Raw genomic sequence first — 57,671 nt, forward strand, 5'->3', positions numbered from 1 at the left:
GCCCCTTGCAGATAGGCGTCGATGATCGCACTGGATGTTTGCAGCAAATCCATCTCGTTCAATTCCAGCCAAATCACATTGCCCGACAACTGCCGCACCTGCTTTTTGGACAGCAGAACAAAATCTTCTCCAGTCGGGAAACCGATCCGCACATCGATAAACTGCTCGGTCTTGAGATTGGAAGGAAGCTGAATCACCTGAAACTCCTTGAGCCGTACATCCTTTGGAACGGGCTGTCCTTCGTATAACAAAGAGGCATGTAGCGGCGTACCCGCCTCCAGTTCCACCTTGGTATGCTTACCGATAATCGCTTCCCGATCCGTGAGGATACCCGCCGGAACAAGGGTAACAGGCATCGGAATCGCCTGTAGATCATTTGCCGTCAATTCATTGCCTGCCCCAACATTTTGGTTTACTACCCACACCTCTCGGCTGTTCAGTTCCTTCTCTTGCTTCAATTGCGCGAGCTGCCGCTCGTAGCTTTCTTGCATCTGTTGTTGTATTTGCTGTTGCTCGTTATGCTGCATGAGCAAAAAGACGGCTGCCGCCACAAGTAACACCAGGCTCACCGCAATGGCAACGATAACGAGTGCCTTGCGATTGCGATAGTTCCAAGACATCGCAAACGACTCCTTCCTTCAATCGAAATGATTCCCGTTTTGTTTAGCGGGCGTCCCGCGACTTAGGCTTTTGTTGCTTCTCCACCTGATGAAGCGCCAGCTTCTCTTGTGCCCAGGCTGGTGTATGCTCCGATTTTAGGAAGCCCAGCAGATCCTCCCGATTATAGCGGCATTCGTCACCTGAATAGAGCCTCATCGCGAAAACGGCCCTTCCGCGTGAATTCCCCGATGCGCCGAAGCCCCCCGTCACCCAAACCAATTGATGATCTGCTGTGCGAAATTCCGGTCGCAGTCTTTCCGGTCGAATCACGACAAGACTGCCGTGGAGCTCATCCTCGCTTTTGATGGGCAGGCAATGGGTAAATTGGATCGGGGGCATTGATTCTGGAATGGCAGTACGCTCGGTCTGAAGCTTTTCGATTTCCCACTGCAATAGCTTGCCAAACTCCTGCATCGCCTCCAGATAGTCCGTGAATCCCTCTGCGCCATAATACTGATCATTGCCAAACAAATTATTCTGATCACAATAGCAGACCAGATAGGGCTTCTCGTTATTCGTCGTGTCGATGCCCAAAACAACCTCGACCCTGCCAATGGGCAACGCCTGATAGACCTCGTAGTCGCCAGCCATTCGTTTCTCCTGCTCCATTATCAATCCTCCCGACACCTTTTGCGATTAGTCTGCTTCGGCTTGGTTACCGTTCCTTTTGCCTGCTTCCTAATCGGCCGTTCCTCCTCCTCGGACGGACAGCTCTGTGTGAAACCCGGCTTTTCCTTCATTAGTTGCTCATACTGACGCCGTCTTCCTTCGGTAAAATCCATCGGACTGCTCCTTTCTGCAAAAGTGGGCATAAAAAAATCTCTCCATCTGAGAGAGAAAAAAGGGTGAATCAACGCTCATGTTCCCGTTCCCGCTGTTTCCTGCGATACCAGTTTTCTAATAATTGCACGAGCAGGTCTTCCTTTTGCTGCTCGGTAAATTCTTGCGGAAAGAACTTTTCAATACGCTCCTTACGGATCGTCAGCTTCTCCTTCTGATTGGGCTTTTCCTCTGTCAAAATAGCAAAAATAACATCACCATTCAGCTTGCCATCCTGATTAAGCTTTTTCATACGCTGCGCCTGCGCCAGTGAGGGCGTACAGTCCTCGGCCTGCATCGTTTCCAGCAGGGCTTGCTGCTCTTTCTCGGCCAAGTAAGAGATCTCAACGGCGGGGCCAAATGCCATTTCCTTGTCATCGACCATTTCAAGAATGGGAGGAATGAGTTCGGTCAGGCGGATATAGCGTGAGATTTGATTTTTACTTTCTCCAACTTGTTCGGCCAGCAATTCTCTGGATTCCCTGCCGCCTAACTTCCGCCCAACTTGGGCGGAAGTTAAATCACTGCGTTGGCCTTGCCTTTTCATCGCTTCCAGCTTCATTTTATAGGCAAACGCCTTTTCACTCGGAGACACATGCTCCCGCTGCAAGTTACTGTCCACCATAATAATGGTTGCCTGATCGTCGTCCAACTCACGAATAATACATGGAATAGACTCCATTCCCGCCATTTCACTTGCCTTCTTGCGCCGATGCCCGGCCACCATTTCAAAGCCGCCATCCGTTTTGGGACGTACCAGCACAGGAACCAGTACCCCGTATTGCTTTACGCTTTCCGCCATCTCCAGCATTACTTCGTCCGCCTTTACTTTAAAGGGGTGATCAAGGAAATCACTGATCTCTGTCAGCGGAATTTCCTTGATCTGTTCCTTCTGTGTCGCATTCCGGGTTTCTTCCGTGCTAAACAAATCATCGACTGTGGTCAGTTTTATGCTGGCGCGCCGGTCTTCTTTCGCTGCCAATATCCTGCACCTCCCTCGTTAATGAAGCGTACGCCTTGGCGACTTGTCCGTTCGGATCGTGTGCATAAATGCTTTTGCCGCGAGCGCTTGTCTCTGCAGCGCGGATGGAAAGAGGAATTTCTGTTTGGAACACGCGCAGCTTATCCCCATAATCGCGGCGCAGGATGAATGAAATATCTTTAGCAAAATTGGTGCGGCTATCCACCATTGTGAGCAACACGCCCTCCACCACCAGCTTTTTGTTAATTTGGCGGCGAACGCGGGCAACCGTCTGCAACAACTGTGTCATGCCTTTTGCTGGCAAATAATGCGCCTGAACAGGAATGATGACGCTATCTGCCGCTGCCAAAGCATTGATCGTCATCATACCCATGCTTGGCATACAGTCGATCAGGATATAATCATAGTTCTCTTTTACCGAATCAACATACCCGCGCAGTATCGTTTCCCGGCTCATCGTATTGACGAGCGCCACTTCAACGGCAGACAGTTCGATGTTGCCCGGCATCAGGTCAATTCCTTCGTGATGCTGCAAAATACCCTCCTGTGGGTCGAAGGCTTCCTCTGCCATACATTTTTGCAGCATTGTCGCCAGCGAAACCGGGAGGCTGTCCGGTTCTTGAAAGCCAAGCGAATCCGTTAAATTCCCTTGCGCGTCAGCATCCAGCAGCAGCACCCGGTAGCCTTCCGCCGCCAACCCGATGCCGAGGTTGACCGCTGTCGTTGTTTTGCCCACGCCGCCTTTCTGATTGGCAAGGGCGATGACCTTGGCCATGTGGTTCAGTCTCCTTTCAATAGAGAAAAGGCCGGTTGCTTCGAGGAATCCGAGCACCGGCCTTTCATAGTTATCTATATAAAAAGAGCGCACCCGAAATGGATAAACTCTTGGATATTCGATTTCAAAGAGTGCAGTTTCATCTATCGGCAAAAGCATGATGCTTTTCATCAAAGCTGCTTGCTTTCAGCGCTACACCAGAAACTAAAAACAAATAATGTCTATACCCATGTAGACTCCAAACCTGCGTGCAATCTAAAATTAATATAAAAGAGTAGTCCGATTGAATCCTAACAGTAATCACTGATGGGTGAGTAACAGGTAACATAGAAAAATTTATCCGGCGGACAGCGGTGAACTGTCTCCATAAGCGCACGCCTGCGCTTCCTCCAGGATCGCTGCAGGCCGCCCCCATTGCGATAAGCTGTGGCTAAACGGAAGTATCATGATCCCACCATGCAGGTCATCGCCGTAAATGGAACCACCATTTCGTTATGCATCACGGAATCGCTCTCATGTTGTCCTGCGTCTTGAACAGATGGGCAGGAACAATATGGTCATGGCGCGCTGGCATTTTGGCTTTCCTTCGAGGCTGCATGGGGAATGTGCCGGACAAACTTATTTTCAATTTTCAAAGAACGGCTGCGAGGAGATTTTGTCCCTCTATAAGCCGTTTCATTTTTCGGGCAAAATCGGGTAGTCGGAGAAAAAAATCTGTAGAACAATAAATTGAAGGTTCAGCCTACTTTTTCAGCCGCATTCAGAATTTTGAGTATTCAGGCAACCTTTTCGTTGATTTCGGGGTATTTTATGTGAAGTAGGAAAGGAGGTTAAGAGGAGCATTTGGGGATCAATCAGATACTTTCATAGAAAGCAGTTTGCAAGGATATGCCTCGTTATTTTAATTCTTGGCTTACACACTCGAAGAATCAGAAACCGGATATCTTTCAGAAAGTTTTTCTGTGCTATGCCAAACATACCTTGTAAGTTGGAGCAGTTCTATGAAATTAAGGTCGCCATTTCCTCAACAAGGAGATTAATCGAATAGCAATGATTTTCGTGGTAATATAATCCTATTATGGTTTGTGGTATATTAATATAAACAGAGCTCAATTATATCTTAAGGGGGATCTCATTGGGTAGATTGGCATATATCATAGGAATAAATAAGTACTTAAGTTGGGAATCACTTAAATGTTCAATTAACGATGCAATTTTAATGCAGGAAGTGCTAAAAGCTTGTGATTTTGAAACTGAGTTGCTACTAGATTCGGACAGGGAATCCTTACGTGAGGCTCTGGCCGCCTTCAGTTGGAAATTAAAGGACTATGATGCAGGACTCTTATATTTTGCAGGTCATGGGGTTGAAGTTGAGGGGCGCCAATACCTTGTACCAAGCGATTGTGTCGGCTTTGCAGATGAGTCTTTGCTGGATGGTCTGGTAGATACGACAGAGTTAATACTCAATTTTTCTTCAAGTAATGATTTTACGGGTATTGTATTGCTTGATTGCTGTAGAAAAAGGGCTCAAAAACACTTCATAGCACGGGGAGCGTCTTCACAAGTTAGAGATATTTATAAGTCCCGAGGTGTTTATATAGCATTCGCTACCGGACCTGATGGAGCAGCGCATGAAATCGGAAATCATGGCATTTTTACATATTCAATGGGTAACTTGATCAAAGAACAAGGAACCGAGAAAATAGAAGACATCTTTAAATCTGTGCGTAGAGAAGTGATGAAGAAACATCCCAATCAAATTCCCTGGGACTATTCATCTCTACTAGGCGATTTTTATTTTAAAGAGCAGAAAACGATACCTGAAGTAGAAAGTAGAAACCTAGGTGAATTGGGGACCGATACAAAATTACTCACATTAATTAAGCAAAATCTTTGTTATGTTGATTTAATCAGCGAGATCGAACACTGGTTTTATACAGATTTGAATAATGGATTTATAGGAAAAAAAAATAAAGAGCAATATATACTGAATATTCTTCAAAAACTAGATGATTTGACTCTTAAGAATTCTCGCGAGGTGACCAACATTGAATAAATCCCAAAATCTTTCGATTGGTGTTGCAGTAATAGGAAAATCTGCTTCGGGAAAGTCAGCCTTCATACGATCATTTAGCAAATATCCAGAAAAGATCAATTCCGTGGGAAAAGGACAAACTACACGTTCTTATTCCGAATATAACTTTTTAATACAAGATACGGATCAACCGATCACAGTGAGTATATCACTCATGAGCGAGCGACATTTTGTGCAAAGAAGAACAGCGCAAGTGATAGAGAAACTACACGGCTATATGATCCCAAATGACGGAAAACACATACTTGCTCTTGACTGGATGAAAGAGCAAATTAATGAATATTTAGACGATGTCAAAGAAGCTGTTATCTATTCTAGTGATTTCTTTGACATTCGTGAATTCTCCTTTTTATCATCTGATTTAACATTTACGTTAGAACAACTGTTTTTTGAATCATGTAAAATTATCAAAACCCTAAATGAAGATAGCATTGAGGAGAATACTCAGTTACTAGACAATAAAAGGGTTGACGAGATCAAGCGAAGATTTCTATATACTAGTGTATCTGACGAGAGAGATACCAAACAATCGGATGAGATAAAAGTAAACAAGGAAAGAGAAGAAGAAGCAATAGAAATGGTATGGGCCCTATATTTTACAACAGCATACAAACATATTATGGAGACAATTAGATCGGTATATAAAGGTAGTACAGAAATACAAAATGATATTGAGGATACTATATTTTCATTCGATTTAGCAGACGGAAACAAGACTGACTTCCTCGAGCTCTGTTTAAAAGTCTGCCAAGTCGATAATTCAACGGAAAAACGCTCTCTATCTAGTGTTGTTGATAAAACAAGGATTACTTCAGTAATCAGTAAACAATATTATGATAAATTACATTCACTTAATTTCAAAAGAATTTTACTAGTTGACACCTTCGGATTGGATCATGCTCAGTCTATCGATGATCAGATTTTACGTGAAAGATATCACCGTATCTTCAATGATGATTATCCACAGTTATCCGTAGCATTTTTCGTGGAACCAATTCGAGCTGGTGCCGCCAATGACTTTTTGAAAGAAATCGAAGTCCTTTACTCCCAAAAACCTAATATTATGACTTATATTGTAGCTTCTCATGTCGATGAACAGAATGAAGAAACGATCATTCTTAATAAAGACTGGATTCTATCCAAGGAAAAAAATAATGAGTTTCCTAGCTTTGATGGAAGAGTTTTGGAAACGGTCTATAATAGCAATCGTATTGCCAACACCTTAAAACGATCTGGAGTTCCAGAATCGCTAGCTTACAAACGATTAGAGGTAATGCGGAAACGAATCGGACTATTCTGTGGTAAAATGCAAAACATATCCGAACACAAGCATCAGATAGCTGAACTTATGAATCAAATGAATATCATATCAATTACTTCAATAATGACCTCCATTGTTGACCGTGAACATCTTGGTAATGGATACATTAATATCAATACATTGAAAGGAAACCTGCAAAATAAAGAGAAAATAAAACCTTTTGCCAAAATCATGATATGTAAAGCCACAGAGAGGTTTAAAGAACTATTCTTAAACGTCGGCCCCCGAACAAAGGGCAGACTCAGACAAAATTTAGGTGCAAAAATATTGGGATTTCACGGAACTACTGCTGATGTTACATGGTATCGTGTATTCAGTGACGCCTATAACCATACCTTCACTAAGAGAGTGCCCATTGAGGGCAAAAGTACCATGCTATCTGAAGTATTTGGGATGGAGGGCAATGAGAAAATAGCTTTTGATGAATTGATGACTGGATTTTACAGATATTTGTACAATGTAAAGTATATGGGGGACGTTTTGCCTTTCTGGCCACATGAAATCAAGTGGATCGACTACGCATGTGAAATAGAGCAAAAGGAGTGTATGTGGGGTATATTGTTGAAGTGTATTCCGGAAAACGAGTTTACTTCCGCTTTTCAACACCATCGCGTCGTGGATTGGTTGATTCATTTACATGATTTCGAAAAAAGATGTGATCATAACTTTTATGACGAGTGGAGTAATTTATTTGCTGATAGGATGAATACAGCATTTATTGAGCAGTGTAGAAATCATAATATTATGGTAGCAGCAAAACAGGCGAAGCGGTCGCAATCATCCTATTTACAAGAAAAAGAAGCCCTTTACTTGGAATACACACAAAACTTTGATTCTAGCATGGAAAAGTCGGATTTTTACAGGCTCATCAATGAAGTCTAAAAGCTACACTAATTGATGCTGGTTCTTATTTGGGCTCCATTTCGTCGTCTAGAAGGACGAAATGGAACCCTTTAGCCAACTTACAGATGTAGAGGGACCTGCATCTCTTAGTCAATTGTGCTACCTATCGCACAAAATCAACTTAATAATCCCCAGATTTAATCAATAATATTTAACTATCGTTCAACTTACTCCCCAACAAAAAGTCGTCAATATTAAAGTCACTTAATTGTTGTATTACTCTATGATTTTCAATCCTCATCGATAACCAACGTTCTCTCCAAAAACTACTAATTTCCTCAGTCGTCTGAACCGAAGTATTTTGACATAAGTAATACTCTGGCCTACCTTCTTCACCTCGCAAGTACTCATACGCATTCTCAGCTAACTTGATGCCATATACGATTCTTTTAAAACTGTGATTAAGTAAATGTTCGGACGGAAGTCCTAGCGCATCTAAGCCTGCCCGTATCAAACGCATCCTAGGGCTAGTTCCTTCCCCAAAAGTATTACTCACTATACGTCTCCCATGTAATTTTGTAGTTAATTCAGTTAATGATTCAACTGTTTCATCAGAAATATATACAGTACCAAAACCTTTAGTGAGTCCTAATGATTGGTACCCAATTTTTTTTTGGGGCTCGCTACTATTGATAGTTTTGGATGGAATATATAATCTGTTGTATTGACTACTACCAGACTCATAAAGACTTGTTGTTCCTAGAAAAACTAAATGAGCAGGCTTGATAACAGGTTCACCTTTCATTGCTGAAGCAATTACTGAAACCTGATTTCTATATTTCTCTTCATAAGCTTGGATAATTTGAGGGCTCATCATCAACAATGCAGTCAATTTACCGCCCAACAAAAAGTTGTATGGAGGAACAGCACCGCAAACGATGATATCCATCATATTCGCGCCAACCTTTTCTTTTTTATTCGACTGTAGCGCTACAGACAAAGCGGATCTCCCACGTGAAGTTTGTACGAGTTGTTGCAACGATTCTTGGGACTTATTAAGATTTAAATGATTGAAAAAGTCCTGCGCTTTGAATAATTTAAGAAGTGTCTTAGCTCGCTTCTTCTTATAAAACAAACCTCGACAAACATCATCCCAATCAGCATTATTAATATTTGATGTAATTTTAGGAGCTTCTGCAACCGTATCACCTTCAATTTCCAAAAACTCATTTATATCATTTATATACTCATTGACATTCAAGAGATTTATATCTTCTCTTATTAAATCTCGTGACTGAATTTCTAAAATTGAATTTTCAATGGATTGCAATAAGCCATTTACTACTTGTTGAGAAGTAAATTCGTCCATGTTTTGTAGACGTTCCCTCAAGCTTTCGATGGTCCATCCTATTTCGTTATCGCGGCAAGTTATCTGTACGATGCTGCTGCCAAGAGCAGCAATACCTATAACTGGATGACATTCCTGTGCAGAATCTCTCACTAACACAAAAATATTTCTCCCTGGTGTAGGCTTATGAGGCAATGTCCAGGTTAATCGGAAATATCTCCAAATATCTAGAAGCCTATATCCGGTATGCTCATCCCGATCTGTGCTACTCTGTACGATTTGTAAGTAGGGCCTTATTGCATCCGCCTTTTGTTCTTGAATCGTACTTAGAAGTCGATTAACAGGTGCAGTTAAACTCTTTATAGACACAACTTTTCCCATATATTTTTTTTGTCTTTCCATTCTCAATATAAACTTTTTAAATGAATCACTTTCTAATTGTTTGTTTCTTTCATAGAATAATGCCTCTCTAAACCACTGTTTTTTTTCCATATTTTCTGGTGTTTCAGGATGATGAATGCTCACTGTTTTGTCATGAATTTTTAAGTCCCATCCTTGCAGAAATAAATCTCTTAACAACAGCAATAAGCTTCGAAACTTAATACTATCTAGATTTTCATTATCATGGTCTAAAATTTTATTTGTGATCCAATAAGCCCTCTCCTCCCCCTCTGGGATGTCTAGAGCCTGTTCTAATATTTCATTTAGTTTCTTCAAGTTTTCTTCAGATAGAGAAGGCTGTAGTATAGTTTTTCTATTAATCATCAATTCTCACCTAACCGCCTAAAATAAAAATGTTACCTCCCACCTTTCGGAGGTAACATTTTTATAAGCAAAATTAACTTTTTTCAATTTTCTCTTTAAACTGCTTGTAAACCAAGGACAAATTTCTCCCTATTAGATATTCATTAACCAATAATAACTGAGTTTCAGTATAAAGTCTTGTAAGAGGATGGAGTTTCTCTATGTGATCTTTATCAATTAGACTTGGAGCTACACCAAGAGCGATTTGACGATTTTGAGAGCTTATCACCCATGGAACCTGAATTCCATTATAACTCACACTATCTTTACAAGTGTAGCCTTCCAATTCTAAAATTCTAACCAATGGCTCAAGAACTTTTCTTTGCCGATCAACTTCCAAAATATTAGGTGTCGTTGAATGAACCATGTATCTTAACAAACTCGCGCCTAAATGACGATCCAAATGAATGTGCCAGTACCTATTTTGATAATGCCGAATACAATCCGTACAAGAACGATCACACTTTTGATGGCAATTTTCTAATAGATCCAAGGCTTCATTTAGGATCATTGGCAACTTGTGAGCTACTTGTTCTGCATATCCCGCACCACCTGCCAGGGAATCAAACATGTAAATATCCGCTCTCAATGGATCATCTGGATTTAATTTCACAAGTCTAAAACCAACTTTGAACTCCGCGGGATCGATATCTAATTCCCTACTAGCAGATATTAACAAGGCTTCAGAAACTGTCCGCAGGGCGTCATTTATAATATGGTTATCAAGATTAAGATTTACTGAACTAATAAGTGGTTCTTCTATTTTTAAACGCAGTAGCAACAAATCACTTTTAAAGTCGTGTCCCAAAAATACGTTTTGATATGCGCCCTGACATCTGGACGGCACTTGCACACCATAAACAGGTTCCACTTGATAGGGACGATCATGAGAAACGTTAGGAGTTTTTTTATCTTCAGGATCAACAACTTTTGCTGCTCCGCACGATTCACATACATAAAATCCAGCGTTGCTCTCATCATTGCCCTTATTAATTGTAACGAGCCATTGATCCTTCGCCTGAACAGAAATCAGCTTTTCACCAATTCTTGTCCATTCCCCCATGTCATCTTCGGAAAGCGGAAGAGGGAATTGCGCGGTTGTAGCATACGTCAGTTCTTGTTCATCATCCCCCTCTATGATAGCTGCTCCCTTTTCAGGAAGAAATACTTCGGGTATTAAAAGTCTTCCTGCATCAAGTGTGCCTGCACAAACAGGACATGGATCTTTCTCACTTAATTTTTCAGCCTCATCTATGTCACGAACAAATGTACATCTCCTACAGGACACATATTTCCTAAAATTAGACTTCGCTTGGAAAAGCTTTTCTGCTCGATTGATATCCGTAACTCTTGCTGCATTTGCTACTATTCCACCAGATCGATACGTCGTTTTATCAATCACCACTAACCTTCCAGGCGCATATTCACTCAATGCCTGATCAATAGATTGCTGTGGCAATTCTTTGGTAATTATCTTAAAACTATTTTTTCCTTTCTCTTTCTTTACCTCGATCGGAAAACTACAAAGACTAGTTGGAAATGCATAACTCGGTAAAAAACCTTCATCAAATAAATAACTAAGAAGTTCTTTTCTACTGGTGCCGAGATCTAATTCATCTTCATCGTCTTCTTCATCAACATCGTTATTATTTATGTTATTTGGTAATATTAATTCGAGTTTTGATAATAATTCCTCTGTGAAGTCGTGTACACATTTAATTTTGTCAGTTGCTATGTTTTCTGGCAACCACTCGATAATGCGATTAACAAGAGTGTGGTTCTCGTAAATACCTTGTTTAATCCATTCAATAAACTTGAACTTGTTGAATTGACTTTCTGAATCTAAGCTAAAAAAATCTGTGACAGAACCAAGAGCAGCAAATAATGTCTTATCCTCATCTATTTTCACTTCGCTTCTATCAATCATTTCATGAAAAAAGGTTTGGAACATAAATGCAAAAACATGTCTTTTAGCAATCTTAATATTATTAACTTTAATCATTGGTAATCTCGGAGAACCTGCTACAATTTTCTCTGGATGTTGAAAATAGAAGCTATCGTGCGGCGCCCCTTCAGCATAAGTAATAACTGTAGACAGTGACGAGCCGCGACGCCCAGCTCTCCCTGCTCTTTGTTGGTAATTTTCACGTTGAGGTGGGACATTTCTTAGTCCAACAGCAACTAGAGAGCCTATGTCAATCCCAACTTCCATTGTAGTGGTACAACTCAGCACATCTACTGAACCTTCTACTAATTCGTCTTGTTCCAATTTTACATCTTGAAAACGCAACTCATAAATTTCGTTCGAGGCAAAAATTTCACCTGCGTCTTTATGTGATAGCTGTGCTGTGTGCTCTTCAGCAGTTACGTACTTAGGGCTACTTTCATTTCGTATAGACTGCACGACTGGAGTACGTAGAAATCCCTTTCGTGCCTGCACATAGTCATGGGTGTCAGGATCAAGAATAATGACATCTTTGTCGCCACAGTTAACACAATAATCCCCCAGTTTAACTGGAGATATAAAGGTGCAACAGTTGCATTTGTACCAATTTGAACCGATGTCAATCTTTAATACAACATCATTACTGTCTATGACATAGGCATCGCCAATCTTATGACACAGTCTCTTACGCAAAATTTCTTGAATACTCGTTACTTCTTCTGGAGTACATTTAAAATATTCTTCTAAGATAAACCTTTGTTCATCTCCAATCTTCCCTGAACTTGTCCATGAACTTTGCGGGTATCCGGCTGCTTTTCGCCTTATAGAAGCAGATATTTTTGTCTCTAATTCAAAAGCAAAATCCTCCAAAATATCTTCAATATAATAGTTAGTTAGAGCTTCTATATGGGAAGTATTTAGTTTATCCGTAATTACCGATACTTCTTTACTTATCTTTTGTACCATTAGATTAGTAGGTACAAGATATCCAACCATCGCAGCCCTTAACGAATATTCTTTATTACACAATTGTCGCAGGACTGCTTTATAGTAGCTGGAAGAAGGTCTGCACTCCCATTGCTGCTCTGTTGCAAATTCTAAAGATCCATCATAGTCTTCTTTAAAATCTCGAACATGCTTAAGTAATGATATTCTATCCTCTAGATCAAAAAACTGAAGATTGAACTCCGCTACGACCGACACAAAGGCAATATAGAGTGCATCGTTTATCTTGGGGTCTCTGTTGCATACTTCTTTATATCGAACAGCAGCTAAAACAATTGCTTGTCTAAAAGTATCCCATTCAACTTCTCTTGGAATATCTCTCGCTAAGCGAGCTGCTTTCTGTCGCCCATCAGAGAACAACAAAACTTTTCTTCCGCCATTCGGAAATTCATCGTTTGCTCTACGTTGTGCTGGTTGATTAAACAATTGAGCCTTAACAAGGTTTGCAAACGGTGCCTCGCCCTTTGTAGCCAGATTCATGATCTTACTTCTGTTCTTTTTCCATTTTTTCAAACAGATTGGACAACGTTGAAATAGTTTATCTCCCGATCCAGAACTGATTGGTTTATACACTTTCAGGAACCCTTCTGTTGTCTCCGGTTCATTATAAAATAACTTGCCTGAACTGATATCTAGCCAAGCAGGTACACAGTTTTCAATATCTCGCTCGTTAGGTTGACCATCAACTAACAGTTGAATTTTATACAGACGATCTTCAATCTCATCATTTACTCCAGTTATATTTGTTGGCTCATGGAGTAAAAAGTCACCATTCTCACCATGCACATATCCTACTATAAATGCAGCACCACAATCACGATGAGTAAGCAATTCATATACCCGGGCATTTTTTTGGCAATTACAGTTCAACATAGGAACAGTATGCAACCGCCCTAATATTGATTGCTTTTCTGTTTTGTCCAATCTCCCCTCGCAATCCTGATTGGTACAAGCGTATAGACCTGGAATTCCTCTAAAAAACAGATGCATTCTTGTAGGCAGCAGGACTTTATTATCAACTTTTCTCTTAGCAAGTGCTCCCAAAGCCAAAACAACTTCAGTCGCTTGCTGGGCGGTCACTGTATCCTGAATAGGGAAGAGTTCGTTTGATAGACGATGTAGTGGTAAAGTATTCCCACTTAAAGCTTCAATCATCTGCTCAACTGGACCCCATCCTGACAGTTGATAAAAAAGGTGATTAACAAATTCATTAACCTTATTGCCTTTAAAACTATCCATTCCTAGCATGCCTGCTACAGCATTAAATTCCTTAATCGCAGCCTCCGGGTATACTAATGTATTCTGAATTACGGAAAGATTTATTCGTGACAAAATTACGGCCTCTTCTGCAATTCCCCTGCGTGCTCCCTGACGCAACTCCAAATTACCCGTAATCAATTGGAATTTACGCGATGTTTTTTCATTGATACCTGTAAGTTCACCAGCAAAATTTATAATAGCTTGCTCATCAGCCTCACTCTTTCCTAAGCTAGCACTTGTGAGTATGCATTTCATTCTATTACGATCAATACCTAATCTGGCCGTTAACCTTCTTATTAGAAAAGCCACTTCGGCTCCACCAGTTCCGCGGTACATATGTGCTTCATCTAAAATTAGAATTAGCTTATTTCTTTGATCGGCTTCTAGCCATTCCTTTGTATCCTTAAAAATACTCCTCTCAATTGGACGCATGAGCATGTATTCCAACATCGAGTAGTTGGTAATAAGAATATCTGGGCATAATTTTTGCATTTCATGTCTAGTCAATAATTCCCTATCATCGGGTTGTGTTTTCAAACGTTCATGCCAATTTCTTATAATTCTAGGCTTCCCTTGACGCTTGCCTGTTCTATATGTTTCATTCTGTTCCTTATGTTTAGCATAGAATTTGATAAGATCCTTACTAGGCCACTTCCCTTTTGCCTGAAGTTCACGAACTTTATTAATGTCCCCGGCATACTTCAAATAAAACTTTTCAAACAATGGCTCAATATGCGCTGTAGTCTTCGCAGACTTATGCACCCCTGGATAAGGGGTTTTTGAAGTGTATGATCCAAACTGAACATTTCTATCTCGCCCTTGTTTCAATAAAGCTGCAACTCTCTCATCACCAAACAGTTTTCTTATTCTTCCGAGTTGGTCATTGACCAGTGCATTCATTGGATATAATAGAATTGCCCGGCAACCACGCAATGAAGCTACATTCGGGCGATCAGCAGCCTCTATTGCTAACGATCCTAGAACCGGCATCAAAAAACTCTCCGTTTTCCCTGACCCCGTCCCTGTAGCAACAATAATATCTTCATCCTCATCTAAAAAAGCTTCAAGTGCTTTAGCCTGATGAGTATAGGGACTAGGGAATACACCTACACTGGGGTTGCTCATTTGAGAGACTTGTACTAAAATATTTTTGGCTGCGTCTGGAATACTTAATTTTTCATATGATGAGCCTAGCTCATAACTCGGCGTTGCTTCAATAAAAGGTTGTTGGCTTATCTGGCCAATCTGATCAAGCAAAAGATTTCTCTCTCTAATTAAACTGTCATTCTTTATATGATATGCTGATTCAAGATAAGACCGTAAAGTCTTGTGCAATGCCTTGGAAACTTCAAACGCACCGTATGCATCACTCAATGTGGTTCCTCCTTGTTCCCCAAATTTCATATCCGTGTGATTTCAGGAACTGTTCAACATGATCCTGAACTTGTTCACAAACGTAGTACTCAAAAGTATTCTGTTTTAGCGAGAAAACTAATATATGACGTTCTAATGCCTGTGGGAGCGGAGAATTGACTTTCAAAAAATTATCATTCCAACGGGCTATTGGAGATCGTCTACTTTCTAATCGAAATCCTATCATCAACCATCTAATAGTGTCAGTAGCTGTGATTGTAAGTTCCTTCAATAAACAACCATCTTTTAACTCTCCCAAGAAATAACGTTTATTTGAGTCCACTGTTTTACAAAGCAATACTCCTGATATTTTTTGTGCTTGAATTGTTCTTTGATCAATCCAAAAAGACCTATTACCGCGTTCTTTATGCCCCAAAGAATTATACACTTCAAATTCATCAAATCCTTGAATACTTTGGCTTCCTAAAGTAGACAATTGACGCATTTGCAACGTCATCCAACTCTTAATGTTTTCAGGTTTCCATCCTATCCAATTTGAATAATCTTGCCATAAATGCCGATCCGTTTTTATTGAGTCAGGTATTCTATTCTTCTCAACTATTCGCCCGTATCCTGAAATTCGTGCACTTGGGAGCATATTTCGAATAAATGTCGTAGATGTTCCACCAACAATAACTGCGTACTCACTTTCCGGTAGATCAATTATCCGTAAGGGCAAAGGTACATAAAATCCACTTTTTAGATGAACTATATCACCAATTTTCTCCAAGCATTGCCGAACGTGTTTAGTAAAATCGCTTTCTTCTTTTAAAATTGCGTCTTTTAATTCAGGCCATATAGCATCCACTTGTTGACGTAACATATTCTTAATTTTACGATTGTGCACTGGTTGTATATTGTCGTTTGGAAAATCGCTTTTGAAAGCTATTTCAAAGAGAATGGATCTCCAGTATTCTGTTAAAAAAAGTTCTCTTTGAAAATAATCATTTTCAGGGAATGAAACAGTCTTGTGTGACATTGTCAACTCAATAAATTCTTTTGAGGTTAGCACTTTTGGTTCTTCCATATTTATCGATCTTCCATAGCCATATGTTTGATAAGTGACTTGCTTCGTTCATCTAACTCTATCTCATCAAACGGCTTCTCCATCCGTTCCTTGAGATACAATGAGGTTATTGGAATTAACCATCCATAATTTACGGATGAAAAATTAAAAGAAGGATCTAGTTGGATCATCATTTTATACGTTGCGGCTATTGTTTTACGCCATAGAATACTCCCATGTTCAATTATACCTCTAGGTAATAGGTCCTCTATTTCCAAGTAATCACTAATATCCATATCTTTCTTTAAGAGCAACTTTGGATCAATGACTCCATTGACATAAGGTTCAATATTTTTGTAACTCCACCCAATACAATCCGTATTAAACACTGGACCAATTTCGAGAAATTCTTTACTTAGACTTAAAACTGATGGGCCCGTGATCAGAGTTGCGATAACAATGATAGGACAATTCCAGTTTAATCGTCCTACTATTTGCTCAGCTATATACTTTCTTAAATTAGAACCGTAGATTTCAAAAGCCGACCTATTGATTCCTTCAAGTATAATAGCTATCGGTTGATGACAAGATTCCGCTTCATTAACCCATTGCCTAAGTTGCTCTGCTGAAATCAGCTCATCTATTTGCCCAAATGGAACGCTTATAACCTTCACAGTACTCCCACATAGACTAGCAGCGCAATATTCTGCAACAAACATGCTCATAGATCCGCTAAACATAACCATTTGATTGGTAAGAACTGCAGCTAATACTTCAAATGCAATTGCTTTCGCATCAGCCAGTTTTATACCCAAACTATTCAAATTTTTTTTCAAATGAATCATTGCTTCCTGGCCACTTGAAAGTTGAACTGGTGGAAGTTTGAATTCCACTTCTTTTATGATTAGTCGATTGGCGGTCTCGGCAGTCACAGCCACCTGAGTAGTTTGTATGTCCCCAAGCGTACTTGAGAGCAGTTCTTTCAGATCGATTCCCTTATATGACTCCTCTTGTCTTGAAAGTTTTAATTCTATTTCATTCATTTGTTTGATTAGTTCGATTCTTTGACTATTTATTACACCAATCTGTTCCGTCAAATGTTTATATGTATTGGAAGGAAAAACTTCTGGTTTTGCTAATGCTTCAATCTCGCTTTTAAATACAAAAACATTTTCTTCAATATCTTGAGATTTCTTTGCCAAAACGGATATCTCTTCTCTCAATATAGAAGCTATCGCACTAAATTCATTGAACTCTTTATTTAGCACTAACACATTTTCGTCAATCCCTTTAACCATCTTTTGCATTTTCTCTTCACTTTGCTTAACATTTGATTCCAATCGCTCATCCAGTATTTCTAAGCGCGCCTGTAGTTTTTTGGTAAATGGTGTAGGTGCCAAATTGGCTAACCACAAGCTATCCATATTCATACTGAATGGGCTATATTTTATCCACTCTCTGATAACATCTTGTGCCAGTTCCCCAACTACCAGCTCATTTAAAATTCTTAAAAATTCATCGTAATTGTCTATCATCTTAATTACCAAACTATTAAATTCTTTTAAATCTTGATAATTCAGCAATCTCTTTAATGGCTCATGCGAGTCTGTCCACAGTATCCATAGCTTTAAAAACAAACTCCATTCTTTTTCATCCCAACGCTCAATTCTTGTATAATAAACTCTGAGCCGTATATCTATATCCTTACCTGCACGAAAACCCTTTCTTTTAGGTAGTATCTTAATAGCATTCGATAAAGTTCCAGCGGGTATATTCCCCAAAAATGTTCTGAAATCGTCAAAAGAATAAGTCTGTATTGCGGTTCTTCGATCTTCGGGGTAGCTAATTAAACTCATTTCTTTCCAGCCCCTAATCTCTATCATTTTTTTTAAAAGATACAGTTCGTAAACACTCAGAAATACACTCTTTTATTTGAGGCAACATTGAAACGGGAATAAATCCTATCTTTGACACCTTAAGAAGCATTTCTTTATCTGATCGATTCAAGTAGTTTAATTTCTTTTTATCAATTCCATTAAAAGTGTCATTCCTAATCATGCCTACTGTCCGATGCTTAATGCGCAAACTCAGTAAGATCCATTTCACTTGCTCTCGCCAACTTGTGCTCATTGAAATTAAGTTATTTTCCCTTTCCTTTAAAGGCATTACAGCAAGAGACCCATATCCTCCAGCATCAAGATAGACATAGTTATCTTGACGTAACGCTTGATTTAGGGTTAGAGCAATTTCAGTAGGATTTTCCTTCTTAAAAACAGTTTCATTCACTTGTGTTTTTAATAAGAGGGCAACGTTGCTCGGAAGAGTGACATCTGTTAGAGTAAACTTATAATCTTGAATCATTTCAAAAAAAATCATAGCATCTTTGGAATGCAAGCTATATGTATCTTCTGTACCCGATGTACCCGCAGAAGAGTATATTCCCTTAAACACGACTCCATTGATTTTTGGGACTGCCTGTATTGTATTTTGACATACTAACCTTAAGGCACTTAGCCTATCATCATCCAACCATATCTCCATGCTTCCTACTGGAAGATTTCCAATCGACAACAATATAGGCATCTCACCATTTCCTTGATGCTGTATCAATTGCATTTCCTCTATCTTTTGAACATGTATTGTCGACCACGCTTTTGCACCGTGATCCCCAGTTACAGCTATAATTATATTATCAGATGGGGAAATCACTACCGCATCTTGATCATCTACTGCACTTGAAACAGGTGACACTAGTCTTAATTGGGGGACAGGGGTGATCACGATCTTGTTTAAATAAATTCTGATCCATTGTTCTACAAAGCTATCCGAAGAAATTGGTAACTTTATGATCATAGCAGACCAACTATTTATTTTTTTCAGTTTTCGATGGGCAATATGATGCGGCAAACTAAGAAAGTTCTTTATGTTCTGATCATCACAAATTAAAACATAAGTATCTCCCCATTGAAGTGGAGTATTTGGTAGTAACCTTCGCCCTCCTAATTTTGAAAAATAGAAGATAGTAACCATATCTTCACCCAAACCTTTTACAGCATGAGTAACTTTCTTTTTCCAATCGTCTTTTATTTCTCCATTTACTATTACATTATAAAGTTGTTCTTGTAATCTAACTCTTACTTTCTTTCCATTGCTTCGAACAGACGACAGTGGAATTGTTCTCTCGCCATCCCATGCAAATGGAATTTTAAGGAACGCCTTACCCTTATATTGTCCAACTGCAGATGGTATTTTTATATGTAGCGACCAATTTTCCTTTTCTATTTCTACATACAAATCCAGTGTCTTTTCGTATACGTTATCTAAAATTTTGTCCTCAACTTTTGATGCATAAATCGCAGGAGGAACATATAATTCGCAATCTTTTATAGTTTGCCCTGAAACATGTGCAAAATGAGCAATTCGTTTTTTTCCTTTTCTTAGAAATGTTTCATTTCTACATCTGGGACATGTATACGGTAAGCCCCTTATCGCATCTGAAGAGAAAGCATGGACATGTTGCAAACTTGAATTCAATGCCCATTCCATAATAATCACACCTTACAAATAAAATTGAGACTATATACCTACTTTCTATACTTCGACACGCATCGGTCATTTCCTCCATATTTTCCATCTCCTCTACTTAGAAGAAGAATTCCATCGGATGCAACTCAATTTTATACCACACTTTATAAAAATGTCTTTGCACACTTGACCTTTATGAATCCCAGGTTCGACAGTTGCGCCACCTCTGTAGGCATATATGGATAATTAGTCGGTTTCAGGACTTTTCCATAGGCCCATAAGCTTCGTCGCCTTACTCAGAGTACTCACGAAATTGCTTGGCGAAGAACTCGTAGTCAAAGGTGCTGAGACGGAAGCAACTCCATTGAAGTTCATAAATAGTAAAACGATGGGCGGAACTACTGTATCAAACCCCATTAAATATAGTGTAAATGTCAACATAAAATATAGTACATTTCCGTAGATTAACCCTAAAATTTGTAGGTATACGTCATACCGCCCCAAAGCCAATCCCCTTGGCGGGACTGGCTTTGGGGCGGTATGTGGTTCTGAAAGCTATCCCGGATCTATATAAGTTACAAAAATCTGAATAAGTTAACGTTAATTGAGCCATCAAGTTAACGAGTGAGAGCCGAGCAAAAACAACGCAGCATGCCATGTTTGCTCTCGACTGGATGGAGGACAACCATGATGGCTAAAAAACTATGAAAACCCTTTGAAGAACATAGATTTAATTCGAAAAATTCAAATGGAAATAATAGATGAAATAATTTGAACAGGTTATTTCGGAGAATAAGAACTTAATAGCAAGCCCCAACAGAGCTTCTCTGCAGATGGTTTACCTTGTCACAATTTCACTTCATCTTGTCTAATCTTTTATTTTGAGTTTTCTTGATTAGTTTTCTCCAAGTACAAACTTCCGTTACTGAACCCATTTTGATCAAAATTTGTAGCCATTTTATTTATATTAGAATCAGCAATTTGATCTAATGTTTTTTCTACACTCGGAGGTATACTGGCCAGTTCACTGTGTTGCTCAGTTATTTCTATAGAAACTGCAACTTCTTTTAACCTCTCTCTATTCATTTCTAATATAAGTGTTTTATTTCGGACATCTTCAGCTTCAGCATTGGGTTCTTCTCGTTCTCCATAACCTTCATCCACTAATTCAATATCATCCAGAACAATTTCATTTTGAACTTGAAGCCTATCAGTTTTGTTAACATACATTTGATAAAACAACTGTGCGAGTACATAAGTAGCCAAAAAAACAATAACATAAGGACTGTTGTGACTTATATTTTTTAAATCAAACTGTCTCTCTTCTTTAACATTTTGTTTGATAAAGTTTTTACATAGGATCTCAACACTATTACTTTCACTGTTATAAACTCCAACAATAGGTCGTTTATTGCTCATAAAACTACGTCCAAATAATCCTGGCACTTTACTTATCAATTCATCATAACGCTTTGACAGTGAGTCAGTCTTCTTAGACTTGATCTCTTCTTCTACTTCAATCATTTTTTTCTGTATTTCATATCTGTTCTTATATTCGACTTGCAATTTCTTTAGTTCTTCAAAAACAACCTCCTTCATTTTCTTTTGAGATGTAGTCACTATAATAGTAGATACAAATGCGTTTAAATATTTTTGATATTTATTAATTTCAATTTCTTCATTAGATGTCATAGCTTCTTTAACAAAAAAATAAAGGTTATTCTTATCGAGCTTTTCTTGTCCTTCGCCTGTTTCCTTATTAAATTCTGTATACATTCGAGAAAATGAATTAAATATGCACCTTACTGCATCAATTTTTGAATTTGAGTAAAGGGGAAACGGAACTCCTAAATGATATAAATTTTTCACTCCGTTTTTACTACTCAACTTATGTGTTCCCAAATACTTATAACTTCTGTGAATACTAAATGATTTATCGAACACAAAAAAATTCTGTGGGTTCTCTCCTTCTTTTATTCTTTTTCGTACTTCATTCAGCAATTCATGTTTATAATGAAGTTCACTGATCTTATTTGCAAAATCAGTAACCCTCCAAGATTTCAAGAATTCATCTTCATTCTGTTCTAATCTAAATTCAATTTTGCTCATCATGCTAGCTCCTTTGTTCGATTGTTTTCTTCAACTTATTTATTTCCTCTTGACACTTAATTCTTAACTCCCTTTCTTCAAGGTATTTCTCTCTCAATTTAAAATTCTCTTCACTTTTTCTATCTACCATTATGCCTTGTCTTTCATCAGATAATTTAAAGGACCATAAGGTTACTGCAATACCCATCAATAGAAGAGCATTAGTGTTTATATCGTTCACTAATTCAGAAAGTATGCTGTAATACTTAAATCCGCTAGCAAAAGCGGCCAATATAATCATGAATATACCTGTACTAATATTCACTTTTCTTAATAATTTCAGAATAGAATTCTTTCTACGATTAGACGAAGATCCCAGATTTAATCCAGTGAGAGTTAAAAAAAATGCACCTATATTAAATACATTTAGCTGAAACTCATTAAAATCATAGAGATTCAATCCTAATAAGATTCCGAGAATGAATAATAGCCATGGAGCTACCTTGTCCCTAAACATTTCTTATACTCCTTTCTTTATGTATAATTGTTTCCATAAACGATTTTTGAAGTTTCACATTAAGTGCTTCACAAAATTCGCTCATTTTATTGAATACTACAGAGTAAATTGAGCATGGTAGGTGAGAACTACGAATTAAGACTCCCACCAACCAAAATTAATGATATACAGATCTCACAAAATCATATTAGCTACAACTCAACTGCATCTGACATCTCTGCCAATGTCTATCCAACTACCTCCAAGCTTAACATGGTAAATGACATTTGGAAATATCAAACAAAAAGGTGGTGCAAAAATTAAAGAGTCTCTGCTACCTCTCTGTTCACAAACTAACGGATTATATACTTTACCTACCTGCTGCAAGAATTTTCATTCGACCCATACTCATTTTAACGCGTTCAACATTTCAACACACTCGAGATCCAAATCCCATTCTAGAACCACAGAAACGGTACTTTAGTCTTTTATCATCTTATCTCTGCCGTCACTGCCCTCTGTCGTAAATGTCATAAAACGCGAAAAGTGTTGAAAACAAAAAATCTCTACGTATCGATTCGTATTATTCCTATTACGCATTCGACACGAATATATTCGGGCTCAATTACCTATCAACACTTTGCTATATAACACTTTGCTATATATTTAGTCGAGTTAAGTCAAGTTATACTCTGATCATCAGCTTCGTATATCACGTAAAAATCAGGTGCGCATTTCTTTTTTTGCGCATAACACGTGGTCACCTGATTCGCATATCTAAGCTGAAAAAATAAATGTTATGCGAAAACAAAGCAACAAATGCGAAGTGAGAACATGGGATAATCCCTTGCTATACAAGGGATTACGGCATTTTTGTATGGTCGAAAAATGGTTCGCATAATATGGTATAATACGAAAGACCACCTTCGCTTTACTTTAGAAGGTGGTCTTTCGTGCCGATTTACCGCTAAATCCCTTATTCAAATCTCATCTCAAAAATAACAGAACACCAGGAATGATGCTCTCTTTGTAGGTTAAAAATCGCTCGTCATATCTACCCATTTCAAATCCAAAACAACCGAAACTTTAATCGTATCTCGCAGTACCTTATTTTTATAGTCACTCTCATCCTTCGCAAAGGAGAAATACTTCGCCGAATGCTGAAAACTATAGACTTCTAGGTATCGACGCGACATATCCCCACCACGCACTCCACATGTGTCGTTCAAAGTATAGGAATGCGGTTCCCCCCTTTCATTTCTGGATAGCTTTTTTTGCTTAATCATCTTACTCTCCACCGAATTCGTAAAGCCTGTTTTATAAATAAACATTAATCTATGCGGGTCAGACTGTGCAGGATCAGTTGAATCCCCTACAGTAACCTTCTCCACAATGCTCTCAAATACATTGCGGTCAAAGGAAGAAAACACCTCATTCTTTTGCAGCACCTTTCTAAGATGCTCCAGTCTCTTCTGCACATCCAATTCCTGCCGCGAACTTTGCTCTAGCTGCGCCTGCTCATTTAACAACTCACTAAGCTGGCTCTCCAACTCCGCATATTTGCTCTCATAGGTAGCTCGATCTATTTTTTCATCTAAGCACAGGTCAATGAGCTTACAACGCTTTTGCTCTATGAGCTTGATTTCATTATTCACTTTATTTAATTTTCTCATATGGTTCTGATTACCGAGAACAGTCTCCATGTGCTTCATCAGCTCATCTAATACATCCATATGATTGCTGCACAATCTTCTGTAGGATTCAAGAAAAGCACTCTCAATGACATTTTCAATTAAAGCCTTGCTATGAGGGCAATACTTCTTTCCTTTTTTTGTTGCCGTCACACATTGCCAAATCGTCTTTTCGTGCGTCGTGCCGCTATGCCAATTACGCCTGGATAAGTTACTACCGCAAAACGCACACTCCAGCTTGCTGCTAAAAGCAAACTTCCTGCTATATTTATCGCGTTTTCCTTTTTCAACTCCTCTTAATCTTGCTCCTCTTCGATGCAAAATAGCCTGTGCTTTTTCAAAAACCTCTTCACTCACTATTGGCTCATGATGATTCCTAATGTAAAACTGGTCTTCTTCGCCGTAATTCTCCAGTCTTCTTTTTGAGATGGGATCAACGGTAAAAGTCTTTCCTTGGAGTAAATCGCCCTTATATTTTTCATTTTTAATGATACCAAGAATCGCTGTATCCTGCCAATTGCTTCGACCTGACCTCGTTTTATAGCCCTCGGCGGTTAATTCCTTAGCAATCATATAAGCTCCGTAGCCCGCTATGTAACGCTCGAATATATAACGAACCAGTTCGGCTTCCTTTTCATTTATAGATATTTTCTTTGTCTGTACATCATAATCATAGCCCAAGCAGCTTTGAAAGCCAACCAGCTCACCGCGCTTCATTTTCATCTTCAAGCCCTTTTTCACGTTGGAGGATATATTTTCAACCTCTTGCTGTGCCACTGAGCTTAAAATGACCAATAATAATTCGCCATCCATTGTCATGGTATTAATGTTCTCGTCTTCAAAGAATACAGCTACATTCTGCTCCTTCAGCATTCGTACATATTTGAGTGTATCCAAAGTATTTCGAGCAAATCGGGAAATGGACTTAGTAATAACCATATCAATTTTTCCATTCATGCAATCATCAATCATGCGTTGGAAGTTCTCACGCTTGTTGACCTGTGTTCCGGTTACTGCCTCATCTGCGTAAATATCAACAAGCTGCCAATCCGAACGTTTGTTTACAAGTTCAGTGTAATAGGAAACCTGCGATTTATAGCTGCTAAGCTGTTCCTCTGTATCCGTACTTACTCTTGCATATGGGGCTACTCTTAAAATATCGGTAAGCCCTCCAGCTTTCCGATCTGTTATTTTTCGGCTGGCCTTAATTACTTCAACTTCATATGCCATTGTTAATCCTCCTTCAGCTCTTATTATATCGGAATCAGTATAATAAGACTGGGTGCAATCAACAATTGTACGAATCAGGTTGTCAGGTCAGAAATCACACCATAGTCTTTCATGATCTTATTTTTGAGCGCATGAAATTCCTGTTCGGTAATCAGGGATATGGACAATAGCTGCTTAAGCATAGCAATCTGCATGCTATATCTGATTAGATTGTCCTTCATATAATACCTCCCAATAAAAAAGATCGAGAACATTCATTATTAAAGGGACTCGTTTAAAATAAACGCATAGGTAGGCACGAGCTTGAATGAAAGGGGCATGCGAATGCCCCTTCTCTTCTGTTTTGGTTTGACAATTTACTTATCCGGCGAACGATGGTTAGTCATTCTCATAGGTAGCTAACCTCTCCCAGGTTCTCTGCGAGCTGCCCCCATTGCGATAAGCTGTGGCTGGACAGAAGTATCATTATACCTTCGCACGGATCGTCGCCATAAATGGAACCACCATTTATTCACTGCATAGCAAAAATCGCTCGCATCCTATTCATATATTTAATATGGTCATGGCGCACCTGCAATTTGGCTTTCTCCTTTTGGAGCATGCGAAGAATGTACCAGATAAGATAAGTATTAATTTTTCATAGAGCAAAGGTAAGAAAATATTGAACTTTCAGCTTTTCATGTAATGTAATAAGCACTGGTTTCATATTAAAAGTGAGGAATTGATAAGTGGACATTTATTTGCCCCTTAATTTTGCCGAGTGCACAATTGATGCGTCTGAAAGTCAACATTTATCTTCCTAATAGTCATTTCATTTTTTTTATCAAATCGGACCCTTTCAAACTTAGGGCAGGTTAGAATATCAGATTTTTTGCTGACACATATCATTTCAGAAAATGTGCTACTCATTTTTTAAAAAAGGCCTGTTCCTTTACACTAATAACCATAAAAAAACTGTGCTTCTATTGTTAGATTTTCTCTAACAATAGAGGCACAGTTCACTTATGCTAATATATTCAATATTTCTACCAGAATTTATAAAATGATAGATAAAGATACAATATCTTAAGGCAAGCCTGCCGTTTAGTTGCGATTTAATATTGAGTTATTATCGTTCAAACAAAAGATAAGAATACATTGAATACATGTAAACACTCTGTAATCTTTTATATTTCTACGTGTTCTCACATGTTCATTGAGATAGCATTAAAAAAATTGGATGGCTCCCTGTATCCAATGAAATCATCCTTCGCTTGCTTTTCTTCGTGGTGGCACAGCCAAAAAAGCCAAAAAGGCACCGATTAGCCAAATCGCAGCAGACAAAATCAATACGAAATTGTAACCACCAAAGTGGTCATAACTCCAACCAAAAGGAATTGGACCGAGCGCCGACCCAACCACCATCGCCGTTGTAGTCACACTTTGAATACTGCCCAGATGTTCTCGCCCATAATAATTCGCCCAAATTACCCCCATTGGAACATTTAATGCACCTTGCCCAACTCCCCAAAAGACAGCAAAGATCAGGACTGCCGCATATGAGTGAGAAGTCATCAATGTGAGCGGTGCCGCTATATTTAAAACGAATGTTAGGGAAAGCATTCGCGCAACCTTAACTCTCTCCACAACAAAACCTGCAATAAGCGAGCAGCCGAAGCTTACAAGGGGAATCAGACTCAGTACAAATGAAGTGGTAGTTCGATTGACCCCCCGCTCCCCAAGTATGGAATAAATCTGAAATGTGATCCCTGTATAAAGAGCTGCTGGAATAGCAGCACAACTAAGAATAAACCAGAACGACCGGGTTCGGACCACTTCTGAAAGAGTCCAGCTATCCTCAACTACGGACTGCTTACCATCTTGACCGCCAGCTTTGATCGGTATTCCATCCAGGTAAAGATTAACATCCTCTGGACGATTGCGAACCAGATAATAAACTAATGGGACTAGGAAAAGGATAAGAAGTACACCGAGTATTTGCCAAGTGTGCCTCCAACCATAAACATCAATTAATCTATTCATAATGGGAGGAAAACTGGCTGCTCCGAGCAGTCCACCAAGTCCGGCGAAGCTTATCGCCCGACCTCTGTATCGCCCAAACCATTGGGACACCAAAGTATTTGGAATCAGAGTCAGGGAACCCTGCCCAAAATAACGAACCAAAAAAAAACCGATAAACAACATAATCGGACCTGTTACCATACTATTAAACCAACAAGCTACTCCAAGCAGAAGTGCGGCAGTTGTAAACATTACACGCCGTCCATATCGATCCACAAGACGTCCCATAATAAAAAAAAGCAAGCCCGATGCTAGTGTTGCCGCTGAGTAAATCGACGAAATGCTTGTTCGATCCATCGATAGTTCCCTTACATATGATTCGATGAATACAGCATTCGAATAGGTTTGTCCGGGACCGGAAAAAAAGATACCTAATCCACTAATACCAACCAATAGCCACCCGTAAAAGAAAGGCGTCCTTATTGGGGGCCTTGCCTTTGGGGCAGTAGATGATTTCTCTCCTGTTGTCTCCATACTTCTCTCCTAGCTGTTTTCATATTTTCATTATCTAACTGTTATTTTCTTTGACCGTTGTATTCCCCAGTACAGATATGTAATAATAACCTCTTTTACATCTGATGCATCATGAATACGAATTCCATAATGAATCGGCGTCCCATTATTTTTTTCTATCGCATCTCTTTTTTGATTTAGTGTCAATTCTGGATGAATTAACTGCTTACTCAACTCCTCAAATATTCTACCCTGATTAGGTCCACTTCCGATAACTAATTGCATCGAATAACTGACTCCAAACTCCACTTTAGGAGAAGTAACCGTTACACGCTCAAGCTGTAAGTCACGGGACCCCTCATTCCTCAACTCAATAATGAGGGCACCATCATGCATCTTTGTGTATCCTCCATGCTGCAATGGATGAGGTGAATTGTAAATCAGTCCTCCAGCAACAAATAGTATAATGAGTGGGACAAGCCAATAAAGGAATTTTGTTTTCACTTCATATTCCCCATTTATATTTTATAATTAGCCGCATCCTCTATAAGATTCTCACCGCTCAATTCATTTTCTACACGCATCAGAAAAACATGATTGTTACCCCCACCAATACGTTCATTCTATTATTCAAATCGATGAACACCTCATTGATTTAGAATTCATTCTCGAAGTCGTTATCACGGCGAATTCACGAACCCATATTTTCCCATGTAAGTAGATGATGATTTTATTGGGAGATGGGAGACCTCTTCTTTCACGTGTTTTGAAGGTATCAAATTACTTCAAAAAGAGTCATTTACTGAAAGATTGATGCATTGAACTCCGGGTTCTTTCGAAACTTTACTGCTACTAGCAGAGTTTCACTTTCCGTAGACGAGTTTGAATGAACCAATATTTATTTAAATCCATCAAAATGTTTCTTCATGAATTTTATGAAGTCGTTATACAATACATCAATTTTCTAAATAACGATATAAGGTCGTCTTACTAATTCCGGTTTCTTCTTTAATTTGGGATAGACTATAGTTTTTACTTTGATACATATGAATCGCTCGTTTAACATTTTCGTCTGGCTTTCGTGGGCGACCAGACTTGACTCCCTTTTGTTTAGCCTCAAATATCCCTTTTTTCGTATACTCACTAATGACATCACTTTGAAAATTCAACAAATGATGAACATATTCATGGAAGGAATATCCCTTCGCTGATGATCTCGTATCGATCCCTTCTCCAACAGAAAACAGGTAAGCTTCTTTTTGGTTCAATTGATCTAATAATTCAACAAGATGCCGCGTGGAGTCGGCAAATGAAAAAAGTCGGGTAACTACAATCGTATCTCCTGGCTGAAGCTCATTTATCATTTTCTTTAACAGCATTCTTTTTTTCGTGGAAGAATGTTCTTCCACGATGAAACGATCGCAGTTGAGTTCATCTAATATATGGAGCTGTACTTCACAGTTTAAATCATCCTGATTTGGTCTAACATAACCAATAAACATTCCATACTCTCCTATCTGTCAAAACGCTTTTATAAAAGCATAACACAAATAAGACCAAAAGGGTTCCTTTTTAGTCCTAATGATGATAAAATGAATTTGCTTATATCGGAACCTGACTTTTATGAGAGTTAAAAGTCAAAAATAAAAAAATAAGGAGTGGAAGTTTCCGTGATTGAACGAATGAAAAGGGATTGGTTTTCCAATATAAGGGGCGACGTGCTTGCCGGTATCGTTGTCGCCCTGGCACTAATTCCCGAAGCAATTGCCTTTTCGATTATTGCCGGTGTTGATCCTATGGTTGGTTTATATGCATCGTTTTGTATCGCTGTGATTATAGCCTTTATAGGTGGTCGTCCAGGTATGATTTCTGCCGCTACTGGCGCAATGGCCTTACTCATGGTTCCATTAGTCAAAGATTATGGCGTACAATATTTGCTCGCCGCAACAGTACTAACTGGCATCATACAGTTAATTTTCGGGATATTCAAAGTTGCTAAAATCATGAAGTTTATACCACGAGCCGTAATGATTGGCTTTGTGAACGCACTTGCCATTCTGATCTTTATGGCTCAGGTTCCCCATTTTGTCGGGATATCAACTCTAACTTATGTGTTTGTCGGGGTAACTTTACTTATTGTATATGTTTTGCCTCGTTTTTTCAAAGCCATACCAGCACCACTGATTGCGCTTGTTGTTCTTACAGCTGCCGCTATTTGGGGAGGTATGGATTTAAGAACAGTTGGGGATTTAGGACAAATCACACAATCCTTGCCTGCTTTCTTGATTCCAGATATTCCTTTAAATCTTGAAACCTTACAAATCATCTTCCCATACTCGATTGCACTGGCTATTGTCGGACTTTTAGAATCATTGCTCACTTCGTCGATTGTTGACGATATGACAAATACAAACAGCAATAAAAACAAAGAAGCTCGAGGACAAGGAATTGCAAACATCGTTACTGGCTTCTTTGGAGGAATGGCAGGATGTGCCATGATTGGACAATCAGTTATCAACATCAAATCTGGAGGCCGCGGCAGATTGTCTTCCTTGGTTGCAGGTGTGTTTCTGATGTTCCTAATCCTGGTACTGGGCGGACTGGTTGTTCAAATACCGATGCCTGTATTAGTAGGAATCATGATTATGGTAGCCATTGGAACCTTTGACTGGTCCTCATTCTCCTATTTGCGCAAAGCGCCAAAAACAGATGCACTCGTCATGCTGATTACAGTCATTGTTGTAGTTGCTACTCATGACCTCTCCAAAGGTGTAATTTCTGGTGTTATTCTAAGTGCAATCTTCTTTGTAGCTAAAATTTCAAGGCTGGAGGTTCGGAAACGGCAAGCCAGTGGGGATCTCGTCTTTGATGTCAAAGGGCAATTATTCTTCGCTTCAGCCGAAGGATTCATAAAGTCATTTGACTTTACCGTTTCGGACCAGCAGATTGTGATTGACTTCTCAAACGCACATATTTGGGACGATTCGGGCGTTGGTGCCGTAGATCGCGTCGTCATCAAGTACCGTGAAAACAATAACGAGGTTACAGTAAAAGGTCTAGATGCATCCAGTAAAAAAATCATAGATCGATTGGCCGTCTACCATGATGCAAACGCACAATTAAAAGCACATTAATGAAAGGGTGAGTTGAACGTGTACAAACGTATTTTGTTAGCTGCTGATGGCTCCAAAAACTCGATACGAGCAGCAGAGGAAGCGGCAAAAATCGCCTCCTTAATAACTGATTCCATTGTTGAAGTCTTGTTCGTTGCGGATTTATCAAAAGTAAAAGAAGAAGTTCTTCACTCACAAAATCATGAAGATCTGGTCGTGAAACGCCATGAAAAATTAATCCCTATTGCTGAGCTTTTTTCTTCTAAAAATATCGCGTATGATATGAAAATTATTACAGGCGACCCTGGACCAGCTATTGTGGAGTATGCCAACCAACAAACCGTGGATCTCGTTATTATAGGCAACCGTGGCCTAAATAAATTCCAAGAATTTGTTATGGGCAGTGTAAGCCATAAAGTCGTGAAACACGTTAAGTGTCCAGTCGTTGTTGTAAAGTAAAATTAGAGATACAGCAGCACCTCTACTATTGTTTGCAGAGGTGCTGTTATTTATATAATCGTTGATTTTTTATTCAAATGCATAAGTTTAGAAAGGATTATACAGATGGAAAAACCGTACTCTACCATAATGAGAAGGAAGCGAAAAACTGTTCATTCGGTCCAAATTTTTGCACTCGGCGGATTTGGCGAAATCGGGAAAAATATGTATGGTATTCAATACAGAGATGAAATTGTAGTGATTGATTGTGGTCTAAAGTTCCCCGACACCCAATTGCCAGGCATTGATTATATTATCCCCGATTTTCGTTACCTAATTGCGAATAAGGACAAAGTAAAGGGACTTTTTTTAACGCATGGGCACGAAGACCACATTGGCGGTATTCCTTACCTGCTAAAAGAAATAGACATTCCCATATATGGGGCTGCGCTAACCATTGGTCTACTTCGACATAAACTTGAAGAGCATGGACTCTTATCCAAAGCAAACCTTCATATAATTGATGGAACAACCCTTATATCTTACAGACATCTTTCTGTGGAATTTTTCAGAACTTCTCACAGTATACCTGATTCTTTCGGTATCGCAGTACAAACTCCTTATGGCTATGTAGTTCAAACCGGTGATTTTAAATTTGATCATACTCCTATAATAGGTTCGCCCCCCGCGATTCACCAAATAGCTGCGATTGGCGAAAAAGGAGTTCTTGCTCTTTTGTCAGATAGCACCAACAGTGAACGTACAGGAATAACATTATCTGAACAATTCGTAGGAGAAGCGATTCTTAAACTGTTCGAGACATGCAAAGGAAGAATATTGTTCGCCACCTTTGCATCGAACGTACATCGGTTACAGACGGTCGTAGAAGCAGCAATATCAACTAACCGAAAACTGGTTGTTTTAGGAAGAAGTATGGAAAAGGTGTTTAATGTTGGACAAGAACTCGGTTATATCAGGGTTCCCAAAGGAATGATTATTGATCCTAAGGAGATGATTCGATACAGGCCCGATCAGACTGTTGTTGTTTGTACAGGAAGTCAAGGAGAGCCACAAGCTGCGCTAACTCGAATAGCTTCGGGTAGCCATCGATGGGTACAAGTCCAATCAGGAGATACTGTCATTTTCTCTTCCTCCCCTATCCCCGGAAACATAATAAGTGTGAACCGAAGCATTGACCTCCTTATGAGGGCCGGAGCTGATGTCGTGTATGGCTCTAAGACAGATGTGCACACCTCTGGTCACGGCAGTCAGGAAGATTTAAAACTAATGCTTAATCTGATACAGCCTCAATATTTCGTCCCGATACATGGTGAGTATCGAATGATGTTGCAGCATGGCAAGCTGGCTGCACAAACCGGGGTGTCAGAACCAAATATATTTCTCATGGAATTAGGAGACGTCCTGCGTCTTACACCTTGGGAGAATCACTTGGATACAAAGATTCCAAGTGGAGAATCCTTTGTCCGTGACAATCAGGTGTTGGGTTTGAGTCGGAATATTTTTCAAAATCGATTGAAAATGGGAACTAGCGGAATCGTCATCGTTCTCTTAGTCGTTCGGAAGGACCCATTCAGACTCCTGACAGGTCCTACGATTATAAGCCGTGGGTTTGTCTATATGAGAGATTCTGTATCATTTATGAATCAAACAGAAGATGCCTTAAAGTACGTCCTTTCCAAGAAACAGAAATCAGACCCACAAACATGGTCAAAGCTGATAATAGAAAATTTAGAAGAAATTTTCATAAAAGAGATAGGAAGATCTCCTTACATCCTTCCGATTATCAATGAACTATAGCCGAATAAGAAAGAGGAATTTCAATGAGACTATTAAAACAGATGATACATCAAAGCATTACTTCAATGAAGGGCAACATATTGGAACGAAAAGCAGCACGAGGCATTATCCTGAAGGAAAACAAAATCCTCCTTCTCTATACGCATAGGTATAATGACTACAGTTTTCCAGGTGGAGGTCTTGAAGCCGATGAAGATCTGATTGCGGGTCTCAGAAGAGAGCTCAAGGAAGAAACAGGAGCTAAAAATATAGAAGTGATCCAAGAGTATGGCTATATTGATGAATACCGACCGCACTATAAGCCAGATTTCGATCTCATCCACATGCTCTCCTATTTTTATATTTGTCGAATTGACGATGAATTCGATGACGCTCAGTTAGAGGACTATGAACAGTCTAATGGAATGGGCTCCGTCTGGATTGACATACACAAAGCGATTTCCCACAACAGAAACGTAATCGATAGTCAGGAAAGTTCAATGGGACTCTCCATCGAAAGAGAGACGTTTGTTTTGGAACACATTGCAAAAGAATTACTATGAACATATTACAAAATGACTGAGTAGTCCGGATATTACAATCCGGACTACTCGAAAATAGGAAAAACTAGTTTCGTTTCCCACTCCTTCCGAGTGTATGATGAGTAGAGATATTGCTGTGCCAACCTTGACTCCCCGCCATTGTTATCGATCTCCATTCCCCGCCCTTCATCAAGGCCGCCAGCGGGTCACTGAAGCGTACCCCGCTCTGGTCTTGCGACTGTAAGAGCCAGAAGCCAGCATGATCCCAGTTCAGGATTTTGAACTTGTCTCGTCTGCGGTTGCAGAACATAAACAGTATGGGGAAAAAGGATCGAGTCCAAACTGTTCCAGTATAATTGCAGCCCATCCGTCTATGAATTTACAGATGTCGAGCGCTCTGCAAGCTCTCCATTACATCAATTAACATATGGGTTTACAAAGCCCAAAGACAAGAGCAGGCTGCTTCAGCCAAGAACTTCCGTCCCGTTGCTGTCTGCACATTAGTTTCTCTTTCTTATGCGAGATGGATTCATTAAGTTTTATTGGTTTTGCTATGAAATAGTGTATAATTCAAAGTATATGAATGCGATTCCCCCTTTCATTTCTGAATGACTTTTTTTACTTAAGATGAAAGCACCTCATGCTTTTGCAGTACCTTTCTAAGATACGCCACTCTCACAAAATTAGTTAATATATTAAATAATAGGAAATATCGAAGGTACAGACAATATTTCGTTCTATTTGATAATCTATCAAAGCGAGTTATTTTAGCAAGGGTATAAATACGATAACTATCTCACTCTCCCATAAATCACCTGCTTATCCCCATCAAACAAATTCCGATAAACCACCTGCCCGCGGCTGGAGGAGGCATCGACTACCTGGCCATTCCCTGCATAAATACCTACATGCGTTATATCCATAAAACGACCATTCCGTTCATAGCTCCAAAAAACCAAATCACCCGGAGCTAAATTTTCATATTGAATTGCAAGATTATTATCTACAATATAACGGGCCTGTTCTGCCGCGGTGCGTGGCAACTGGATATTTAACTGCTTATAAACCCACTGTACAAGGTAGCTACAATCTGTGTAGCGATCCATCCCAGCCTTGGGCTGGCTATATGGGTCACCCAATCGGGTCAATGCCAGCTTGACAGCCTCAACTCCATGCTCCCCTTCTGGCAAATCTCGATAAACCAGATCAAGCTCCTCTTGAGATAAGCCTGTATCACCGTCCTTACCTAAAAGTGCAAACATAAGCGGTCTGAATTCTTCTGATAACAGTTCCTTCATAAGTGAATCCTGATCATTAGTAAAGCTGTAGGCTGTTGATTGCTCCTCTGCTGTTCGGCTTGTAATCGTTATATGGAGGACAGTTTCATACGTTGTAACCGTTGTACTTTTCAAACTCCCATCCTCCTGCTCTAACGCCACTGTCTCCTCATGCTCAATCGTTTCTATATCGTATTCAATTTGATTCATATCCCAGAAGACAGAGCGAATGGCCTCCACACGAGTCGCATCAATTGTGACTACATCCATTCCATTTTCAGTATCCATTGCTGTTTTGACTGCAAACACTGCTATAATATCACTCCAGTTATCTACACGAGTATTATCTGCACTGCCAAGATAATTTATCTCCTCACGATCAACGGAGCCTTCATTTTGCCGAATTTCTTCTAGTCGATCAGTAAATTCAGCATCCATCTCTTGAACAATCACTGACAAGGGCTTTACGTCATTATCCGTATTCTCATCAGAGAAGAAAATGCCATAAGGGGATGCAATGAGATAGGCCACCGCTAATATGATGCACATCAGCATAATTACTGAACCGCTCACTCCTAATAAAGCCATTATTCCCTTGACTGCCAAAGCAGCAGCCTTTACTACGATGCGAAGGATACGAAGATTAAATCGGGTCATAGCCTGTATTCTTTGCAGATTTCTCCGAGCAAGTGCTGCCTGGTAAACCGCTTGCTTGGCTTGCTCCATGCCACCCTTTTGCTGAACTGAAGCACTCCTATTGCCTTTCTGTCTGTTGAAGGCTCCCGTTCTGGTTTCTTTAGATAACGTTTTAATTATTTTCCGTCCTTTGCCATTGAAGGAATACCTGACAGACTGAGAATGGTTTGGCTTCTTGACAAATTGAGATGATAAAGGAGCTCGGAAAATTTTCCTTTGAACATCACCCGATTGTTGTTCAACGGTAGTCATACGCCTTACATATGAGCGATGGATAGAATTTGCAGGAGGCTGCTTCTTATTTTCGGCTGGTATATTGCTACTTTTCTGCTGCTTGGTAGGTTGTAATTTCAGTTTAAAGACCCGTCCCATATACAAAAGCCGAGCATTAGCCCGGCCTTCTAAATCACTCTGTTTTCTTATCACTGTATCTAACGCACCTTCAGACTTGCCCTGTATGGGTCTAAGTAAGGTATATTTGCTTTCCTTATACCTGGTATGGCTTGTCGATACTTTAATTTGCTTTAGGCTTAGAGGTGACTGAATACTTCTTGTCTGCCCGCCGCCTGATGTATTATTCTTTGATGCCTTCCGCCGCGCTACTATGCTTACCTTACTCTGTTTTTGCCCACTTCCCTTTCGCTCAATATCCTTTAATAAAGATGACTTCTCGATCAGCACAGTCCGATTTACTCTGTTGACAAATTGTCTAGTTAATTGTCCCCCTACTCTCATTGAACGCTTCACTACATCATTTGATTTACTCTTAGCATACTCAACGGGTGAGCGTGATTTTGGCTCTTCCTTTTCTTTCTGTTTGAATTGCACCACAGATGCCCGCGTCCTTTTGAGCAATTGCACATGTCTCTCCAGCTTCTTCACGTTTTTGTGACTGATCCTTGTTCTTATATCCTTCATGAAATCACCTCCACCTCAATGATTAGCGGATATGCTCTCCAGTTCTTTTGTTAGCTCGTTCATGACTTCTACAGTATTCAGGGTAACGCAAGCGAATCGCTTCAAAGAAAAAAGGTGCGTAGCTACAGTCGAATAGCTCATGCGGGGTGGAGTAGCTATCCTTTCCGTCCTCAGTCCAGCCGTTCCACAAATTAAAAGCCAGACGGCTTACTCGAATCGTACTGCTGGTTTGCCATGCGGCGGTGAGGCCTTTTGGCCTAATGCTGTCATTTGAATAATCAAATAGCTCGTTAGCATGACTTCTCGTTTCCCATGAAATTCCTAGCGCATAAAAGACTGCTCGATGATAGGCATCTGTACAATTCGACTTTCGCAGCGACTCATAATAAAAACGCTCATGCTCCTCATCCCGAAACATTTTCGGTTGCATATCTGATCACTCCCTTTAATAATTGCAGCGACTGGCTGCCAACACCAGCCGCTACAATGCTAAGTAGCCTTCTATTAATCCCATCATTTTTAAGGTCAAATCGGACCCAAGTGCTTAAAGCTGTACCTTATCAAGCAAAAGAGCCAGCTTTTTCAAACCACTGCTTATTGACTTCCGAACCGCACGCTCGTCCACCTTTTCTGCCTGAGCGATAGCAACTTTACTTAAGCCTAAGAAATAGTGGGCATAAATGCGTCTGAAGGTCTTTTCAGATAGCTGACACATTGCCTTATAAATCTCCTGCCGGAGCCAGGCCTCCTCATATTTCTCCTCAGAGGAAAGCACAGGAAACAAAATTTGATGCTCCATTCCATCGTTACCATCCAGAGAATAATAAGCACGATGACGATACACACGCAGCTTGTATGCGTTATCAAGATTATCGAAGCGGCGCATTTCGTGCACAATCTCTTCATCCACCTCTACCCATACATCTGTTTTATAAAAGGAGTACACGTCTTTCAGGTTAATTTCAATCATTCTTACCCCTCCGTTTTTTTGGTTTTGGGCAAACCAAAACAGAGGAGGAGAACGACAGCCAATACCACCCTTCAAGAAGCCGTAAGGAACATAAAAAGGACTCCGTAGCAAAACGCTCCTAAAGCCCCTATGCAGAGTACGACACTGAAATTGACACAAAGAGAACAGGATAGCGCATGGTGAAATAACGACCTGCGCTACCGGCTTTTGGGCAGCATGAGCTGCATGCGACTTGATATTAAAGGCACTCGACCACAAAATATCAACTCCCGCTCACATAGCAACACCCTTGTGAGAAGAAAGCCTACCGTTTAATTCATCAGGCGCTGCCACTCGTAAGTGAAAATTCTGTTCGTTTATAGCTCTTCAACCTACACAGCCTCCAAAGCGAATTCAAAATAACTACATTTTTAGTCAATTATCCCTACATAGATACATGTCGCTTGACACATGAAAAATCACGTTCCCAGGAATAATTTCCTGATTTTTGTCGTATGCCCATACTTTTTGTAGATATCTTACAACTCTCATTCGCTGGCACATGGTAAAATATAGGAGTAGCGAACCATCTCTTTATCTTAAGCGGTACTTTATCACCACTAGCCGAGAGGGGGAGAAGCACATGTACAGTTTGAAAAGCAATGAGGAATTTTTGGAGGAAATCTATCGGATTCATGCCAAAAGGATCAGCCTGTATTGCAAAAAACTTCTGCGGGGGCATTATACTGATGCAACCGAGGAATGCGTACAAAATACTTTTTTACATGCAGGTCAGCACGCAAGCAAGCTAAAAATGCATCCGAACATCGAGGGCTGGCTTTACAGAACCTCACGCAATCAGGTAAACAATGTTTTCCGAAGGTGCTATATTCAGCAAAAATATGAAGTTAGATTTCACTGTGATTTAGCTCAACGTCTGACTTGCAATTGCCCATTGATAGATGAGGTGCTGTTTTCCCCAGCTAGCATAAACAGGTCTGTTGACGAGATTATGAATAAGCTTAATTCTCGTGAGCTTGAGTTGTATCGGGACTATTTCAAACATCATTTATCTATTCTGCAATTGAGTGAAAAATATAATGTTTCAAGAACAGCGGTTACCAGTCGAATACATAGACTGAGGAAAAAAATCAGACATCTGCTACAGGAGGCATTGTAGTTTACCACTATGCAAAATATAAAAATCGAGGCGGCTGTCCAGAGCTATAAGGACCGCCGCCTACTTTATCCGTACTTCTACTCCCCTGGCTTCGTCGTCATCAAGCTATATAGCTTCGTATGTCGTGGAAACCTGTCCGTAAACGGCACTAACGAGCTGCCAACCTTCAGCAAGCCATTCCCCGCATCCACGTTGGTAATATAGGACAATTGCAGATCAGAAATGTTCAAAAGCTCTGCCAATTCCCTTCTATCCGTACTAGCCTGATTCAGCATCACGATAAACTCGCTGTTGGCCAGCATCGTTCGGGCGGTATGACTTTGCAGCAAATCATCCACATTTTGCGTAATGCCCGTACAAAAAGCGCCATACTTTCTGACCCGCTTCCAGAGCGTAAACAGAAAGTTGGCGCTGTATTCATGCTGAAAAAGCAAGTAGATCTCATCAATGAAGATAAACGTATTTTTACCCTTCGCCCGATTTTGCGTAATGCGGTTAAGAATATTATCGAGAACCACCAGCATGCCAATGGGCAATAGCTGCTTGCCTAAATCCAGAATGTCATAGCAAATCAGACGGTTGTTTACATTCACATTGGTTGGCTTGGCGAAGGTATTTAAACTGCCGGAGGTAAACAGCTCTATTGCTAGCGCAATATCCTGTGCTTCCGGCTCATCTTGCTTGAGCAACTCTGCTCGAAAATCCTGTAAGGTAGGTGGATCGCCCTTGTAATTATTCTGCAAAAACCTCCGATATACACTTGCTGTGCATCGGTCAATTAACGACTTTTCCTTCGCCCCCAAATGATGCCCGCCCATTAGCTGCTCGCATAATGACAGTACAAACTCCGATTTTAGGATAATAGGATTTGCTCCATCTCCATACTGACGGTTCATATCCATTGCATTAATATGATTAGGCGAGGTCGCAGAAATATGAATGGTTTCCCCGCCCAAAGCCTCCACTAGCGCTGAATACTCGCGCTCTGGATCAATCAGGATCACATCATCGTCTGTTGCCAGCACCTGATTGACGATTTCCCGCTTGGCAGTAAAGCTTTTTCCTGAACCGGATACGCCCAAAATAAAGCTGTTCCCATTCAGTAGCTGCTTACGATTGGCAATGAGCATATTTTTGCTAATCACATTTTGCCCATAATAAATGCCATCGGGATGGATGACCTCCTGCGCCCGAAAGGGAATAAACACCGCTGTGCTTTCAGTGGTCAGGGTTCTAAGCGCATGCACCTTCCTCACCCCGAAGGGCAATGCGGTATTCAGTCCATCCATTTGCTGATAGCTAAGCGTGGAGAACTGGCACAAATGCTTACGAGCTGTCGTCAATAGCGCCTCTGTATCGCTATCAAGCTGCTCCTTCGTTTCAGCAACATGCACCATCGTCAGCAGGCCGAACATCATTCGCTGGTCGCGTGTAGTCAGATCATCCAGAAACTCCTTGCTCTGCTTGCGCTGCTGCTCCATATCGTATGGCACGACAGCAGAGAAGTTGTTGTGCTTGTTTTGCCTGCGCTGCCAGTTTGTAATGTTCGTCTCCACTCCCAGCAGACGGTTTTCTACCTCCCGAACCGCTTCGTCTGTTGGTATCGGAATGATGTCCAAGGATAAGAACAAATTACGATTTAGGTCACATAGCTCAGATACCATGCTGTCCTTAATGTAGCTGGCATACTCGCGCAAGAAGATGACACGACCATACAGGTTTCCCATCCGAAAATGGTCCTTCTCAAATTCAAGGGTATCCGGGCAGATGTAATCCTTAAAATCATGCCCCTTGCGGATCGTTTCAGATAGGATGAACCGAAAAGTGGTCTCCTCCCCTGTCCGATAAAAGTCATGAAAAATCCGCAGCCGATCTGTTGCATCTAGCTCTGTGCAGCGCGAGCCAAGCCTGGCGAAATGAGAGGCTAGCTCTGTGCTGACTCTGGAGAAATATTGCCGCGCCTCCTCCACGCTTTTCTTAGCAATAGATATGGTAATGTATTTTTCCTGAATCGTTCCGTTTGCACCAACCGCCTTATCCATCAGCATTTGGTTGTATTCCTTGCGGTACACATCAAGCTGATCCTTACGGAGCGGAATGAGCATGGAGCCTTCAAAATCGGTCTGATTCAAGCGGCGATTATGAATCGTAATTTTGGTTGTGGCTCCACTGTCAAAGGAATTGAGTAGCTCCGAGTAGGACAAGAACATTTCCTCCTTGTCCTCTCTGGAGGCCACGGCATAGTTAATATCTTCGAAACGATAGGATTTAGAAAACTTGTTGCCAACAAAAAAAATCCCGTCCTGCCAGATGGCTCGAATCGGGATTACCTGCTGAACACCCTTGGGAATAATAAACCTTTCCTTATCCTGCTTGATGATACGACGCAAGGTTTTAATCATGGCGCTTCATTCCTTCTTTTTCATACTTTTGAATCGTTCCCTGCAGAGCTTCATAGTAGCTGTTCGTTGAGTGGAAAACCAAACGCCGTGGCATTAAAAATTCTGATTTCACGTACGCCCATAATAGCTGCTCTGCCGTCATTCCATGGTATTTTATAAAGCCCAAGGCCGCACATGGAGCCGCTCCTAGCACACACATCCAGCTCAGTGTTTCAATGCCGAATTGCCTCCGCAGGCAAAAGTACAAGGCAATAGCTACACCAACAGCCAGAACAGAAAAAAAGAACTGCCGCAAGGACAGTCCGAAAAATAGGCTTTCCGTATATTCCCGGATTTCCCGGTTAATCTTTACCTCCATCTTCATCCCTCCTGATAAACAATGCGTGACTCATTTTTTTTTCAATTGGTCTGGATGGTTACATTCTTCGTGTTCATCAAACCAAATGGAATGACATGATAACACGGCGGCAAGCTGAATACCGTCCTTCATGCCTTGCAGATACAATCTTTCATTGACAATGCCTTGCTTGTGATGATGCCAGTCCTCCCATTCCGAAAATTCCGGCATCCGCCCAATGTCCTTTCCCGGAAACAAGACTTCAAAGGCTTTATCTGCTTGCTCACGAATATGACCCAATTCAGGATCATGCTCGATTCTCGCTGAAACCTCATCCAGCCTTCCTTGAATCGCTTGTCGAAACCACGGTGGAAATTCCATCGCCCTGCTTCCCCCTATATTTCTTTTATCGCGCCTGTTCAGTCCGCTTGGCCTTAATATGCTGATAGCAAGCCAACAATTCATCCAGCTTGCGGCTTTGCTCCTGGACTTCTTGACTGTCGGACAAAGGAACGGACTGTTCCATGGCCTTTTTACCTAATGCATTTAGCTTTCGCCGCTCCTCCTCCATTATTCTCAGTAATTCGTTCATTCCCTCAACCTCCATTCCAGTTATGAAATGTAGAAAAGATGAACACAATGTATATTATAAAACTACCTTAATAGTAGTTTCAGGACTCATTTAAGTCAATTGTGTACTCCTACATAATAAGAGTTATAGACTGATTACGGATGAGAAGAGGTTACTGTAATGATTGTTTACGATAAAAAGAGGGTAGGTAAACGCATTCGGAAGCAACGCGATGCTCTTGAAATTTCCCGTGAACAAATGGCTGAGCATATTAGACGAGTACCACGGTTCTGTGGAGATATTGAACGCGGAAAAGTCGGCATGTCCATTGAAACAATGCTCAGCATATGCAATTTGCTCAAGCTTTCTCCTAATGACTTATTGATGGATAGCGAGGCAGATTCGACAAGCAATGAAACTGAACTGATCATGGCAGCACTCCATAACTGCACAGAGAAGCAGCGTAAGGACGCCTTGGCTCTTTTGAAGCTATTCTTAAATGCGATAAAGTAACCTGTACGCGTCTTCCTTCATTTTAACTACAGCCCCATCATTTCCCTCACTATACGGTCAGCCATCTTCACCATACCTACAAGCACCAGCATGTTAAAGATTAACTCCCCAATATAGGTCCACACCATTGTAATCGCTCCGGCTCCCTCTTCCACTGCCGGAGGAGCAGCAGCAAACGCTGTAAAGATAATGCAGGCCAATACGATGATGGCTCCCTCCAGACAGACTGCAGCATATCCCTTTAAAAAGGATTTTCCAATGGATTGACTTGGCTCTCCTGCAAAGGAGGAAAGCGGAACTGGTGCAATCGCTGTATACAAATAGATGCGAAAGAATCGCCCATAAACCGATAAAATCATGATGAAGGACAGCACTGTAATAAACAAGCTGCCCAGCAGCGTTACAATCCATAAGGGAATACTCTGCCAAAAGCCTACATCCTCTATCGCTTGGGCAATCGCATTTGGAAGAGCAGCTGCGGTAGCAGAGCCGAAGCCTGAACGTGCCATCATGGTCGAGATGATGCCCTGTACAATCGTAAACAGCGTCATCATTAGCTCCAGGCCATATGTGACCACCGCCTTTGCCAGTACAAAGCGGATGAACAGCTTGACGGCTACCTCTGGCTTTTTCACCTCTGCAAAGCTGCCTGTTGTTTTCACTACGCCAATGACAAAAAATAAGACCAGCAGTGCTAGTCCTGTTGCCTGCAAGCCCCCATGAATATCCAGAATGACGCGCCAGACACTGCCGCCCTTAAATTCAGCAGGCGACTCCGTCACAAGCGTCCAGATTTCAGTCATTTTGTCGTTCCACGTTTCTAAAGCGTTCTCCAGGTTCTCAGCAATCCAGCTATTTTTAGACACAAGCTTCCTCCCCTCCAGCAGCAATGGGCAGGCACAAGGCCCGCCCCGCCTTTATTCGCTGGTCAGCCAGTGATGAGATTCAATATTTCCTTGGTGAAGGTAATAATGATGCCTCCAGCCAAGGTCAAAAAACCGTTGGCACGCTGGGATGGATCATGCGATTTAAAGGATAACCCCACCTGTACCACACCAAAGCCTAAAATAATCATCCCGATAGCCCGAATTAAGCCAAAAATGAAGTTGGATAAATTGTTGACTGCTGCCATCGGATCACCTGCTGCATAAGCAACAGACGAAAAAACCGTACTGAGCACGGTCAAGATGTATAGCCCCATCAGCCACTTTCGTATTATGCTTCCCTTCATGCAATTTCGCCTCCCTGATCTAAAATGCTTGCCTCCACTTCCTCCTCCGATAACAGCTCGTACTCCCCATCATCGTGAAGCACAATAGACCGCCAATCCAACGCATGCTCTGTGCCTCCATGCTGAAAAGGCGACTGTTCTCCATCTGCTGTATAGGGGAGGTTGGGATGCTTCAATAAATTGTATTTGTCGTCTTGTACCGGATGCTCTCCCCGAATAAAAAGCAGAGCATAGCGGTTATCCAGCAGACGCACCTCATCCGGTGTGAGCAATTCACGCCCCGACTGCTGATAATTGATGGAGTAGCTCCCGTTCCGCCCCTTGCTCTGACCATACGTATTGGTATCAATTGTTTCCTTACCCAGCAGCTCCGACACGTATTTATGCGTGGATTGCTCATTACCTCCCAAATACAAAAACACATCGCAGTTTCCTACGATGGACTCCCAACTATCCTTATAGAGCGCCTTAAGCTGAGCTAGATTTTGCAAAATGATGGATACCGATATTTCCCGGCTACGCATCGTAGAAAGAAGCTGCTCAAATTGATCGGGCAAGGCGACGTTGGCAAATTCGTCCATAACAAAGTGAACATGAATTGGCAAGCGCCCGCCATGCCGATAGTCCGCCTCATACATCAGTGCTTGAAAAAGCTGCGTATACAGCATGCCTACAATAAAATTGAAGCTGCTATCATTGTCGGGTATAACGGCAAACAAGGCCGTTTTCTTCGTGCCGATACGAGATAATTCCATTTCATCCACTGTACTCATCCCGGCAATGCTGTGCAGATTATACTTTTCCAAGCGAACCCCAAGCCCGATCAAAATGGATTTCGCTGTTTTTCCGGCAGCCAGCTTGAAAATGCTGTACTGCTTCACAGCTAGATGCTCCGGCTCCCGCATTTCCAGCCGTTCAAACAGCTCATCGAGCGGACTTTGGTAGGCTTCATCCTCCTCGCGTACCTCTGCCGCTGCAATCATCTCCATCACCATCGGGAAGTTCTGCTCCTCTGGCGGCGCTTCGTAGAGCAAATACAGGATGAGCGCTTCGAGCAGCGCCGTTTCGGAGCGTTCCCAGAACGGGTCGTTGGTGCTGCTGCCCTTGGGCGTCGTGTTACGAATCAGATTCGTGACTAACTTCAGCACGTCCTTGTCGTCCTGCAAATAGGCAAACGAATTATAGCCGTGGGAACGGTGCGGATTGATTAAATCCAACACCCTGATGTCATAGCCCTGTGCCTCCAGAAGATGTCCCGTGTCCCGCAAAATCTCCCCCTTAGGATCAAGCACCACATATGAGGTGGAGGCCTGCATGACGTTTGGCTTGGCATAAAAGCGTGTTTTTCCCGCGCCAGATCCCCCGACAACCAGCACATTCAGATTACGGCGATGCTTTCGTCCGTCCAGTCCTATCCGCACTCGCTGCGTTAAAATTTTGTTTTGCTCCGGCGTCTTGCTTTGGTATTTAACATTCATCATTTTTGGCCTGCCCCAGCGTGCGCTGCCATGCTCCTCGCGGCGGCGGTAATTACGCGGTGAAGCCATATAAATGCCTGCTCCGAGTCCATAGGCCAATATAAAAATAAGTAAGCTGCGCGGCGTATCCTCTACCCATTGAATCCGAAAAGGCTGCTGTATAGCTTGGTTCAGATGTGCAAGCATGCCCAGCAGTCCCTCTGATAAGGCAGGTGCAGCAAGCAAGGCCAGCCAAATAACGGGAACAAAAAAAGCCGCAAAGAGTAACAGATTACTCCTTACGGCTCTATCGCGCTTCATGGCGTTTCCATCGCTTATGCTTTTGATAAGGGGCTTCAATGGTCTTTAATAGCAAATCATCGACTGCATCTGTCGGGCGCTTCTCGCCAATCAAATCATTGCGCAGGGCATGCAACGCATGCACCATAATTCCATGCTCGTAATGATCCAGATTTAACACCCGTGCATTCTGCTTCATAGGCTCTCCCTCCTGCATTCATATAACTACTCAGCGGGTAGGCTCAGTAAGCCTGGCTTGACGCTGCTGCTGCGAAAGCTGGCGATTCATTCGAACGATGCTGGGCTGCACCGCTTCCCTAGTTCGTGTCAGTTCTGCACGAAGCTGCTGTGGCTCCATCTGCCCCAGCAGCTCCGGTGCTCGTTGAAAGGAAAAGCTGCTGGTAGTAAATCCAAATTGCTTGCTCAGCATATAGGCTGCGCAATACGCATGAAAGCTGCTCTCGGAGCGCTTATACTCCTTGCTCCCGGTATCCAGCTCCGCATATGCAAGCTCCTGGGCCAGCGCACGAAAAATATCACCTGCGTCTAGTCCGCGGCGAATGATGATGCTTCTTGTATCCGGCTGATATAGTGCATGCATTTCTTGCGGCAAGCTATCGCTCATCGCAATCGGAACTGGCGCACGCTCAATCAAGGCCTTGATCCGTGTGCGTTCGTCAGGCAAGAACGACTGATCCTGCTTCTGCGGAGCAGTTGTTTGCGAAATATCAAACATCTTTTTGGGATTATAGCTAATCGCAGTGCTCCCATCCTCTCGCTGGTAGCTCTCCCCCGGCTCCAGAATATAGAATCCCGTTTCCTTGCGTCGGATAAATACGCCTTGCTCCTTCCAGCTTTCAAAATCACCAATACGAGTGGCTTCTGGCTTTTGGGCTAAAATCAGCAGTGCATTGGATACGCTATAACGGTCAAAGCGACTTTGCACATCCAAATATCGCTGGAAAGCCTCGCCGCTTTGAGCAACCTGCAGCGTAGCCGTATCAATCGTGTCATACGTCCACTGCCTTAGCTCCTGCTTTTTTTGCACCCATGCCTCTTTATTAAAGGACTGATCGGTATGGTCAGTTGATGAAGGAGTGGATGCCTCTTTCCTAAATAAATCATCCAGCCCGCTCATTTTGCCTTCCCTCGCTTTCTTCCTCCACTGCCCTTAAGCTTCGTATTTTTCGGCTTGCCTGCAGTGATGCGTTCTTTCCTTGAAGGCAGCAGTTCTTCTTGTAATACAGGCTGCTTCTCCTTATTGAGTCTGCGATTTTCCTCACGAATGTCACGCAGCAGCTGTCGAACAGAGACCCGCTCTGGCTCCTTGGGAATCTCTCCATCAGGGATATCCCTTACGATAGCTTCGTTGGGCTCGGAGATAGGCTCTGACGGATGGCGCTGATTCGGCTCCCTTCTCATCTCCTCCGCCCGTTCCTCCTCCTTCATCACCGGCTGTTCCTCCATGGATCGAGTCAACTCCGGCGTTTCGTGCTTTCCCATCAGCTCGTCCAAAAAATCCTCCGCACTCCTATGCTCTGAAACATCCGAAGCCTCCGATGGAGCCGGCTCCTGTCCAAGCACTTGCCCTTGCTCTTGTGGCGATTCCTGTTCGGCTGCTTCCACCTGGTCATGGCCACGTGATTGCTCAATCTCACTTTTAATGCTTGCCGTATCGACGGTTGCCAGCTTGAAGCGCTCCACAATCCGATTGATTTTAGAAGCATCCTCTGCTCGCACCATAATATCGCATAAGCCATCGACATTCTTTTTGTCACGTAATGCGCAGTACAATACGCCATACCGTTTTGCTTCCTTACAGAAGGTTGCCAGGTCTTCATTTCTTACGGCAAACACCTTCAGCTCCTTACCACTTCGCAGCATACTCTCTAGGCGAATACTACCCTTTGTCCGCTTTTGCCCCTGCAAGGCAGCAAATAGATACACGGCCAAATGTTTAGCGCCTTCGCCGGAAATTTTGGCCATCACCTCGATACTTCGCAGGCTCATGTTCACGACCTGATTGGCCGCCTCTGCTTCGGTACTCATCCTTCTGATCCTCCCCTCGCCAAACTCTCCGTTCTTCCCTTAACACAGCCTGCATGCCCTCCGAACGCTCCAGTATTCCCTCGCCAAGCCTCACCTCCCTTCGTAGTGCTACAAGCTGCTTCGATAGAGTGGATATATCTGCTTTGTAGCCCTCTCGTTGTCCATCATCCCTACAGCGGCGAAGCCGATGATAGATTCCCTGCCGCCTGTTTATTAATTCCTCCATCTGCACCCTCACTCCGACCAAGTAAAGCCCAAGCTGCTCCTTTGTGGAGATTTTCTTTTCGCAAAGCATTTTTGCTTGCGCAGTCAGCAGCGTCATCCTACGCATATCCTCTCGCAAACGAAAGGTTGGTCTTTTAGGCATCCGCCGGCTAGCCGGAAGGATACCCAATTGAAACAGGTACTTCACATATAACCCCTGCAAACCTTTGAGCTTGCGACTACCAGCAGTTCTTCCGTGGTGGATGATGCCCCGTCGCCTTCGTACGGGCGACAATGAGGCAGCCTGTTTGGGCAATCTGTTCTGCAAAATACGCTGTTTAAGTGCCTCTTCGGTATAGTAATCACCAAGACTGCGCAAACGTACAAAGCGCTCCTTGCCCGGAGGACGAATCGCCAGATGCTTCACCGTTGTCTTTACCTCGTAGCCCTTCTTCCGCAATTCAGCAAAGAACTGCGTCATCGTCATGGAGGTTGCTATCGCTTGATCCACCTCCTCGCGAATGAGTCCTCTCCAGGTCGGCCTATTTTCACGCTCCGCCTTCCATTCTCCGTAATGCGCAGCCTTTCCTCGTTCGGGCTGCACAATTACCGACAGCATATGCTCTCTACAAAGCCGATCCGATGTTTTGCGAAGAAGAGCATAGGAGGCTTTGTTATCGTAGTACCGTTTACCGTCTAAAAAAGAAACAGCATTCAACACAAAATGATTGTGTAAATGCTGCTTGTCCAGATGAGTGGATACAACCACCTCAAAGCGCTCGCCCCATAGCTCCTGCGCCAGCTTCACGCCAATAGCATGTGCGATTTCTGGTGTTGTTTCTCCGGGCGCAAAGGCCTGATAGCCGTGAAAGGCCATAATTCCATCTGTCTTTTGAAATTGTCGCTTCGTGCGCTGCATCTGTTCATATGCAGTTAGCGGGTCGCAATTGATGCCACTCACATATAGCTGCCTCTCCGTTTTGCTGCCGTCCTGTACGTAATTCAAGGCTTGTTGCAGGCCATTTTCCACCGTTTGAGGCAGGATAGTCTTTTCGGGATTGGCAACATAATCAATGACGCGCTTTAGCCGATCTGTTACATCCCAAATAGCTGTTGTTGCCAACGCGACACCTCCTTCATTATGGTGAAGGCGTGTTTTAGCTTGTTCGCTTTTCTGGAGTAGTTACAGCCTGTTGAATACGTTGAACAGATTCCCGAAGTCGATCAGCCTCCTGCTGGAAGACAAGTCGATCCAAGTGTCCTGTCGCATTAGCTTTGGCGGCAAGCTGATTCAAGTTGTTGCCGATAGCATGAAGCTCTCGCATCATGGTGTAGTAGTCTAACGGCGGCAATTCTTTAGGAACATATCCGTTAATTAGCATACGAATGTAAGCTTCTCTGGAAAGAGCAGTGTTTTGAACTTGGGTAACCAAGCGTTTATTCTCCTTTTCATTGAGTCGAACCACAATGCGAATGTCACGTTTTCTCAACAAAACGACTCCTTTCTGTAGCCATTTTGAAATAAATATGCTCTTAAAACCCATGCGTCTGTTTAAAAACAAAAATGCTAATAAGAGTCGCCAAGGCGCGGGGTATTAGGGGCAATGCCCCTAACAAGCGAATTTGGGCAACCAAATTCAGTGCTTGCTGCAACACGAGACATTCGTCTCGCATTGCTCTTTAATGACACCTGCCGAAAAAAAAGTGAGTGCTGAACCCTAAAAATCACCTATCTACTCTTAGATAATCGTTCTAAACTTCTTGTGTTGAAGTACAAAATCAAAACATCATTTTCTCCATTCATCAGTATCATTCATCTCCATAGGACAAGCTCACTTAGCGAGACTGTCCTCGCTGATTAAGATAAGTTAACAACATCTCGTTTACGTCTTTTCCATATCGTGGCGGTTCATTAGAAATAGAAAGCTGGGAAGACAGCAAACGTTTAATATCCAATGCAGCTGCCCTTCCCGGCTCGTCATTATCCAGATGTAGCACCAATAGATTGATTTCAGGGCAGGCTTTCAAATACTGCGTTAAGGCCGCTGGAGAGGCAGCTTGAACTTTTCCCAATGAAGGCTTATAGATACCGGCTAATGAGAGTAAATGCGCCTGATTCCAATCTGCTCCACTTAATCGTTCCATCGTGCAATACGATAACAGATCAATTGCGCTTTCAAATAAATGTAGAGCCTGACTGTTCTTTTGCGCAGCAATAGAAAACGAATATCGCTTGTCACTACCGCTTGCTTCTCCCATATATCTTGTGGTGCTGGTTCCACGGATAGCCGCATAACGAGGAACACCTTGCAGATCAAAGCCAACAAAAACCGCATTGTGGTAAGGGCGACTTTCATACAGTCGCCCTGATTCCAAACAAAAATCAATGACGCTGCGATGAATCCCTCGCTTGCTTAAATAAGCGATTACACGCTGAGAGCTATCGTTTCGTTCCGGTAGTTCGAATTCTTTATTAGACGAGAAAATGGTATCATGCTGAATATCCATGTAAGGTCTGTCGATTGAAGACTGCCCTGTTATCTCAAGTACAGCTTCAGGAAAGGACAATCCCCTGACCTTAATCAAATAGTCCAGTGCAGAGCGACCACCAATCCCCCGCGACCACCAAAACCATTTGCCATTGGAGATTTTTAGGCTGTCATGTGTTCGGGTGGAAAAAACATTTCGTGAGCATCGAATTAATTCCGTGGGCTCGTACATCTGCAAATAAGTCAGTAGATCCCATTGCTTTGCTTGTTCAATCTGTTCCTTGTTCACATAGCTCATGGCAATCCCTCCAACGAAAAATGCCCCTTACAGCAGCAATTCCTTACTGGATTTCCCCATTTTTCGACATTATTCTCGGAATTTGAGCAAAAAGAAAGACAGCCCTGCGGCTGTCGTCGAGTTTAAATTTTGGATTTTGAATGTAGAGACTACGCTTTAGCCTACTGTCTCAGCACTTTGATTTCTTCCACAGACAACCCTGTTGCTTCCGAAATCGTTTGCAGGTCTACTCCTCTGTTCAGAAGTCTGATGGCAATTTCTTTGCTTGTTTCAGCCTTGGCTCCCTCAATTCGGGATTTCTCATCGCTCAGCGCCTTCATCCGGGCGTCATAAGCCAAACGCGTTGCCGTATCCTGGCTCAGAAACTCTAGCGTATCCATCGCTTTTTTCAGCATCGGCTCCTTCATCGTCAGCACCTCCCAATTGGATTTATCTACACCCTTTAAAAACAGCAGCCAGTTTACCAGTCCGCCTTCTTTAAGCTCTGCCGCATGCTCACTCAGCTTGGTCAGTTCTATGATGTGAATCTCAATATCATCCAGAAGCGGAATCCCTGTGCGATCCTCACGTAGATGAAACACGCTATGGTAACGGCCGTTGGGCAGGCATGAGTAATTCAGTATATTGATAGTCACACATTTCTTTAAAGTATTGTAGTTGCCGCCCTTAGGTATCTGATGGTAGTACATTTCAGACCAATAAAACAGCGTACGTTTTTCCATATGATACGGGTTGAACAATTGCATTTCGATATTCAAGAGCTCGCCCTTGGCTGTCTTGGCCTTGATGTCCATAATCGACTGCTTATCATTCGGACTGTCTGGCTCAGTGTAAGGGTTGAGCAGCACAATCTCGGTTAGCGGCGATTCGCCTGCCTCACGAAACGTGCTATTCAAAAAAGCCAGCAGCACATCCTTATTATGCTCACTGCCAAAAATTCGTTTGAAGATCACATCCACACGCGGATCAAGCAGCTCGAACATGAGCATCTCACTCCATTCCTTATTACCTTCATTATACCATTTTATCCTGCCAGGTTGAATATACTCCCCTTGCTAGTGGCAGCTTACAGCGCGCCTATTTTTCGTACCTGCCTTTACTATACAAAAGTCAGACAAGGAGATCGAATGTGCCGTAAGCATTATCGCTCCCGATGGTTAGGCTTTCGATTCTGTTCCTGTTTCTCATCTGGAGCGGTATCTATTGCATCATTTTCCCGCTTGTCCATGTTCAGCAGAATATTCAGCTCAGCGAGTCGCTCAGATTTTCCCTGTAGCTCCTGCTCCTTCTCAAATGGTGCGGCAACCTGCTCCTTTGCTGTGTCCACCTGCTGCTGCAATGTCGTTAATTGCTGGCGAGCATATTCCAGCTTGTCTGGCAGATCGGACAAGACATTGTTCAGGCGTGTAATGTTGCCTCCCCCGTCTGCCCCCAATGGGACAGTGTGTCCAAGCGTGCCGCGCAACGTTGCCTTGTATTCCTTATGAAAGCTGTCGAAGGACAGCCACAAGGTAAAGCCCAGATAACTCCCTGCCTCCTGTGGATCTGGGGATGTCATTCCCTTGCATGCCTCCAGCAATGCTGTGCCTGCCGCTGCCCTTTCCTTATAGGTATACTTCTTGATGACCATACCCGGAAAGGTCGATTCATCTCCGTGATCCTGCGCCACTTCCTTGAACCGCCTGTACAAGGCCACATCCTGCTCGTAGCCTGCGATTCTCTCCTCCGTAGATTTGATTTGCTGCGGCAATATTTTCAGCAGCCGATCCTCCAGTGCATACCGCTGACTCAAATGATTGGCCTTTAATAGCTTCAGCTTAGACACCTGAATATCCAGGTCCATCTTCTCCTTAATGTAGGGGTTTCCTGTTGCCAGCGCCTTCACCTCGGCATAGGACAAGGCTGTTTCATCAATATCCTCCGCAGAGCGCACCGGCGATTTGCTGGTCATAATTTGGGAAATAAAACGTTGCTTGTTCTCCAGCGTTTGGTAGAGATAAGCATCAAACGTATTCTCGGTTACATATCGAAAAATATGCACCTCGCTGTTCTGATTTCCCTGCCGGATAATCCGTCCACTTCGCTGCTCCAGATCCCTTGGACGCCACGGACAATCCAGGTCATGAAGTGCGATCAGCTTCGTTTGCACATTTGTGCCTGCTCCCATCCGCATAGTCGAGCCAAGCAATATCCGAACCTGTCCTGTCCGAACCTTGGAAAACAGTTCCTTCTTCTGCACATCCGTATCGGCATCATGAATATAGGCGATTTCCTCCGCTGGCACACCCTTCTCTGTCAATTTTCGCCGAAGCTCATCATACACGCTAAACGTGCCGTCCGTCTTGGGAGTGGACAGGTCGCAAAACACGAGCTGTGTGAGCCGCTGTTCTTGACCGTCCACCCAATGCCGATAAATGTTATTTACACAGGCGCTCACCTTGCTCCCCTCATCATCGGGCAGCATTGGATTAGCTAGTCGCTGATCCAATGCCAGCTTACGCCCATCATTGGTGATCTTGAGCATGTTGTCCTCATGCGGCTCAACCTCTTTAGAGCGAACTTGCTCTGCGCGGCGCGAAAGCTCCGCTACCATTTCCTTTTGAAACTCACTCGGCGGTACGGCAACATTGTAAAAATGCGCCTTCGGCACAGGAAGCTGGAGCATATCTGCCGTTTGAATATCCGCCACTTCCTTGAACATATTCATTAGCTCCGGCAAATTATAAAAACGGGCAAATCTGGTTTTCGCCCGATAGCCCGTTCCCTCCGGTGCAAGCTCTATGGCCGTTACGGTTTCGCCAAAAGTTGAGGCCCACGAATCAAAGTGCTGTAGCCCTTGCTTTTGTATTCTCTCATACTGCAAGTAGCGCTGCATCGTATACATTTCAGTAATAGAATTGGAGATTGGTGTGCCTGTGGCAAAGATAACCCCACGCCCCTCCGTCAGTTCGTCTAAATAACGACACTTGGCAAACATGTCCGATGATTTCTGAGCCTCCGTCTGAGACAAACCCGCAACATTACGCATCTTTGTGTACAGAAACAAATTCTTGTACGAATCTGCCTCATCCACAAACAGCCGATCCACGCCCAATTCCTCAAAGGTGACCACATCATCCTTGCGGCTCGTATCGTTCAGCTTCTCCAGCTTGACCTGGAGCGTCTTTTTCGTCTTCTCCAATTGCTTGATTGCATAGCGCTCGCTTCGTGCCTCCTTAAGCTCCCGAATACCGCTCGTAATCTCTACAATTTGGTCATGTAATTGCTGACGCTGACGCTCCATAGAAATCGGAATTTTTTCAAACTGCGAGTGACCGATAATAATTGCATCATAGTCGCCTGTAGCTATCCGTGCACAAAACCGCTTCCGATTTTTAGCTTCAAAATCCTTTTTGGATGTTACGAGTATATTAGCCGAAGGATAAAGCTGCAAAAACTCCGCCGCCCACTGCTCCGTCAGGTGATTCGGCACAACGAGCATGCTTTTGCTGCACAGACCAAGGTGCTTGCTCTCCATGGCCGCTGCGGTCATCGCGAACGTCTTACCCGCCCCCACGCAGTGCGCAAACAGAGCATTTCCTCCATATAGCGCACGAGCAACCGCGTTTATCTGATGCTGCCTGAGCCCGATTTCCGGATTCATACCCTTGAAGCGGATATGACTGCCATCGTACTCACGCGGCCGAATGGCATTAAACCGATCATTGTAAAGCCTTGTCAATCGTTCCCTCCGGTGAGGCTCCTTCCATATCCACTCCTGAAAGGTTTCCTTTATTCGTTCCTGCTTTTGCTGGGCTATCGCTGTTTCCTGCCTGTTCAGAACTCGCTTTTCTACACCGTCCTCGACAACCGTATCAAAAATGCGAACATCCCGCAGATTCAGCGTGTCCTCAATGATTTTATAAGCATTCATCCGGCTCGTTCCATACGTCATGTTCGCCTTAATATTGTTACTGCGATCATCATTCTTTCCCCGTACATTCCAAGCAGCCGTATACTCGGAGTAAAGCACCTGGATAGACTGCTGAAACATATAGGGGGTATCCAGCAGCTCAAACATGAAAGCCCGAATGTCCTCTGATGGTAGCCATGTCGCCCCCAAGCGCACATCAATCTCCGAAGCCTCCAAATCCTTCGGCTGCACCGCTTCAAGCGCCTTGACGTTTTCTCCGTACATTGCTTCGTCATATACTGTAAATTGCTTGGCAACTCGAAGCTTATCGCGTACATGACCAGATAAGTACGCATCTGCCATCTCATAGACCGGGTTGCCTTCCGTATCCGTTCGTTCTGGATTGGCAAATATAATCCCTTGCAGCTCCTGTACAATCCGCTCTCTTGAAAAGCCCGTCAGCTTCTCCATGAAGAGCAAATCCACACAGGCCTTTTCCCCAATAGACACCGCCAGCGCATCCGCCGCTGTATCTACGCGCCCGATAGTCGGCTGCTGCCGAATCGTTCGCTTGGTAAACATGTCCGCCTTGCGAGCCAGTCGTCCCTCTTCATCCAATATCTCCAGTGAGCAAAGCAGAAAATAGGCGCTGTCATCTGAAAATGCGAGGCTGTTGGCACGGTTGTTAATCAAGCCGTATTGCTGCGTAAATTGCTCATATTGATCACCAAGTATGCGTTGCTGCTCCCGAATAGACTCCTCACTGTAATCCTCCATCTGATAGTCCATCAGCGTGCGCACCGTTTCCCGTAAGGCAAGCATTCCCTTAATGCGCCCGGCTGCGGTTATGGAGGTGTCCACCCGATGCATACGGCTGTTTTCCCGAAAATAAATCTCACCATCCACCAGTGTATAGCTAAAGTTGCGAACAGTCGGATCGGCAGGCAGTGACAGATCCCTCTCCTCAGGCAGTTCCTCTCGCTCCAACTCCTGCCACTCTGCATGAATATCCACCAGTGCTTCCTCTAAAAGCTCGCTCAGGCTGGTGTTCGGGTAAGGCAGACAGGCAGTTTCCTGCTTATTGCCATACATGCGATCATCAAAGACCATTGTGCCAAGCACCATTTCAGGATGAGCTGCAAAGTATGCATTAACCGGCACGCTATCGGTGGTTTCAGCAAGGCCAATCCATTCCACGTTCTTTTCACTGACTATAACCATGCGGTCGCGCTTTTGCAGGAACAAAATATCGGCTGTCACCTCGGTTCCCGCATTGGAGAGGAAAGCATTATTCGGCAATCTGACTGCGCCAAGCAGCTCTGCCCGCTCCGCGATGTATTTACGAACCGTTGGATTTTGCTTGTCCATAGTCCCCTTCGAGGTCACAAAAGCAATGATTCCGCCTGGACGCACCTTATCGAGCGTTTTAGCAAAAAAGTAATCATGGATCATAAATCGGTGCTTGTCATACTTTTTATCTGAAACCCCATATCCGCCAAATGGCACATTACCAATAGCAAGATCGAAGAAGCTGTCTGGCAGACTTGTTTGCTCGAAGCCACTAACCGTTATCGACGCACCAGGATAAAGCTGCTTGGCCAATCTGCCTGTAATGCTGTCTAGCTCCACGCCAAATAACCGTGAATCCTGAAAGGAATCCGGCACAAGACCAAAAAAGTTGCCTGTTCCACAGGCTGGCTCCAATATATTGCCGCTACGAAAGCCCATCCTTTCCAAGCAGTTGTACATTGCTTGAATGACGGGTGGCGAGGTGTAATGCGCGTTTAGCGTGGAGGCACGCGCACTCTCATATTCTTCTGGCTCCAGTAGCTCCTTTAGCTGAGCATATTCGTTGCTCCATTGGGGATTGCTATCATCAAAGGCTTGGGATAGTCCACCCCAGCCCACATATTGAGCAAGAATTTCCTGCTCCTCTGCTGTCGCTTGTCGAAGTTCCTCCTCCACCTGCTTCAAGAGCTGAATAGCAGCCACATTTCGAGCAAACTTTACCTTGGTACTGCCATGTCCGAGTTCATGATCCTGAATACGAAAATTGCCTGCAGGAGGGCTATCCGGTCTAACCTTCGGTATCCCCTCACCAGCTACAGGTGATGCAGAAAATGTGTTACTCGAAGCGAGAGCCTGAGCTTGCCTATTTTCCTCAGTATAATCAGGCCATAGCTCATTGGATGCTACAACATTTACCTCTTTATCGGCTGGTTGCTTATCGTCAGACTCTTCCCGAACAAAATCAGCATTCCGTGGGAAGTCTTGCACCGAAAGCGGCTCTACATTGTTCTCAGGTTTATCATAAGAAGCGGCTTGAATAGCAGCAGTTCTTTCCCTCTCTTTTTGCTGAAAGAGAGGGAGCTGCTCCTTCTCCTGCTGGGTTAAATAACGCCCGTGAGCGATTAATTCGCTGATGCGCTTTTGTACCTTAACCCAGGAGAAAGTGATTTTGTCCCCGGGCCTTCCGCTGTAGCCACGCTCAAGTGTAATGCCCTTGCTGTTATGCCATTCTCTTATGTCCGTACCCGTAAGAATGGGCGCACGACCACCCTCACCATATTCCTGCTTTAAAAAGTCTGCGTGCTCCTTGGCAGATAAACGCTGTTGAAAATGAGCTGCAATCCGATATTTGCTATGCTCGAAGCTGCTTCCCTGCTGCAACACCGCATCAATGACAGCTTGGGGCAAAGAAAAAGCAGAGGTCTTTTCCTCCTCTGCTTCCTCCATCCATAATAGCTGCTGTTCTACGGTTGGCAAGGTCGTAGGTTCCCGAAACTCCTGTAAAAGCAGCATGCTTTGGATATGCCCAGCAATGACGCCCCAATCATAGAAGCCCTGTGCTTCTCTTGCTTCTACCGCGCCTGTCCACATATGCAATACATTGGCATAAGGCTCATAGCCGAGACGTAGTCCGCTTTCCAATACAAGCTCCGACTGCCCAGGCTTAAACAGATTACGTACATACAGATGGCGCGCTTTAATATCCTCGTTCTGAGCAAAAAACAGTTCAATCGCAGCCTTTTCCTCTCGCAGAGGTGCTGTGCGAAGCAGCTCATTAATGGCTTCCCGATCATGAAAGAACGGAAGACGATTATCCTCCGTTCTCCGATCATGCCATTTTAGCTGTAAATCAGATCCGGCAGAAGGAGTTCCTCCGCCTGCTGCTTGAGACTGTTCATGTGCGCTGTC

Annotated in this window: 44 protein-coding genes (2 of these 44 only partly in view); 8 read left to right on the forward strand and 36 right to left on the reverse strand. The window is 42.5% G+C overall.

Annotation, left to right across the window (positions count from 1 at the left end; all coding sequences use genetic code 11):
- The 4 genes from KJW29_RS19255 to KJW29_RS19270 form a co-directional block, all read right to left on the reverse strand.
- Positions 1 to 620 carry the 5' portion of an SAF domain-containing protein gene (locus KJW29_RS19255; RefSeq protein WP_214625766.1) on the reverse strand. Its footprint begins 508 nt before the window's first position, so the window shows 620 of its 1,128 coding nt (coding positions 1-620); it begins with the start codon at positions 618 to 620; the stop codon falls past the left edge of the window.
- A gap of 43 nt (positions 621 to 663) precedes the next feature.
- Complete coding sequence (locus KJW29_RS19260) at positions 664 to 1,269, reverse strand: hypothetical protein (protein ID WP_214625767.1); 606 nt, start codon at positions 1,267 to 1,269, stop codon at positions 664 to 666.
- A 241-nt stretch (positions 1,270 to 1,510) separates the two neighbouring features.
- Positions 1,511 to 2,461, reverse strand: coding sequence for a ParB/RepB/Spo0J family partition protein (locus KJW29_RS19265; protein ID WP_214625768.1), 951 nt, complete (start codon positions 2,459 to 2,461; stop codon positions 1,511 to 1,513).
- On the reverse strand, positions 2,409 to 3,407 hold the full coding sequence (locus KJW29_RS19270) for a ParA family protein (protein ID WP_425517429.1): 999 nt from the start codon (positions 3,405 to 3,407) through the stop codon (positions 2,409 to 2,411). The genes KJW29_RS19265 and KJW29_RS19270 overlap by 53 nt, the downstream gene beginning before the upstream one ends.
- Before the next feature lie 964 nt (positions 3,408 to 4,371).
- Between KJW29_RS19270 and KJW29_RS19275 the strand changes: the two genes are divergently transcribed.
- Complete coding sequence (locus tag KJW29_RS19275; RefSeq protein WP_214625769.1) at positions 4,372 to 5,292, forward strand: caspase family protein; 921 nt, start codon at positions 4,372 to 4,374, stop codon at positions 5,290 to 5,292.
- Positions 5,285 to 7,534 (forward strand): hypothetical protein, encoded by a 2,250-nt coding sequence (locus KJW29_RS19280; protein ID WP_214625770.1) that lies wholly within the window; start codon positions 5,285 to 5,287, stop codon positions 7,532 to 7,534. Before KJW29_RS19275 ends, KJW29_RS19280 begins: the two co-directional genes overlap by 8 nt.
- A gap of 172 nt (positions 7,535 to 7,706) precedes the next feature.
- Here KJW29_RS19280 and KJW29_RS19285 read toward each other — a convergent pair whose 3' ends face one another.
- The 12 genes from KJW29_RS19285 to KJW29_RS19340 all read right to left on the reverse strand — a co-directional run bounded on the left by KJW29_RS19285 (position 7,707) and on the right by KJW29_RS19340 (position 29,322).
- Positions 7,707 to 9,608: a Druantia anti-phage system protein DruA gene (locus KJW29_RS19285; RefSeq protein WP_214625771.1), complete on the reverse strand. Its 1,902-nt coding sequence runs from the start codon at positions 9,606 to 9,608 to the stop codon at positions 7,707 to 7,709.
- 73 nt (positions 9,609 to 9,681) lie between these two features.
- Positions 9,682 to 15,231, reverse strand: a complete 5,550-nt coding sequence (locus KJW29_RS19290) for a DEAD/DEAH box helicase (RefSeq protein ID WP_214625772.1) — start codon at positions 15,229 to 15,231, stop codon at positions 9,682 to 9,684.
- On the reverse strand, positions 15,224 to 16,297 hold the full coding sequence (locus KJW29_RS19295) for a hypothetical protein (RefSeq protein WP_214625773.1): 1,074 nt from the start codon (positions 16,295 to 16,297) through the stop codon (positions 15,224 to 15,226). Before KJW29_RS19295 ends, KJW29_RS19290 begins: the two co-directional genes overlap by 8 nt.
- A 2-nt stretch (positions 16,298 to 16,299) precedes the next feature.
- Positions 16,300 to 18,132, reverse strand: a complete 1,833-nt coding sequence (locus tag KJW29_RS19300; protein WP_214625774.1) for a hypothetical protein — start codon at positions 18,130 to 18,132, stop codon at positions 16,300 to 16,302.
- A gap of 13 nt (positions 18,133 to 18,145) precedes the next feature.
- Positions 18,146 to 19,822 (reverse strand): competence protein CoiA family protein, encoded by a 1,677-nt coding sequence (locus tag KJW29_RS19305; protein ID WP_214625775.1) that lies wholly within the window; start codon positions 19,820 to 19,822, stop codon positions 18,146 to 18,148.
- An 855-nt stretch (positions 19,823 to 20,677) separates the two neighbouring features.
- Positions 20,678 to 21,913, reverse strand: coding sequence for a hypothetical protein (locus KJW29_RS19310; RefSeq protein ID WP_214625776.1), 1,236 nt, complete (start codon positions 21,911 to 21,913; stop codon positions 20,678 to 20,680).
- A 1-nt stretch (position 21,914) separates the two neighbouring features.
- Positions 21,915 to 22,406 (reverse strand): hypothetical protein, encoded by a 492-nt coding sequence (locus tag KJW29_RS19315; RefSeq protein ID WP_214625777.1) that lies wholly within the window; start codon positions 22,404 to 22,406, stop codon positions 21,915 to 21,917.
- A 1,013-nt stretch (positions 22,407 to 23,419) separates the two neighbouring features.
- Positions 23,420 to 25,306 (reverse strand): recombinase family protein, encoded by a 1,887-nt coding sequence (locus tag KJW29_RS19320; RefSeq protein ID WP_214625778.1) that lies wholly within the window; start codon positions 25,304 to 25,306, stop codon positions 23,420 to 23,422.
- Between the two features lie 74 nt (positions 25,307 to 25,380).
- On the reverse strand, positions 25,381 to 25,527 hold the full coding sequence (locus KJW29_RS19325) for an SHOCT domain-containing protein (protein WP_214625779.1): 147 nt from the start codon (positions 25,525 to 25,527) through the stop codon (positions 25,381 to 25,383).
- Positions 25,528 to 26,548: 1,021 nt separating this feature from the next.
- Positions 26,549 to 27,841: an MFS transporter gene (locus KJW29_RS19330; protein ID WP_214625780.1), complete on the reverse strand. Its 1,293-nt coding sequence runs from the start codon at positions 27,839 to 27,841 to the stop codon at positions 26,549 to 26,551.
- Positions 27,842 to 27,871: 30 nt separating this feature from the next.
- On the reverse strand, positions 27,872 to 28,324 hold the full coding sequence (locus KJW29_RS19335) for a hypothetical protein (RefSeq protein WP_214625781.1): 453 nt from the start codon (positions 28,322 to 28,324) through the stop codon (positions 27,872 to 27,874).
- A 452-nt stretch (positions 28,325 to 28,776) separates the two neighbouring features.
- Positions 28,777 to 29,322 (reverse strand): recombinase family protein, encoded by a 546-nt coding sequence (locus tag KJW29_RS19340; RefSeq protein ID WP_214625782.1) that lies wholly within the window; start codon positions 29,320 to 29,322, stop codon positions 28,777 to 28,779.
- 180 nt (positions 29,323 to 29,502) lie between these two features.
- On the opposite strand from KJW29_RS19340, the gene KJW29_RS19345 reads away from it, so the two are divergent.
- The 4 genes from KJW29_RS19345 (at position 29,503) to KJW29_RS19360 (ending at position 33,731) form a co-directional block, all read left to right on the forward strand.
- Positions 29,503 to 30,954: a SulP family inorganic anion transporter gene (locus KJW29_RS19345; RefSeq protein WP_425517566.1), complete on the forward strand. Its 1,452-nt coding sequence runs from the start codon at positions 29,503 to 29,505 to the stop codon at positions 30,952 to 30,954.
- Between the two features lie 18 nt (positions 30,955 to 30,972).
- On the forward strand, positions 30,973 to 31,392 hold the full coding sequence (locus KJW29_RS19350; RefSeq protein WP_214625784.1) for a universal stress protein: 420 nt from the start codon (positions 30,973 to 30,975) through the stop codon (positions 31,390 to 31,392).
- A gap of 105 nt (positions 31,393 to 31,497) precedes the next feature.
- On the forward strand, positions 31,498 to 33,189 hold the full coding sequence (locus KJW29_RS19355; RefSeq protein WP_281426271.1) for a ribonuclease J: 1,692 nt from the start codon (positions 31,498 to 31,500) through the stop codon (positions 33,187 to 33,189).
- Between the two features lie 23 nt (positions 33,190 to 33,212).
- Complete coding sequence (locus KJW29_RS19360) at positions 33,213 to 33,731, forward strand: NUDIX domain-containing protein (protein WP_214625785.1); 519 nt, start codon at positions 33,213 to 33,215, stop codon at positions 33,729 to 33,731.
- A 64-nt stretch (positions 33,732 to 33,795) separates the two neighbouring features.
- Here KJW29_RS19360 and tnpB read toward each other — a convergent pair whose 3' ends face one another.
- The 4 genes from tnpB to KJW29_RS19380 form a co-directional block, all read right to left on the reverse strand.
- A complete protein-coding gene (tnpB, locus tag KJW29_RS36855; protein WP_214625786.1) occupies positions 33,796 to 34,077 on the reverse strand; it encodes an IS66 family insertion sequence element accessory protein TnpB in 282 nt (93 codons plus the stop codon).
- A gap of 424 nt (positions 34,078 to 34,501) precedes the next feature.
- On the reverse strand, positions 34,502 to 36,601 hold the full coding sequence (locus KJW29_RS19370) for a C40 family peptidase (protein WP_214625787.1): 2,100 nt from the start codon (positions 36,599 to 36,601) through the stop codon (positions 34,502 to 34,504).
- A gap of 22 nt (positions 36,602 to 36,623) precedes the next feature.
- Positions 36,624 to 37,031, reverse strand: coding sequence for a DUF6075 family protein (locus KJW29_RS19375; protein ID WP_214625788.1), 408 nt, complete (start codon positions 37,029 to 37,031; stop codon positions 36,624 to 36,626).
- A 114-nt stretch (positions 37,032 to 37,145) separates the two neighbouring features.
- The gene (locus KJW29_RS19380; protein WP_214625789.1) at positions 37,146 to 37,571 is read right to left on the reverse strand and encodes an RNA polymerase sigma factor; all 426 of its coding nucleotides are present in this window, start codon (positions 37,569 to 37,571) and stop codon (positions 37,146 to 37,148) included.
- Between the two features lie 622 nt (positions 37,572 to 38,193).
- Here KJW29_RS19380 and KJW29_RS19385 point away from each other — a divergent pair.
- Positions 38,194 to 38,730 carry an RNA polymerase sigma factor gene (locus tag KJW29_RS19385; RefSeq protein WP_214625790.1) on the forward strand — a complete coding sequence of 179 codons (537 nt, stop codon included), beginning with the start codon at positions 38,194 to 38,196 and terminating at the stop codon, positions 38,728 to 38,730.
- Positions 38,731 to 38,807: 77 nt separating this feature from the next.
- Here KJW29_RS19385 and KJW29_RS19390 read toward each other — a convergent pair whose 3' ends face one another.
- Genes KJW29_RS19390 through KJW29_RS19405 form a run of 4 tightly spaced genes read right to left on the reverse strand, consistent with a single transcriptional unit; the run spans position 38,808 to position 42,061 of the window.
- On the reverse strand, positions 38,808 to 41,132 hold the full coding sequence (locus KJW29_RS19390) for a VirB4-like conjugal transfer ATPase, CD1110 family (protein WP_214625791.1): 2,325 nt from the start codon (positions 41,130 to 41,132) through the stop codon (positions 38,808 to 38,810).
- Entirely contained in the window at positions 41,125 to 41,490 is a 366-nt protein-coding gene (locus KJW29_RS19395) for a PrgI family protein (protein WP_214625792.1), read from the reverse strand. The genes KJW29_RS19390 and KJW29_RS19395 overlap by 8 nt, the downstream gene beginning before the upstream one ends.
- 30 nt (positions 41,491 to 41,520) lie before the next feature.
- The gene (locus KJW29_RS19400; protein ID WP_214631456.1) at positions 41,521 to 41,850 is read right to left on the reverse strand and encodes a hypothetical protein; all 330 of its coding nucleotides are present in this window, start codon (positions 41,848 to 41,850) and stop codon (positions 41,521 to 41,523) included.
- Between the two features lie 25 nt (positions 41,851 to 41,875).
- Entirely contained in the window at positions 41,876 to 42,061 is a 186-nt protein-coding gene (locus KJW29_RS19405; protein WP_214625793.1) for a Spo0E family sporulation regulatory protein-aspartic acid phosphatase, read from the reverse strand.
- A 159-nt stretch (positions 42,062 to 42,220) separates the two neighbouring features.
- Between KJW29_RS19405 and KJW29_RS19410 the strand changes: the two genes are divergently transcribed.
- A complete protein-coding gene (locus KJW29_RS19410) occupies positions 42,221 to 42,553 on the forward strand; it encodes a helix-turn-helix domain-containing protein (RefSeq protein ID WP_214625794.1) in 333 nt (110 codons plus the stop codon).
- Between the two features lie 26 nt (positions 42,554 to 42,579).
- Here the strand turns inward: KJW29_RS19410 and KJW29_RS19415 are convergent, their stop codons facing one another.
- The 12 genes from KJW29_RS19415 to KJW29_RS36670 form a co-directional block, all read right to left on the reverse strand.
- Positions 42,580 to 43,419 carry a VirB6/TrbL-like conjugal transfer protein, CD1112 family gene (locus KJW29_RS19415; protein WP_246608285.1) on the reverse strand — a complete coding sequence of 280 codons (840 nt, stop codon included), beginning with the start codon at positions 43,417 to 43,419 and terminating at the stop codon, positions 42,580 to 42,582.
- A gap of 62 nt (positions 43,420 to 43,481) precedes the next feature.
- Positions 43,482 to 43,784: a glutamyl-tRNA amidotransferase gene (locus KJW29_RS19420; protein ID WP_214625795.1), complete on the reverse strand. Its 303-nt coding sequence runs from the start codon at positions 43,782 to 43,784 to the stop codon at positions 43,482 to 43,484.
- Positions 43,781 to 45,562 carry a VirD4-like conjugal transfer protein, CD1115 family gene (locus tag KJW29_RS19425; RefSeq protein WP_214625796.1) on the reverse strand — a complete coding sequence of 594 codons (1,782 nt, stop codon included), beginning with the start codon at positions 45,560 to 45,562 and terminating at the stop codon, positions 43,781 to 43,783. The genes KJW29_RS19420 and KJW29_RS19425 overlap by 4 nt, the downstream gene beginning before the upstream one ends.
- Entirely contained in the window at positions 45,549 to 45,740 is a 192-nt protein-coding gene (locus tag KJW29_RS19430; RefSeq protein ID WP_214625797.1) for a hypothetical protein, read from the reverse strand. Before KJW29_RS19430 ends, KJW29_RS19425 begins: the two co-directional genes overlap by 14 nt.
- A 30-nt stretch (positions 45,741 to 45,770) precedes the next feature.
- Entirely contained in the window at positions 45,771 to 46,679 is a 909-nt protein-coding gene (locus KJW29_RS19435; protein WP_214625798.1) for a hypothetical protein, read from the reverse strand.
- Positions 46,676 to 47,590 (reverse strand): PcfB family protein, encoded by a 915-nt coding sequence (locus tag KJW29_RS19440; protein ID WP_214625799.1) that lies wholly within the window; start codon positions 47,588 to 47,590, stop codon positions 46,676 to 46,678. The genes KJW29_RS19435 and KJW29_RS19440 overlap by 4 nt, the downstream gene beginning before the upstream one ends.
- On the reverse strand, positions 47,499 to 48,917 hold the full coding sequence (locus KJW29_RS19445; protein WP_214625800.1) for a relaxase/mobilization nuclease domain-containing protein: 1,419 nt from the start codon (positions 48,915 to 48,917) through the stop codon (positions 47,499 to 47,501). Before KJW29_RS19445 ends, KJW29_RS19440 begins: the two co-directional genes overlap by 92 nt.
- Positions 48,918 to 48,951: 34 nt before the next feature.
- Positions 48,952 to 49,284 (reverse strand): plasmid mobilization protein, encoded by a 333-nt coding sequence (locus tag KJW29_RS19450; protein WP_246608286.1) that lies wholly within the window; start codon positions 49,282 to 49,284, stop codon positions 48,952 to 48,954.
- Between the two features lie 346 nt (positions 49,285 to 49,630).
- Positions 49,631 to 50,581: a DUF3991 and TOPRIM domain-containing protein gene (locus KJW29_RS19455; RefSeq protein WP_214625802.1), complete on the reverse strand. Its 951-nt coding sequence runs from the start codon at positions 50,579 to 50,581 to the stop codon at positions 49,631 to 49,633.
- Between the two features lie 161 nt (positions 50,582 to 50,742).
- Positions 50,743 to 51,564 (reverse strand): Rpn family recombination-promoting nuclease/putative transposase, encoded by an 822-nt coding sequence (locus tag KJW29_RS19460; protein WP_214625803.1) that lies wholly within the window; start codon positions 51,562 to 51,564, stop codon positions 50,743 to 50,745.
- Between the two features lie 158 nt (positions 51,565 to 51,722).
- On the reverse strand, positions 51,723 to 57,353 hold the full coding sequence (locus tag KJW29_RS19465; protein WP_425517567.1) for a helicase-related protein: 5,631 nt from the start codon (positions 57,351 to 57,353) through the stop codon (positions 51,723 to 51,725).
- A gap of 248 nt (positions 57,354 to 57,601) precedes the next feature.
- Positions 57,602 to 57,671, reverse strand: the 3' portion of a protein-coding gene (locus KJW29_RS36670) for a TnpV protein (RefSeq protein ID WP_343222837.1). 305 nt of this gene lie beyond the right edge of the window; the window shows 70 of its 375 coding nt (coding positions 306-375); the start codon falls outside the window, past its right edge; its stop codon occupies positions 57,602 to 57,604.

The sequence above is a fragment of the Paenibacillus agaridevorans genome (assembly GCF_018604145.1).
GTDB lineage: Bacteria > Bacillota > Bacilli > Paenibacillales > Paenibacillaceae > Pristimantibacillus > Pristimantibacillus agaridevorans.

Bases quoted from the DNA above. Each gene is read 5' to 3' on its own strand.
- KJW29_RS19380 (WP_214625789.1), bottom strand. From the start codon at position 37,571: ATGATTGAAATTAACCTGAAAGACGTGTACTCCTTTTATAAAACAGAT.
- KJW29_RS19345 (WP_425517566.1), top strand. From the start codon at position 29,503: ATGAAAAGGGATTGGTTTTCCAATATAAGGGGCGACGTGCTTGCCGGT.
- KJW29_RS19465 (WP_425517567.1), bottom strand. From the start codon at position 57,353: ATGTGGACAGGCGCGGTAGAAGCAAGAGAAGCACAGGGCTTCTATGAT.
- KJW29_RS19420 (WP_214625795.1), bottom strand. From the start codon at position 43,784: ATGAAGGGAAGCATAATACGAAAGTGGCTGATGGGGCTATACATCTTG.
- KJW29_RS19395 (WP_214625792.1), bottom strand. From the start codon at position 41,490: ATGGAGGTAAAGATTAACCGGGAAATCCGGGAATATACGGAAAGCCTA.
- KJW29_RS19390 (WP_214625791.1), bottom strand. From the start codon at position 41,132: ATGATTAAAACCTTGCGTCGTATCATCAAGCAGGATAAGGAAAGGTTT.
- KJW29_RS19385 (WP_214625790.1), top strand. From the start codon at position 38,194: ATGTACAGTTTGAAAAGCAATGAGGAATTTTTGGAGGAAATCTATCGG.
- KJW29_RS19320 (WP_214625778.1), bottom strand. From the start codon at position 25,306: ATGGCATATGAAGTTGAAGTAATTAAGGCCAGCCGAAAAATAACAGAT.
- KJW29_RS19340 (WP_214625782.1), bottom strand. From the start codon at position 29,322: ATGTTTATTGGTTATGTTAGACCAAATCAGGATGATTTAAACTGTGAA.
- KJW29_RS19330 (WP_214625780.1), bottom strand. From the start codon at position 27,841: ATGGAGACAACAGGAGAGAAATCATCTACTGCCCCAAAGGCAAGGCCC.
- KJW29_RS19360 (WP_214625785.1), top strand. From the start codon at position 33,213: ATGAGACTATTAAAACAGATGATACATCAAAGCATTACTTCAATGAAG.
- KJW29_RS19405 (WP_214625793.1), bottom strand. From the start codon at position 42,061: ATGAACGAATTACTGAGAATAATGGAGGAGGAGCGGCGAAAGCTAAAT.
- KJW29_RS19325 (WP_214625779.1), bottom strand. From the start codon at position 25,527: ATGAAGGACAATCTAATCAGATATAGCATGCAGATTGCTATGCTTAAG.
- KJW29_RS19400 (WP_214631456.1), bottom strand. From the start codon at position 41,850: ATGGAATTTCCACCGTGGTTTCGACAAGCGATTCAAGGAAGGCTGGAT.
- KJW29_RS19300 (WP_214625774.1), bottom strand. From the start codon at position 18,132: ATGAGTTTAATTAGCTACCCCGAAGATCGAAGAACCGCAATACAGACT.
- KJW29_RS19285 (WP_214625771.1), bottom strand. From the start codon at position 9,608: ATGATTAATAGAAAAACTATACTACAGCCTTCTCTATCTGAAGAAAAC.
- KJW29_RS19435 (WP_214625798.1), bottom strand. From the start codon at position 46,679: ATGAGCGGGCTGGATGATTTATTTAGGAAAGAGGCATCCACTCCTTCA.
- KJW29_RS19305 (WP_214625775.1), bottom strand. From the start codon at position 19,822: ATGGAATGGGCATTGAATTCAAGTTTGCAACATGTCCATGCTTTCTCT.
- tnpB (WP_214625786.1), bottom strand. From the start codon at position 34,077: ATGGGCTGCAATTATACTGGAACAGTTTGGACTCGATCCTTTTTCCCC.
- KJW29_RS19440 (WP_214625799.1), bottom strand. From the start codon at position 47,590: ATGAGTACCGAAGCAGAGGCGGCCAATCAGGTCGTGAACATGAGCCTG.
- KJW29_RS19370 (WP_214625787.1), bottom strand. From the start codon at position 36,601: ATGAAGGATATAAGAACAAGGATCAGTCACAAAAACGTGAAGAAGCTG.
- KJW29_RS19270 (WP_425517429.1), bottom strand. From the start codon at position 3,407: ATGAAAAGCATCATGCTTTTGCCGATAGATGAAACTGCACTCTTTGAA.
- KJW29_RS19460 (WP_214625803.1), bottom strand. From the start codon at position 51,564: ATGTTCGAGCTGCTTGATCCGCGTGTGGATGTGATCTTCAAACGAATT.
- KJW29_RS19375 (WP_214625788.1), bottom strand. From the start codon at position 37,031: ATGCAACCGAAAATGTTTCGGGATGAGGAGCATGAGCGTTTTTATTAT.
- KJW29_RS19295 (WP_214625773.1), bottom strand. From the start codon at position 16,297: ATGGAAGAACCAAAAGTGCTAACCTCAAAAGAATTTATTGAGTTGACA.
- KJW29_RS19410 (WP_214625794.1), top strand. From the start codon at position 42,221: ATGATTGTTTACGATAAAAAGAGGGTAGGTAAACGCATTCGGAAGCAA.
- KJW29_RS19310 (WP_214625776.1), bottom strand. From the start codon at position 21,913: ATGATGAGCAAAATTGAATTTAGATTAGAACAGAATGAAGATGAATTC.
- KJW29_RS19260 (WP_214625767.1), bottom strand. From the start codon at position 1,269: ATGGAGCAGGAGAAACGAATGGCTGGCGACTACGAGGTCTATCAGGCG.
- KJW29_RS19315 (WP_214625777.1), bottom strand. From the start codon at position 22,406: ATGTTTAGGGACAAGGTAGCTCCATGGCTATTATTCATTCTCGGAATC.
- KJW29_RS19355 (WP_281426271.1), top strand. From the start codon at position 31,498: ATGGAAAAACCGTACTCTACCATAATGAGAAGGAAGCGAAAAACTGTT.
- KJW29_RS19425 (WP_214625796.1), bottom strand. From the start codon at position 45,562: ATGAAGCGCGATAGAGCCGTAAGGAGTAATCTGTTACTCTTTGCGGCT.
- KJW29_RS19430 (WP_214625797.1), bottom strand. From the start codon at position 45,740: ATGAAGCAGAATGCACGGGTGTTAAATCTGGATCATTACGAGCATGGA.
- KJW29_RS19455 (WP_214625802.1), bottom strand. From the start codon at position 50,581: ATGAGCTATGTGAACAAGGAACAGATTGAACAAGCAAAGCAATGGGAT.